Genomic DNA, 57671 nt, shown 5'->3' with positions numbered 1-57671 from the left:
TCTTTACATCAACAAAGTCAGAAATATTACCACCACAATGGCATACGTATACACCAATCCTAATCCTATCACTTCCCTCCATTGCTAACCACCTCTACTGATATCATCCTCTCCTGCTTAAGCGATTTTAGATAAGCCGCGCATCTCGCGGCAGCTGAGGCAGCCTCTAGTATGGTATCAGGAATATCCTTAGGACCAGTTGCGCAACCTGCCGCGAATATGCCTTCTACATTTGTCTGAGTAGGTGTTGATGGATCTACCCTTATGAATCCCAATTCATCTACGGTTATTTTCGCCCCATGAATTATTGAAATAATACTATCATTATTTGGCAATAGACCCACGGATAAAACCACTAAATCATGCTCTGCCAACTTCACCTTCCCATCATCGATATCTTCATAAATTACTCTAACATTACCATTGGGTAATCCCTCAATCTTAGCCACCCTACCGCGCACGAACTTAATACCCATTGCCCTGGCCTTCTGGTAAAACTCCTCGAAACCCTTACCATAAGCCCTTATATCCATGCAGTAAATTGTTACATCAGCCAGCGGTAATGCACCAAGGATTAACTGGGCTTGCTTTATTGAGTACATACAACAAACCTGGGAACACCTGGGATTACCCACTGTTTTATCCCTAGAACCAACACAAAGCACATACCCAATGCTACTTGGTTCCTTACCATCCAATGGCCTAAGTACTGAATTGAATGGTCTCGTTGGTGATAATAACCTCTCCATCTGCATTGCAGTTATCACGTTTGGGATTTTACCATAACCATACTGCTCCTTCCTCTCTGCAGGGAATAACCTATATCCAGTTGTTATTATTATTGCACGTGCCTTGACCCTATATATCCTTGGTTTCTGAGTAAAGTCAATGGCGCCAGCAGGGCATGCCCTTTCGCATTGCCCACAGAATATGCAATTATCTATATCGATTACGGCCTTCTTTGGTACAGCTGTATCGAATGGAATGTACGCAGCCTTCCTTCCCCTAAGACCATAATCATACTCCTTAGGTAGGACCACGGGACAAACCTCTTCACATGTACTACAGCCTGTGCATAACTCCTCATTAACAAATCTCGGTTTTCTCAATACGGTGATCTCAAAGTCACCTTTACCCTTAATATCAATCCTAGTAATCTCTGAGTACGTCCATAAATCTATGTTTGGATGATGAGCCACGGCAGCCATTTTAGGAGTTGAAATACAACTAGCACAATCAAGCGTTGGAAATACCTTACTCAATAGGAACATCTTACCTCCTATCGTAGGCTCTCTCTCAACAAGTAATACCTTAAATCCCATCTCAGCTAGGTCAAGTGACGCCTCCATACCTGCAATACCACCGCCTATAACCACGGCATCATAATTAAGCAGACCTGGAGCGAGCTCCGCCTTCTCAAGGATTTTCTGTGATAGATTACTTCTCATGTATTCTCACCTTAATGGGCCCTAGTTCTATTAACCTGGAATAGAAGTCGCTTATCAACCTAGTAAAGGCCTCACCACATACAGAGCATATGGCAGCCATCTTAACCCTCTCAGGCTCTATCCCTCTATTACTCAATAACTCCTGAGCTTCCCTAACGCGCTTTGCAGTTCTATCAGTGCAGTCCGTTAGGTATGGGCAATCCATACCATCAGCAGCCACAAAAACCCCATCAAAACCACTCTCGAGCGCCAGTACAATCCACTCGGGCCTTATCATCGATGAACACGGAACCCTAATTATCGTAGTCTGCGCAGGATAACTTAAATGCATCAAACCTGCTGAGCATACTCCAGGGTCTGAGATTATATTAGTTGTAAAAATAAGGATTTGCGGATTTGATTTTTTAACAACCATCTCATATCGCCTCTCTCCTCACTACTTCATCCTTTTTACGAATATTCTCCAGTAGCCGGGCTCCTCTATTGTACCTAGGTACACGTGACCCATCTTCCTAGCCCAGAGGGGTAAGTCCCTCTTTGTACCGGGATCTGATGAAAGAACTTCCAGGATACCTCCAACAGGTACCTCAGTTATTGCTTGCTTTGCGGCAAGAAGGGGACCGGGGCATGACATGCCCCTGGCATCCACAGTCTTGCTTGGCTTAAGCTTCCTAAGCTCCTCGGGACTCAGTTCACCCTTAGTCTCGCTCATGCCACATCACCTACACGAAGAGTGTTATGTCAGCCTCAGACATCTTCTCCACCCACTCACCTGCGCCTATTATGTCGTCAACTAAATCAACGAAATCCTCCTTCTTAGCATTCCATATTGTAGCTGCTGTGGAGCATACGTAAATCTTTAAGTTACCCGTCTTCTTAGCCTCCCTTAGTAATTCAAACCATGCTGGTAATTTCAATTCCTGCAATCTCCTACCCACCTCAGAGCTCAAGTTCTGAAATTCACTGAAATTCATGTTCTTCTGTATAACATCCTTCTTAAAGGCATATGCTCCCCATAACTGGAGAAAGAGCTCAACCTCAATACCCATGGCTACTGCACCAGAAACAAGCATGGTTAGGCCGGTTAACCTATCTATACTACCCGAGAATACGGCAACCGCCATCTTCTTCTGTTTACTGACCATACCATCACCAGTTATTTATTATATTCAAGTGAATAATAAACTGTATTTCACGTCAAATGTAGAATAACAAAAATATTTTGGCACTTAATAATATAATTAGTTAATAATAAATCCATTTATTGTTATGTATTTAAATTAACTCACCGAGACACCATTCATATTCTTTTTCTAAAGCTGTCATTAATCCCTCAATCAATTATCCTCCAGCGCCACTAGGATCAAGTCACGTTAAATGAACCAGAGAGTATTAAATCCTTGAGAGAATATTGATATGTTGATTATATCAATATACAAATAACAATAATTTTATTTTATTAAAGTTTAATAATTAGATAAAACTTATATATAGCCAATTATTAACCAGAACTATGCCTACATTAAAGAATAGAGTCGCAATAGTCACTGGGGCTGGTCAAGGAATCGGGAGGAGTATAGCCCTGAGATTGTCAAAGGACGGCGCTACCGTTGTTGTCACGGATATAACGGGCAAGGAGAATGAAACTCTCAATGAAATAAGGAACTTAGGTGGCCAGGGAATGGCATTAAGACTCGACGTAACGGACTCAAAGATGGCTGAAGACGTGGCTAAGAAGGTCTATGATACATATGGTCACATTGATGTTCTCGTAAACAATGCCGGTATATACCCATTTAAGCCATTTCTTGAGATGACATTTGATGATTGGTATAAGGTAATTAATGTTAACTTAAATGGTACATTCAATGTTACTAAGGCCGTGGTACCATATATGGTTAGACAAAAGTACGGTAGAATTGTGAACATATCATCTATAGCAGGGAATGTAATGGGTTTCACTGGATTAACACATTATAGCGCATCTAAGGCAGGCATCGTTGGCTTCACTAGAGCCCTAGCCCTAGAGTTGGCTCGTTATGGAATAACAGTAAATGCGATAGCACCAGGCGCTGTGAAGACACCAGGCGCAATGCAGCCAGGTAGCGAGGAGCAGACAAAGATGCTAATTCAAATAATACCAGTAGGAAGACTTGCAGAGCCTGAAGATATAGCGTCAGTGGTTACATTTCTTGTTTCAGATGAAGCAAGTTATATCACGGGAGCTTTGATAATCGTTGATGGTGGCTGGACAATAACATAACTTCATTTCCTTAAGACACCTTCTGTAAAATTAGAACACGGTTATCATTATTAAATATCACAAGGAAAGATACCTACAAACATGTACAGTGAGAACCTTAGAGAAAAACCTACTACGTGACCTTCTTAAACGTTATAACCACCACGACCCTTGAATCTTTCTATTCAGGAACTCAAAGCTTAATCCCTTCGAGACCCATTATCAAACGAGACACCAGGGTATTTGATTAGACTATATTACATTATAATATCTATAGTATAACAATCACTACACATCGTGATTGAACTGCTCAGGAAGCTGAGGAGAGAGGAGCGAGAGGTATTGGAGGCAGTTTATGAAGCTCATGGATATGCTCGAGAGAAACGCCACAGACATAGTAGTGACTGGCGAGAATAACGGCGAGGAATCGCTCGTGGTTCATTTATACAGCAAGGACGTGGCTGTTGGGTTGGCTAGGGATTGGTTGGCAATACCCGATATCAAGGAGCTCATCGAGTTGGGCTCGAGTTTGCCAGGTGGTGAGAAGCTTAGGCGAGTAATCGAACTTGCTTCGAGAGAGGTTAGGGAGAAGGGCAGCAGATCAATCACAATACCTGGGACAAGCATAAGCATGAGCATTCACGTAGATAGGTACTGTAGGGTAGAACTCAGGGCTTGGAGGAGGGATGAGAATGAGGCTTTGAGGTTAATTGAGGAGCTCAGGAAGGCCGGCCTTCACCCATCAATATACGTCGAGAGGGGATATTACGTGATTTCGATAATGCACACGAAGATAAGGGACAGCCCACTCAAGGAGCCAGTCTGCCAAAAACTAAGCAAGTGGCTTAATGAGGCGAGTGACGAGAGGAGGAAGGAAAGGATAACAAAGGCAATACAAAACCTAAAGTGCCTCGACCAATAGCCCGCCCAAACCCACAGGCCGACAAAATCCTTTCTCTTCCCCTCTTTAACCAAATCAAGAAAGGAAAGCACGATAGATAGCGGGCCCGGTGGGATTCGAACCCACGACCTACGGGTTAAGAGCATCGGCGGATCGATAGGCGCTGGACTCACCGACCACCGCCGCTCTACCTGGCTGAGCTACGGGCCCATTTCGACTATTTTTCTCTGATTTAAAAGCATTTTTCTAGGGTCTTCGTGTTATTGATTGGTCACTACGTAGTATTGCGTATTTTTAGTATAGTGCTTAAATGGTTAATTGAGGATATGAAACTTGATGAAGCTCACCTTGATTATTGCATTGCTTATTGTCGTGGTTTTACCCATGACGATTTATGCGCAGAGTTGGTTTGTTGCTATAAACTCAAACCAAGTGTCTATAATTATATCGCCAATAAACTCTACATATATTCTCAACATGATAAGTAAGGCGAGGTGCTGTGTGTATGTTGAGACCTATGAGTTAACCTATCAACCATTAATTAATGAGTTGGCGAATTTGACTCAGAGGGGTATTGTGGTTTATGTGGTGTTGTCGGGTAATGTCTATGGCGGTATTCCTGAGGAGGAGTATTCAGCCGTTAATGAATTGATTAATTCAGGAGCTCACGTCTCATTCAATTATGGTTATGAATATGTGCATAGTAAGGCCTTCGTTATTGATAATAAGACAGTGATATTGGGCTCAATAAATCCAACGTATTACGGCATCGAAAGGGACCTAGGCATTGACCTCGTAATTGAAAACTCAAGCATCGCCCAGGTCTTTGCAGGAATAATACTCACTGATTACCATAACAGCTCAATCACGCAAATTAACTACCCAGGTATCGTGGTATCGCCAATAAACTCAGGGGAATACCTAGGGGACTTACTCAGCCAACCAGGGATTCTCTACATGGCTATGGAGGAGCTTTACTCATCCTCTGGAATGTACAGCCTAATCCTAACGCATAACGATAGATTAATACTCGTTGGGCAACATACCGAGAATGAGGAGGCAGTCAGCGAGTTGGGTGCCGTAATGATTAATGACCTAACGGCTAAGGCAATAGTCATTGGCAATTATGTGTATGTGGGCAGTATTAACCTTGATTATAACTCATTGCACAACAATAGAGAATTGGGTATAATAATTGAAAGCCCGCAAATAGCTCAGGAAATAACCACCATAATACAGCAATGGTACAACGAGAACAAGACCCAGAACCAACCAGCAGCACCACAAATCAACAACACATCAACACAAGCCCTAATACTACTAATAATAATCATACTAATCATATACATGCTAAGATATACACTAAGACCAAAAAGACGAAGAAGAATACCAAGGCTGTAATCATGAATAAGCGATCGTAAAACACCTTTGGACCAGGACAATAAGAAGGTCATTAAGCAGTATTATCGAAGTGTATCATTTCACATCATAAACATTATTTATGAATACTACAATCATAAATTACATACTTTGAGCCGTGATTTGCTCAAATTTAAGAGAACACAAAGCTCAGAACTAATACTAAAGTATCACCAATGTGAACTAATAGCAACTACATTCAAAAACTTACATAAACACAAAGTATGAAGACAAGAAGACCAATATAAAGTCTAATCACACTATTGAGATGCTGACATATGCAGTCCCACATGACCCAACCCCAGGCAAAAACCTAAAAAACTGGCCAAAAATACTTGAAACGGCGGGGACCGCAGCGGGGGTAGGCTACATTCCCCTAAAGCTTAGCCCGGCTAGAGCGCCCTGGGGCGTGTTGCCCCGCGTATGGCTCATAACCGGGAGGTCCCGGGTTCGAATCCCGGCCCCCGCACCAGTCTCTATTTCTCCCTTTATCTCTAAGCAATCTCGTCATATAGAAATTGTCATAGGCTTAGTACTTATTGCAGGTGCTTGATAAATAGAGCCTAGAAATATAGTCATTGTGTTTACCCATCACTATTGTCCTTGATTCGGTAAACTAATGCTAATGTATAGGTGCAATGAATATGCACGTGGTTTTAAGGTACGTTTTCAGAGATATTTTTATATGATGCGTTTTATTTATGTTGTATTTGTTATTGTTTGTATTATTTCCTTCGTTTGTTCTATGCTTTTCTGTAGTCCCTGCCATGCCTCTAATGGCACCTTTATCTTTACATCTCTCCATTTACTGAGTACTTCATCCACGTACTTCTCAGCCCTTCTTAGGCAGTCTGGACATAGGTAATATTTACCAACTGGTATTACATCGACGATCTCTCTATTCCTGTGATTATTTGCATGGCACTCAAGCTCTATCTTCTTAACGCCATCCTCAAGCTCCTTAATTATGTTCAACTCACTTAGCCTTGCATGTATTGTCTCAACAAAGTCACTGATATACCTTAATTCTGAGTAATCCTCCGGTATGAACACATTAGTTATGTTGACGATGCCCCTAACATTATCCTCAATAAACCAATCAACAACACTCAGTAAAAATGCAGCATCTAGCAAGCCATCCAATCTATTTATTAACTCTTCATTAATCCTAATCTTCGCCACCACACTACCGTCAGGACCCAAAAACTCGATATACGGCTCCTTACCAGCCACCACCCTATAATCACTCCAATCGCCACTCCTACCACTTAATGGCTCCTCAATACTTGACCACCAAACCCTATACTCACGAGAACCAACCTTAAATGACACGACAAAGCCATCAGTGAACATGGGCCTTGCAGTAACATCAACATCACCAACAATATAATCTCTAGGGACTTTGAAAGTAAGCCTATTCCTAAGTGAATCCCTAAGTATTCTTAACTCCCTAATAATCCCAACAATATCCCCAAGACTAACCTCGGTATAGCTCATACGGCAATTAAGTGTTGAAGTTCTATTTAAATCTTCTTAGTATGTTCTAGATAAAGACTTTATAGATCTCAATATAATAATGCATTAATTCCCTTATAGAAGGTAAAATAATATAATAATAATTAGTAGGTTTTCTTGCTTAATGAAAACGGAAAAAAGGAAAAGTTAGTTTGGGTTTTAGCCCACGATAGTGGGCTTACCTAACTTTTTGCTATTAATGTTGCTTTTTACCTTTATTTAAAGGTTTCTCTTGTGTTTTATCTGGAATAATCCTTCTTTTGGTCATGATATATTATTTGCTAAATGTCAATTGGTTTTACCAAATCGGCATTGTTAAATAGACTTTAATTTTAATGATTATTGTGGGTGTGAGGGAATGCGTTGAACGCGGGTTTAAGTGTTCAAGATATTTGGGACTTTTTGATTGTTTGATTGTTCATTTTTGGTTTCATGAATTTGAGTTAACTGTTGAATTTGTGGTGAATAATGATGGATCGCTCACTTCGTTGATAGTGGAGGGACCGATATTTTATGGGCCTGGTAATTATGCCCAGGTTAGGGTCGAGGTTCATACTAGGTATTCATCAATATATGGTAATGCCATGATTAATCACTCGGATTCTATACTTATTCGTATAATGTGTAGGGGCAATAGGAGGGAATTGTTTATACGTTATGTTAATGAGGATTTCGTGAATAATCCATGTAAATATTCCGGTGAAGTGAGCAGAGTGGCGAATAAGCCTAGTGATGATATAACCCTGAGGTTAATTAACGAAATAATGAGTAGGATGGGGATAATGAATTTCCTAGGTCAATTAAATGAAATACCAACATGTTAGTAACTGCATTGTTATTGACCTTCAGAATGCATCGCCCTATTACTTCTCCACGGCCTTCCTAATCCTCTCCACTCCCTCCTTAATTAACTTCTCATCCAGTGCGAAGCTAAGCCTTACATATTCCCTACCCATACTCGACTCCGAGAATGCGGTCCCCGGTAGAACAACCACGCCATAATTCTCTAATAACCAATCAGCAAATTTTTCAACATCCATGTCTAGCTTATCAAGTATTTTCTTAACCCTCGGGTACATGTAGAAGGCACCAGCGCTTCTCCAAACCTCTATACCTGGTATTTTCCTTAACTCCTCATACATTACATCCCTCCTCCTCCTGAATAAATCTATCATTGCCCCAGAACTTCTCCAGGATGCTTCATTCCTTAGGGCCTCAACACCAGCCTTCTGGGCAATGCTCGGTGGGCAACTATATGTGTTTGCTGCTAACTTCTTTATCGGATCAATAACCTCCTTACTAGCCACTAGATAACCTAGTCTCCAGCCAGTCATTGAGAATGTCTTACTAAAGCCATTTGTGTAAAGTACGTAACTTCTCCAATCAGGTTCAAGCTCCAGGACTCCCCTGAATGAGCCTTGCTCGTAAACGAAGTTATCGTATATCTCATCGACAATAACCAGTAATTTATAGTCCTTGGCGATCTCAAGGAGTTTCGAAACCTCCTCAGGCCTGAATATGGCACCTGTTGGATTATGCGGGTTATTTATCACAATGGCCTTAGTCCTTGGAGTTACTGAATTCTCTATGGTCTCCAGGTCAAGCCTAAACCCACTCTCTGGGTCAAATTTCATGGCGACATAAATAGGCTTACCACCGAAGAACTTAGTGAGTTCTGGATAGGCTGGGTATGTTGGGTCTGGTATTATTACCTCATCGCCCGGTCTTATATAAGCCGCTATAGCCAGGAAAATAGCTGTCTTAGTTCCGGTGGTTACGACAATCTCATCGGGCCTGACAACTGCGTGGTACCTATAGTTAAGGTAATCTGCGATGGCTTCCCTAAGCTCCCTAATTCCCTCAGTCTCTGTATACCCAGTGAACCTTTCATCAAGAGCCTTTTTGGCCGCGTTTACTATATTATCAAATGTTGGTAAGTCAGGTTGGCCAATACCAAACGATATAACCTTGACACCCTTCCTCTCAGCCACTTCATGCGCCTTGGCTAAATACGTGAAGGCCTTCTCACCCTGTAATTCCCTAACTATATCCTTTAAGTAATCATTTACTGGATTCATCAGTATACGTTGTAATCACTTCTTAATAACTATTTTTCAACAAATAATCTACATCGCACTAATTATCACTATATAATTTGTGGATTTTAAAGGATAATACTAAGAATAAAGTTCGATACTGTTCAATCACTCTAAAGGCTTTAATGACATGTCGTCCTCATAGGAAATCACACAGATAAACTCAGCCTCATCATTACCAATATTCTCAATTGCATGAGGTTCATAGGGTCCTGTAAAGAGGAAATCGCCAGGGCCTAATTCATAAATCCCTTCATTAGTTTTAACCCTAAGCCTACCCCTAAGTATAACGACGGCCTCAGTATACTTATGATTATGCAGTGGCATGATCCCATTAGCTTTAACTATGAACCTCCTAACTGCGTATTTAGATCCATGCTCCTTAGTTATTAACCACTGCACATAGAAGCCCCTTGTACCCTTAAGCAGTTTTGAGGCGTCCTCAAGAGGTACGTTATTCATATTACCAACAATCACAGATAAGATTTAGCAATAAAGTAATTAAGTAGTACTGTCACATTGGCACTCTCCGTATAAATGCATAGTATTTACTGTATTCTTGAACATTGTTTGTATACATATATCCATCGGAGTTTTCGTTTGAGACGCTCCTCCTTATATTGTTCCTGTTAAACTTTATTCTAATCATACGAATATCGTATATTGGAGTTCTTTAAAAACCTTTCTACGAAAATAACACGTGCTCATTTATTCCCGTTTTATAAATTTAAACCTCTCGTAAATTAGTACTATTTTATTACCCTCTATGAGGAATTCGGCAGGTACTTTGGCACCATTTATTAATGCGTAAAACCTGGCGTAATCCTTCCTTACCTCATCAGGCACCAATATTGTAGTCTCTTCTGTATACTTTGTTGAACTTCTCATTACTAGGTAATCTCCCTGTCTTTGTATTGAGATTCTCACAGTACTTCCATAAGTTTCATAAACACCCTCAAGCTTCTTAGTAATGCTCTCCAACATAAATGGCCTTAATTCACTTGGGTCATGACCGAGTAACTTACTTAGTACGTGGATGCCGATCATTGATAGAGAATAGCCCTGGGCATTAGCCATTATGATGATCCCAATTCTATCGTTTGGTAAGTATGCTATATCCGCAGTATAGACACCAACATCACCGCTATGCTCAACAAACTTTCTTCCATGGAAATTCTGGCTTATTATTAATCCGTAGCCATACTTCTCGTCACCAATTATTTTCCAGGGCACATCAATATAACCCCTCTCCGCAGTCTCAATCAACTCCTTACCCACTATCCTAACGCCATTGAGCTCACCCCTATTTATGAACATCGACACGTACCTAGCCATATCAATAACATTACTCAGTAATCCACCATCAGCCGTTATACCAAACGGGAACCTACTTAGTATGTGTCTACCCTCCTTATCGATTATGTATGGGATTGCAACCTCAGGATCCTTGAGAACCTCCTCAGCCGTGAAGTACGTCCTAGTCATACCCAGTGGCTTTAATATCTTCTCCTTAACGAAGTCCTCGTAAGGCAAACCGCTAACTCTCTTGATTATTAGGCCTAAAATTACATAACCCTCATTAAGGTAGAAGAACCTCTCGCCAGGCTTCGCAACAGCCCAATCAGCCGCATTCCTCATGAATGCCAGTACATCCTCGGGTGTAGCCAGTGGCAACCAATTACTGTCAAGGCCAAGCGCACCATTTATGTAGGCCTCGGCATAGCCAAGTGCGGGTAATCCGCTGCTGTGGGTTAGTAGGTGGTGTATTTTGACTATGCCCATTGGGTTCAACTTAATTGGCACGTACTTATCAACAGGATCCTCGAGGCTTAACTTACCCTCCTCAACAAGCTTGAGTATTGCCAGTGCTGTGAAGGACTTCGTTATCGAACCGATACCGTAAATTGTTCGTGGAGTTGCAGGTAAGCCTTTCTCAATATCCCTAAAGCCAAAGCCCCTTGCATATATTAACTCATCATCCTTAATAATGCCAATGCTCAGACTTGGCAACCTCGACTCCCTAATTTTACCAAGTATAAACTCCTCAATCTCCCCGAAATCCATTAATAAGTCAGTAATCCCGAACTTAATTAACTCTATTGTGGTATTAACTCTCTGATATCACACATGATTTCCCTTATAATTCCGTATTTATAGTCATTACCTGCCTTAACAATGCCTATTGATTCCAGGTACTTAACGAGAGCTGCCGTCTCTGTTAATGCCATGTACTTATTCATTGGGTCGAGATCCACGTACTTCTTATCATCCATCCACTTGAGCATATTCGTTATCTCGAATATTGTTAATTCATTATTCCTCAATGTATTTACCACCTCGCAAAGCCTTGAGACTCTATGCATGATAAGTTCATTTATTCTATCATTAACGTTGCATATTTCACCCTCATGTCCTGGATATAGACACTTAAGATCCACTTTTCTAATCCTAATTAATGAGTTCAGGTAATCACGAAGTGGATTTCCTGGGTTTATTGGGGTTAAGCCTACATGAGTCGTTATTGTTGGCAATATTAAGTCACCCGTAAATGCGAGCTTATATTCATCAAGTATTATTGATATGTGACCAGGTGAATGCCCCGGCGTTAGTAGTACATGCATCCTCTCAATATATTCCTCCTCATTGTTAATGAGAACATCTGGATTTAATGCACTTAATCTCCTTCTACTTGACAGGCCACTAGTTACATTTCTGTAGAGCTCCATTTCGGCATTGGGAACTCCGTATTGCCCTAATAGCTCCAGGAATTCCTTGATGAATAAATCCCTATCAAGCATCTTCAGAACTTGCTCATAATCCCTCCTATGCATGACTATGCTCAGGCTAAGCCTGTTGCGTAGTTCATTGGCTAAACCAGTATGGTCAATATGCATGTGCGTAATAAATAACGTGCTTAACCTGCAATTTGATATTTTGCTTAGCTCGTTAATCAGTGGGTTAAGAAGTTCGGCGTTGGGGTATCCAGCATCAATCATTACGCATTCATTATCTCTCTTCACTATATATGAGAATACGTAGCCGGGTTCCATGGGCATGAATATCCTTAATTGATAAATAAGGCCACTAACCTTCTCGCTAAGCTCTACCACTGCCCTATGAAGGATTAATTGATTTTAAGTTATTCGCCGACAGTAAACATAACCGTAATCCTCATGAGCACGCCCAGTGAAGATACACTTGAAATCCTTACTTAATACATTAAGCAATTCCTTAACGGGTATACCCGTAATCCACCTATGATACTCAAAGATCAACTCCCTGAATAACCTAACGTGTTCATAATCATTGAGTATGACGTCATACTCACAACCCTCACAATTCATCTTTAGAACATCAGTATGCACCCTAGTCTCATTAATAACCTCACCCAGTGCAATCAATCTGGCCCTGACACCATTAATGCATATACCATCATTAGTTACAGGCCCGAAGTACGTAGCCATTATACTTCCTAGGTCCAGATCCATGGAAGCGCAGGTGGTTCCAGAGAGACTGCTAAGTGCTGCGTTGATGGGTATTACCTCATTGGTTAATCCATTCAATTCTACATTTCTAATAAGCTCCCAATCGGTGAAATAACTCATTACCACCTTAATCACGTAATAAGAGATAATTGGCATTTTCTGCCCAGTCCACTTTAATTAATTCGTAATAAATCGCCGCAGAATTTTGCCATATAATACTTACTTCTCCCATTTCCTCTTCTCTGTCTAATGACATCGATAATAGAAAGGCTCGGTATAGAGCACATACCAAGCTCAATGAGACATGGCAGGATCATGTACCAATTCACGCTATGGTTTGCGAGCAACCTAACCGTAGCTGACTACGCCCTTGGACCAATACTATACATGCTTGGCCTACCAATACCCTGGCTAGTACTTGCCCTAGTGCTCGGTAACGTACTTGGCGGCCTATTGGTCGGGCTTTTAGCGGCCATGGGACCGACCTATGGCTATCCACAGATAATGATTTCAAGGGTTGCCTACGGTAGAGTTGGGAACCTACCCTTTGCGGTTGCGAATTGGGTTAGCACACTTGGTTGGTTCTCTGTGAATGCAATAATTGGTGGTTACATAATCAATTACATAGACCCAGCAATACCACTCTACGCGGCAATTCTCATAACCGTGCTAACCCAATTCATAATTGCGCTCTTTGGTTACGATATCATACACAGGTCTGAGTACATACTATCCATAATACTCGGCATAATGTTCGCAGTCTCCCTAGCACTAGCACTATCAAAGCCGCATTTACTGAGTACCTACGTGAAAAGTGCGTCTTTTAACCCATTCAACTTCGCAATAGCGCTGGCAACAGTGTTTAGTTACATCATGTCATGGGGTCCATACGCCAGTGATTACTCACGCTACTTACCCGAAAACACGAGTAGGTTAAGGATAATGGCCTATGCTACATTGGGCGGTATGCTGGCTAGCCTATGGAGCGAGGTTGTTGGTTTTACGGTTAGTGCAGCAACAGGAAATACAAGCGGCTTACCAACAGTGCTTGTGCAGTTCATGGGTAACTACGGGCTTACATACACAGCAATAGCCGTGATAGCCCTATTCCTAGGCGCACTAGCTGCCAATGTCCTCAACATATACACAAACTCCCTATCGGCACTAGCAATATATAGTAAGGCGAGGAGATGGCAGGCATTAATTGCAGGTGCTGTTGTGGGTACGGTAATGGCCGTGATTGGTGGATTAAACTTCGTTGGTTATTACGAGAGCTTCCTACTATTCCTAGACTACTGGATAACACCTTGGATAGGTATACTCCTGGTGATGTTTTACGTCAATAATGTCAGGGATTGGAGACCCGTGGAGAGTGGATCAAGGGTAATTTGGAAAGCATTACTAGCCTACATAGTAGGCCTATTAATCTCAGTACCATTCATGAACCTAAACGCAGCAACAGGGGGCTTAATACCATACACAGGTCCAATAGCTAATGCCCTTGGCAGCGCCGATATTAGTTACTTTGTATCATTTATCGCAGCATCAATAACATACTTAGTACTCACAAGAAAATAACAAAAATAAATAAGGTTTAATGAAAACATAAAAATGATTTGTTAACAGTATGGACATGTTGTTACCTTTATTTTCCTTATCCTAGTATTTATAGCATATGAAACCACTACCGTGAGTACTATTGACGCTATTAGTATGGCTAGGTACCAAATGCTCGTTATTGAGTAGTAGAAGGTTATTGCAAGTATTGCAGCACCAATGGCTATGGTTATTCTACCGCTCCAGCTAGTCAGTCTTAGAGCCCCTGCGGCCACGAGCATTAGGCTTAGCACGTAATATAGGGAGTCTATTGCGTATGCGTCTTCCATGGCGTTGTAGGTTAGTTCCAGTGGCTTGACGTAACCACTAATGTAAGCCGCCATGTAGGCGAGCACTATGGTTAGTATAGCCACGGCTGTGCTTAGATAAAGGGCCTTGTGTGGGCTCTTGTACCTTGGGTGTGTCTCGGCGAGCCACGTAGGTAATAACCCGTCTCTGGCCATGCCGTAGAGCATCCTTGCAGTTGCATTTAACGTGGCTAAGTAACACCCGAATACACTGATCATTACGCTTATCGCAAATAGTAACAGGCCCGTAGTGCTTAGGTAATGCCCTATCAGTGTATAGACTGGATTTGGGCCCATGCCCTCAGCCATGTTTACGAAGTTACTTATCGCATTCTGCGTATAGCCTATGTTTAGTAGTATTGCATAGGTGACTAGTATGTAGAGCATTCCCATGAATATTGTTGCCCACAGTGTACTTGTTGGTACGCTCTTCCTTGGGTCCTTAACCTCCTCGGATATTTGCGTGCTCACCTCAAAGCCCATGAAGTAGGTTATTGCGAATATTAATCCACCTGATAATGCCGCTAATACTCCTGATGGTGTTGTTGCGAAGGTTCCCTGTATTGTAAATGGAAATGCCGAAAATCTATCGATGTTAGCTATGAATGAGAGTACTACAAATATCAGTAAAATCGTTATCTCAATACTCGTTAGTGTCATTTCAGTCTTAATACTGGGCCTTACTCCAAGCACGGCAGGTACTAAGGCAAGCACTATTGGTATTGGCAATAGGAGTAGCGGGTTTATTACGTGACCCGTTATTGCATATATGCCCTCAGTACCGAGGTATGCGAAGGCTATGGCAACGGAACCCACGCCAACAATGCTGTAAAACACGGTATATATTACCCCATTTATGAAGCCCGCCCTGGCGTTTATAGTGTTAGTTACGTAGGCATAGAAACTAGCTGCATGTGGGTATTTACGGGCGAGTACGAATATTGAATAGACAATTGCCAGGACACCCAGTAATGTGAGTAGCATGGCTAATGGCGCCGCTGCATATGCACTACCCATTATTAGGGCCGCACCACCGGCTATACTATAGGCAGGTGCCTGACCAGCCAAGGAATTATATAACGAACCAAGGAATCCCGTGGCGTTCCTCAACAACTCACTGCTTCTCTGCTTAGCCATCGCTAATTATGGCGATACTACGCTCTTTTATACTTAGTTAAACGTTTAATAACAATCACTCATTGTGCAAAGCTATTAACTAATTGTACTTAATTCCATAAGAAGTATCGCCATAGACATTTACATACTACGATTTAATAAATTCACCAGGCATAATAAGAAGTCCTAGGTGTAAGACCATCCTTAAAACCCTAGGTGAGGAACCCGCCAGATAAAGTTTGATCAAGAGTAGGTTAGGGATTATTGAGGGCAGATACGTAAGCAATACGGCACTAGGCAACTTACTGAGCACCTTAATTTGAATATTGTTGAGAGGAGAGATAATGAATAAGTAATAATTGATCCAATCTACGCCGCTGCTGCACGAACATTTTAATGAGGGAGAAATGGCTTAAATGCGGTAGGTTTAACCTTGATATTAAGGCATGAGAGCTAGGGATACTTACCTGGTAGGAATAGCATCGGCATCCTTTTTCATGAGCTACTTCTCTAGGCTTGCCTGGAGCATAGTATCGACATACTCAACATTAAAGCCAACAATTATTGAGGATAGTATGATCTTCTCACTCTTCTTCGTTGGTTACGTGGTTGTTCAAGTACCTGCTGGCATAATTTCCGACAGGGTTAATCCTAAGTGCGTAATCATGATATCGTTAATCGGCCTAGCAGCATCATCCCTTGTCTCGGGTATTGCTAATTCCATACGGGTTGAGTATGTGGCTAGCCTATTCATGGGTCTGAGTGCCGGTTGGATTTACCCAGCCACCGTGAAACTCCTAACGATTAGCTTTAGGGGGCCTGAGCTACCGATTGCCATGGGTTATTACAGCATTGCTTGGCCACTATCTATAGTGCTTGCCGGCGCTACCCTGCCCGAAATTTGCATAGTCTTTGGTTGGAGATGGAGTTATTACATCATTGCCCTTACCTCAATAATAATTGCCTTGTTATACATGCCTATAAGCACTGGCAATTACGATAATACTATGCATAGTACTTTTGATCTCAGATTGCTGAGAAATAGTGATGTTGTTGTGGTTAGTCTTTCTGGCTTTCTATTCTTCATGTCATACTGGGCAATAACGCTGTACGCCTACAAGTACTTCCTAACCATAGGCCTTAATAGGTACGTGGCTGGATTCACTTACTCCCTACTAGCGTTATTCGGCGTATTTTCAACAATGATCGCTGGTTATGTAATAAGGAGTATTGGCGTTAAAGGTACACTCTCGATATTTGAGGCTATTTACGGCATTTTGACAATAATGCTCGCAGTAGTAACTAGGGAATTGCCGCTCATGGTATTGGCAGCAGTAATGGGCTTTATCAGGTTTATAATAACACCCGCGAACTCAACCGCGGTTTCCAAGATAGGTAGGGAGATGGCAGGGAGCGCTGCTGGCATCGCTAACTTGTTTTGGCAATTGAGTGGTGCTGTCGCACCTGTGGTTGCTTCGTTCATATTAACTAGGGCGAATTACCAATTCCTATGGGTGGTTATGGGAATCGTGATAATAATATCGGCGGTGATTTACTTATTAACGTTAAAGGTCCGGTGAATATGTTAAATTAATAATAACAATAGGTATATAACCCAAACTACCATATCATAATTAATTGCTATGAAAAGGCAATTAACCACTGGCGATGCGTCGAAATCAATACTAATTGCTTTATTCATGGCCTTATTACTAAGCGCCACATTAGGTATTGCTGATACCAATTATGTTATTGAGATACCACCAATAAATATGTTTAACGTTATCAATTTATCAAATAGTACGTCGTTCTCATACACGTACACTAACATGACAGGCGGCATAATTTACCTACCGCCAGCTTGGTATTACTACTACAATTTCAGCGCGCCAGCTGGGTCGTACATAGACTACAGTGTTTGGGGTACATCACCAATAACGCTGTACATACTCACCAACCAACAATTCATGAGGTATTTTAATGAGGGAGGCATTAATGAGTATTTATACTCCATTACCAGTAGCAATTTAAGTGGTTATTACCACATTAATAGAACTGGAACTTACTATGTCGTCATTGTTAATAATGAACTAAAACCAGTACTGGTAATTTACGCCATATCATTAACGGGAAAACCAATGCTTAATCAGTGGGGATTCCCGGTGGGTATTGCTGATTATGGTATTGCCATTATTAACGGCAGATACTTCGCATATGAGTATAGAACCAACGAATTCATTGGTGAGGCGAGTATTTACAACGTATTTACCCAGGAACCGGGCTCATGCCCAACTGGCTATGTTGAACCTGGCAATAATTGGTTCAGTATTCAGCTTAACACGGTCCTTGTGGTGAACACGATCAGCGGCTATGCCCAATACTACTGGCTCCAGAATGTACTGCTCTTTGATACATTAAATTACACAGCCTATGTGAGTGATAATGTTTGGAATAGCTCATCAATTAACGCCTCACTGAGCAACAACCTAATCAGCGGTGATGGGGTAATTAGTCCCGTAAATGCCACGGCAGGTAATATCACGGCATATGCGTACTACACGGAAGTATCACAGCAAGCGCATGTGCCATTCACGATATACCTAATAACTAGGACTGGATTAACGAGTAATGACTATCCATGGATTGCCTTCGGCTACTCATACAACGGTCAGTCAATTACCTGGTTTGACAATGTTACGATAAGGGTAAAGTCCTCATCAGCGTACATGGAGGTATCACCGACGAGCAATAATGGTGAGTTAATGAATAATGCTGAGTTGGTGATTGCAGGTCCATGGAATAGCGAATGCACTGTGGCTAAGCCATTAAATATCACATTAGCCCTATACTTTGCATGGCCATACCCAAGCGATTACTACTTATCACCAGTACCATCAATGTGGGATTTCGGCACGGACACCGCCGAGATAATATATGATGCCCACGTGTCACCGCTTAATTATGGATCCGTCTACGTTATTCAAGGCCCTGAAAAGTTGTACTTCCTTAACACGTACTTCATACCATTAATAATTAATAATCCCGTGAATGAGACAAGGACATTGGATGTATATACCGTGAACTCAACGACTACGTTAAACGAACCATCAATAATCACTGTAGTACCTAACGAGACTAGGTACATATTCATGAATTACGTAATCAATAACTCATACATAGTCACTACAAATGCATTGAACTTAACACTCCAGGGACCAACAAGCATTTATGTTAATTACACATTACAATACATGCTCACAATTAACGACCCGAGTAGACTACTTAACGGAGAAAGTGGGTGGCATAATTATGGCTCTGTCGTGACGCTCAATGAACCAGAAATATACTACCTCGATAATGGAACACGGCTAGTATTCAATGCTTACTACATATACCTCACAGGAACCAGTCTCTACCATATGGTGATGAACAACGTCACCAATTTACTAGTTAATGGGCCATATACAGTCATTGTTAATTGGACGAAGCAGTACCAGGTTAATGTGAATAGTCCCGTGCCTGTGATAGTCTCCTTATCGGGATTGCAAAATATAAGCGGTTATTCGGTAGTTACGTGGGTTAATAGGAGCTCTACATTAATTATTCTCGTACCTAAGTACTACGTGTTAGGTAATGGTACATGCTTAGTTTATCTAGGTAACAATGAGAGCATTGTTGTTTATTTACCATTTAATATATCCCTAGGTAACTTTGTACGTCAGTACCTCGTTACAATATATAGTAAATACCCCGTTAGTGTTAACGGCACTTACACAACAAATATAACCAAGTGGTTCTATAGCGGTGAGGCGCTCATGATTAGGCCTGGCACGGTATTTAGCGATGGAGTATTTCTAAGCGAGCTCGGGCTCGTAATCACAGTCAATAAACCAACGAGCGTAACCGTGACTTGGCACATTAATTATTTCCTCACAGTAATTATGTATACGGTAATAATAACCGCAATTAGTGTAATAGTAATACTTATCATTAGGAGAAGACGCAGTGAGTATAAAACATTTTAAGGAAATAACCATTATAGGGCTTATGGAATATTTCGAGAAGCCCTTTTGTCTGGGTTGAAGGGGTTGCTATGACTTTCTATTTACAATGCCAGATGACCTACGTATTTCAATTTACCACTTACTGGGTCAACATCTAAACCCAGCGTTTCAAGCGCCGTGACACCAAGGACTTCCGCATCGCTAGACTCACCAAATACAACCTCAACATCACCCTCATAGTCCTCATACTTAATTGTGATTAAACCAACACTCTTCATAACCATCCTACCATCTATAGTCCTGAATTGCCTGACCCTCCTTGGTTTAATGCCGATTGACGCCAAGGTATCCTTATTAATCCAGGTAAAGACACTGCCAGTATCCACTATCAGTTCCACATCTCGACTTACACCAGTCTCCGGATTTTTTATTAGTATTTTAACCTTCGTGATGCCCATTATTCTCTCTAGAAATAATGTATAGACTTAAATGACTTTTTATCAATTCTCAATCAGTCCTTAATCCTAATAAGCCACTTATGAACAGGTTCATTAACATCCCTAACATTATTTGGGTTCGCATAAACGTCTAAGTGCCCATAACCATCAAGTATTATCACATCACTCATTAACCTCTTTACTAAGTCCATGTCAGCCACCTTCATACCAAATAACCCACTTATAATGGCGAGTATTGGTACCTTAACCTCCACGTATTTAGTTCTGAATTGATCCATTGGCTCTATAAATAACCTAACAGGCCAGTACGGGTCCAGCGTCGCCAATACGGCAAATATGGCTTGGGGAGGTGAGGTTGGGTATGAATATGGGTTTGCAAGTCCCTGATTATAGGCTATATTCATTAAATAATCGCCTAAGGTCTTAAAGCCAGGCTCTGGACTTGGTATTGCTGGATTGTATAGTGCCTTAAGCCACACCGTGTTCACCATATTCCCTGGATACTTACCCCCAGTTAGTATTGATGGTACCGCATATAGCTTACTTGCCCTGATATCATCAACACTACGCACAGGCAATGTCTGAATAACAGAGGCCCTTATTGGCGCACCATCTAGTAGTACTATCGTCTTAACATCCTCCGGGTGAATAGTAACGTAATTCATTGACGCAATTCCACCAAAGCTCTCCCCAATCAATATGACCCTATCCCTACCGCTAACCTCCATAACCTTGTTGACAGTCTCCTTAATATCGCCCAGCCACGTCTCCCAGCCCCAGTCAAGCATGAATGAGAGATCCTTAACGTCAGGAAGTACGAAGTGCGTCCTATAATCAATTGTATAGACCAGGTGACCTCGCCTTACTAGGTATATAGGTATCATGGAGTCCGGTATTGCTGGTTCTATCGGTTGTATTCCATGCCATGAAACGTGAATCAACTGCTCCCCATGTGATGCCATACCAGGCAGTATCAGCACTGGGTATGGGTAGGTCACGTCCCTACCCTTAACCTCCCTTAGAGCTATATAATTGAAGCAACCACCGGGTGGGCGCTCCGTAACCCAAACTCTTTCAGTGAGATCAGGGAATTCCTTAATGCTTCCCTCCCAGGTTAGTTTCCAGTCTGGCATGCTTAGTAATGCCTTGATTTTGATTTATTGTTTGTGCTTATATGGAAAATATATTTTATATAGTGCTATAGCATTAATATTATTTTTATCATACATTAATCGTGGAATTAGTAAAATTCCTTAAAGACATTGAGGAGCTGCTTGGGAAAGACAACGTCATTAGTGAAGGCCACGGATTATCAATGTTCAGGAGAGATTGGTGGTCAATACTCATGCTTAGGGAAGCCCTTGGGCATAGCCTTGATTCACCACCAGCCGTTATTAGGCCTGGTAGTATTAATGATGCAATTAATGTTGTTAAACTTGCCAATAAGTATGGCATATGTCTTGTTCCATATGGTGGTGGGTCTAGCGTTGTTGGTGGTGCCTATCACAATGGTTGTGTTGTTATCGATATGAGTAGGTTAAATAAAATTCTAGACTTTAGTGAGGAGGACCTAACAATAACCGTTGAAGCTGGTGCTAAGATGATTAACGTGGAGAAGTGGCTTAATGAGAGAGGTTATACCCTGGATTACCACCCGCAATCGTTTCAATTGCTCACAGTTGGTGGTGCTATTGGGCATGGGAGCACCGGCTCACATAGTGCTAGTAATATTGAGGAGCTGGTCCTATCAATGGACATACTCCTACCAAATGGTGACCCAGTGAGTGTTGGTCCTGGCACTTATGTAAGGGTTTCATGGCCTGACATGAGACGCTTATTCATTGGATCCGAGGGCGCGCTGGGCATCGTGGTAAGAGCCACATTGAGAGTTAAACCGCTGGCTAATTACTATGTTGATAGGGCGTTCGTATTTAACAATATTGTTAGCGCCATTAAATTCGCTAGGGACATGGCCATTAGGCTTCCTGGTCCTTATAGAGTCGTTATTCATGATAAGGATAGTAGTAAGTTAATGATTGGTGAGGATATGTTTGTCGCATTAATCAGGATTAGGAGGCATGATGAGGAGCTTGTTAATGCTGAGGCGAGTATTGTAAGTAAATTGGCAAGGCACCATGGTGGTTCTGAGGTTAGTCAGGACCTGGTCAAGAGATGGAGAATCGTCTTCGCTAAAGACTATGAATCGCAATTAATGCAGTTGGTGAATCAAGGCCTTTGGGTTGAAACAATAGATACCGCAACCACCTGGAGTAGGTTGCCAGGTCTTTACGCTGGCATTAAAGGCGAGCTTAAGGAAGTCGATGGTGTGATCTACGTATTACCAAGAATAACCCATATATATCTAAACGGCGCTTCACTCTATAGTGTGGTAGTTCTTAGGCAGGATGAGAATACTTACTGGAGAATTTGGCACAAGACATTTGAAATCACAAGCAAGGTAGGCGCAACCATAACGCATCATCACGGTACTGGACTGCTAAAGAGGGACTATGTTAAATTGGAAATGAACCAGCAATGGGAATTATTAAGGAAGATAAAGGATGTACTTGATGTAAATATGATAATGAATCCAGGGAAAATACTATAATAGAGTGTTTATAATGGGTTACCCTTTACCATGGGTTGCGATTTCATTAACGCCAGTAATACAGCCGCTCCAAGCATTGTGAGTATTACCATTACGATTGCGGTATTGACGCCCCCGTAGTAAATCTGGGTTGGTGTATAGTTTGTAAAAGGCCCTATGTACTTAAATCCATATGGTGATGCTTCTATGTATGCGGCATTTGAGGCCATATTCAAGAGTAATTCCGCAATTCCCGTGTTACCAGTTATCATTAATAACACTATGGTCAATACGCCAACATTAAGTATCAAGCCTATGAACAACATGAACATACCCAGTACCATAGCAACTGCCTTTTTACCCTTGGGACCTCCCCTCACATATGTATGTGTCCCCTTCTCCTTTATCCTCCAGGATCGAATCCAAGTTCTCAAATGACGAAACATGTATAGGGAAATAAATAGCAATATAATACCTGTAACAAATAGTAATATGAAGCTAAGCATTATTGTTTACCCATTATTCTAGCTATGTCATATACGACTGGTGGTTTCCAATAAAGATTACTACGTTCCCTAAGTATTCCAACTAACCATATTATAAGAAACGCTAAACCAACCAAGATTCCAAGGATCCTTATGAGCAATAAAACCGGAGGTATAAAAATAAGTGCGAAGGTCAATATGTCCAGTATCACATCCACAACTATTATCACAAGCCCAAAGGCTATACTCAGGTAGGACCAATGCTTAACATATCCAGAGTTCGGTCTCATTATAATGCCAATTATCCCACCAACAAGCGGTATGATCCAGGCTATTAAGCCCCATGTGCGTTCATCCTCACTTATCTGAGACATACAGGTTCCAAGGAACAAAATATTTATAAATTTTTCTATCTCTCGTATTTTATGATTATTTTTAACAATAAGATATACTATAACGTATTAATAATACTAATTTCACGTTGCTTTGCATGTTTTTCCTCCAGATTTTAAGTAATGATTATATTATTTTAGACAAAAATTATTTTTCTATAATATAATTTATAATTATATATAGGTATAGCCTAAGTATACTATGAGCATTAATCTGCTGGATAATTAGTTATCTTAATGAATGAAATAGTTATAATTGATTAAGGGATGATATTAATCATGGGCAATGTAATTACTGAAAGGAGGGGACATGTATTTATTGTTATGATTAGTAGGCCGGAGAGGAGGAATGCTATTGATGCTAATACCGCTGAGGATCTGTTTAGGGCTTGGAGGTACTTTGATGGAGATCCTGATCTATATGTGGGTATAATCACTGGTTCTGGTGGTTATTTTTCGGCTGGGGCTGATTTGTACGACATTGATAGGCTCATTAATAGGGTTACTGACCCTAATGGTCCTCTTGGCTTTACTAGGCTTAGGCTTTCCAAGCCTGTGATAGCCGCGGTAAGTGGTTATTGTGTAGCCGGTGGTTTGGAGATAGCGCTTTGGGCTGATATTAGGGTTGCTGATAGGACTGCTAAGTTCGGCTTTCTGGAAAGGAGATTTGGTGTTCCACTCGTTGATGGTGGTACGCAGAGACTGGTTAGGATTGTTGGGCTTGGTAGGGCCCTTGACTTAATATTGACGGGACGATTAATAAGTGCTGAGGAGGCATATCAGTGGGGTTTAGTTAATTACCTGGTTGATGAGGGTAAGGCCCTTGATAAGGCCATTGAAATTGCAGAATTAATCAGTAGGTACCCACAGGAGACCCTTAGGAATGATAGGCTCGCGGTATACGAGGGCTTAGATAAGCCATTGAGTGAAGGCCTAATCATTGAGATGAATTATGGATTGAAATCAATAAGGGCTGGGGAGATATACGAGGGTGTGAGGAGGTTTAAAGAGGGTGCAGGTAGACATGGTGATATCATCAATATTTAGATAATTAGGTAATTTAGCTTATAAAAATTAGATATTATCTTGAGAAGGAGGGGATTGCCGTGATAGGACCTTATCGTAAAAAATGGACAACCTATACGCTACGTAAGAAGTTAACGCCTGAAGATATTGAGCAGATAATTAATGAGGTGAGGGATGAAATCACAAATAATTATTGATATCAATGTTTTGGTATATGCAACGTTTAAAGATAGTGAGTATCATGATGAATCATATAGCATAATACAAAAGGGTGATGTCGTAATACCTTATGTTGTTCTTTATGAATATATATGGGTATTAATGAAACTAATGAAGGATGTGAAGATTGTTAAATCGAAACTGAATGAATTAAGTGACTTCATAATAATTCATAGGATCTAAGTACGATATATTCCGGTTTAGTTCTGATGGAGGAGGATGGAGCTCCAATTTCAATGTTAAATGATTACATAATATTGTCAGTGGCATTAAGAAGGGGTGCTTACTTAGCCACTTACGACCAAAGACTGAGGAAAGCGGCTAGTAAACATGGAGTGCGGTAATACCGTAAGTTTTTAAACAGCTTTACCATTTAGTAATGCCGTACCTTACTTTTATTAACGCTTTATTAATTTACGTATATAGTGGCCCACCAATCCTCCTAAGCCTGTGAGGGCGAGTGCTATTAGTAACGTTATTATCAATAGTATTATTGAGCCAACGATACTGTATGGTAATCCGATTATTGCTGCTGTTACTTCACCGTCATAGATTGCGTATGGGTTTGCAAGAATACTAATCAGGACGCCGAGAAGTCCAGGCACCCCTGCACACGTGAATGCGGACAGTGCCTTATTAGCATTTAAGAAATAACCGATTATTAGACCTAGTACTGCCATTAATAGCCAATAACCTGTATATGCCAACGCGAATGAGATCGCTAGGTTTATTATGAATAAGGTCCAGAAGCGGGTTGTATAACTCATGGCCATGCCAATCACCCTGGTAATGTGGCGTTTGGTAGGTATAGGTAATAGAAGTACTGGGGTAGGCCTGGTGGTATTAATGTGTAGTATTGTCCATTGAGCCAGTATGCGGTTGTGTCGTTGTATAATGGACTTAGTGGATATTCGGATATGCCACCGGGGTAAACGCCAATGCCGCTTAATGGATTTGCCATATCGACTATCAAGCGCCAGCTTGGGCCCTCATTAGACAGTAATCCGTATGCAGCATTTATGGTGTTTCCATCACCAGGCGCTGGGAATGGCCCAACCGAGAGTTGGTTAATCCCAAAGAAGCTTGTGAGTATTCGTTCATGAATCCTGCCCCAATACCATGTAGATGGGTTTGGCCCTAACTTACTCATTAACTCACTTATTGTTTGATTGAAGGCAAGCAACATAACTATTGTTGCGTTCCTACTTTGCCCTGTGACTGGGTCGTTAAACCACACTATGTCTGGATAATTATTAGTCCAGTTTGCTAGGTCTAGTATTAATGGTCCGTGGAATATCGCGTCCGGTCCTAGGAATATGGAGAATTCGCCGAGACCATCAGCGGGTGTTATGTTGTAGTATTGGAACCAGGGCATGAAGGTATCGTTTAGGTAATTCCATAGCCAGAAGTAGTATATCGTGGCCGCTACAGAGTTTGGTGTGAAATCGCCGTCCCAATCCTTAAGTAATTCGTAGGCCTGTACCTCAATTGGTGAGAGCTTATTCAAGTGTGTTGATAATGCATTAAGTAGTGGTTGTAGGAATAGGTTTGTTGTATAGTCGTGGACATTAAGTTGTATGGTCTCCATGGAGGAGTACGTTATATTACCCTGAGCCTCAAACTGCGAGAGCAATGTATATATTTCATCAGCCCTAAACCCACTCTCAAACACCCAACCAACATAATATGGGTAATTCGGCGAGACTAGGATTTCGTTAGCCGATAGTGCGAAGTGCGATGGTGGGTTTAGGACATACGGTTGGTATTGGGTTGGTATGAAGCCAACCCAGTCATAAGACCCATTACCAAGCATTACAGCCCTTGGATCACCACCCATGACTATTGGGTATAACCCCCAGGCAAATATACCAATGTTACCATACCTATCGGCATATGCGAAGTTCTGTATTCCAACCTTAAAGTACGATAAGCCCTTAAGAAATTCGGTGAGGTTTTGTGCAATGTCGAAGTATAGAAATGTAGCACCTTCATCCGTTGGATACATACCAGTCCAATTCATCACTATAACAACACCACTATAATTGGCAATAACAACGCCATTACGGGCTAGGTAAACATTATACGGTACATAACCAACACCCTTAACGTAGATCTTCTCCTGAACAACCTCAAAGGGCATCCAAGAACCATCATAGTAATACTCACCTGGGTGATTAGGGCTCGTAACCTCAACGTAATAATAAACTACCTGGGGCTCCGCATCGGTCGCGCCCCATGCTATAAATGGATTATGACCAAGTATCACACCTGGAACACCTGGGAAATCTACACCAATCACATTCATGCCAGGTCCAACCAGTTGAAAGCCGATCCAAATAGATGGGACAGTCGTTGTTAGGTGGGGGTCATTTGCCAAGAATGCCTGTCCGCTCGGTGATAATGCGACCCAGTTATTACTACCTTCATCGCTCAAGCCAATTACGAAGTGCTCAAATGGGTTTATGCCAGGTAATAACTTACTAACCACAGAGTCCCTAAATGCAGTATCGCTCTCCTCATAAAATGCTATTGCCTTATCAATCGCCTCAATAAATTCCTGCTTAGTTATGCCGGGTGGCAATGGGTTTGGGGAATAGAAACTTAGGCCCTTAATATTTCCCGTGGTATTGTAAATACCTAGGTTCCATTCCTCGGGATACACGGGGTATTGAATTGATGAGGGGTACGCCGGGTAGAATGCATAAATAACCTGCTTTGGCATTTTGAGAAGTGCCACAGTAAATGGCAATTGATCAGCAGATCCGCTCAATGACCACGTGAGTAATTGCTGTATGGCAAAGGTATCTTCCATAGTCCATGGTAGAGGTCTAAAACCAAGAACCTTAAATATAATGGGCATCCTTTGTGATGTCAATGATTCAATGTATGCATTAACGCCGAGGGTATAGTAGTAAAGAGCCTCATAGGTAAAGCTCGATTTGTTCAATGAATCAACAATTTCCTGAGTAACCTGGGGTGTTAACAATGTCCTAAAGAATTCATCACTGGGTAGTACCGATGGACCTACTACTGATGATAAATTACCCATGGTCATCATCGCCATAAAGTACATTTGAGCAAGTCTATACTCAGCTGTTAAGTAACCCTCCTCATAAAACACAGCCCAGGTCTCATTAGAGGCAATCCTAATGAAACCATCAGGAGTTACACATACAACAATGGCTGCGGAACTATCATTAATCGTTAAAACACTACTATGACAACCAACACCAGGAGGAGGAACACTATTCCAAACACCAGTACCTGGATTAAGAACCTGCCCTAGGGGAGCCAGAATGCTAATAGGAACACTCAGTAATATTGCCACAAGGAGTAAACAAATCACAGCTAAACCTAGCTTTATATAAAGCGATATATTCATACAATATCTGATAATTAATTTAGGATTTATAAAAATAATATGTTTATAAAATATATAGAATATAATCATGGATAAAAAGGTTATCTTTAACAATTAGGTATTTTTAATAATCGACATAATAATTTTTATTCAAAAAATCTTAATTATTAAGAAATAGAATTAATGCAATTAATTAATTACCGTAAATTTGAAGGATTTAATTTTAATAATACATATTAATAAGTACTGCTTTTAATAATATCGACAATGTTCTTTTATAAACATTGATTTGATATCTTTAAATATTCTTATTTTATGTTAAACTTGACAGGTGGGTCAAGTGTCAGATAGAGAGCTCAAGCTTGGTGAGCTTCGAGCAAGAATAGATAGACTCCCTGTAAGACCTTACCCTGTTTCCTGGATGGTCATTATCGGCCTTGGTTACTTCTTTGCATTCTATGATATACTTACGTTATCATTTGCTATAGTTTCTCCCATGATTCAGCAATTGAGAATGACTAGGTTAGAGATCAGTGAGGCTGTCTCTGTTTCATTATTTGGATACATAATTGGTGCTTATTTTGTTGCCACAGTAAGTGATTATTGGGGGCGTAGGTGGGGATTAATAACTAACGCCATATTAATTGCCATTGGTTCTTTGGGTAGCGCATTATCAACAAACGCCATCGTCTTAATAGCAAGTAGATTAATAACTGGTATGGGTATTGGTGCTGAAATAGCTATTATAAATACGTACATATCAGAGATAACGCCAGCACCCATTAGGGGTAAAATGGTACAATTTACGTACTTAGCAGGAGCTTTAGGTTTTGCCGTAACACCATTCATAGCCTTTGCATTGATACCAATATCGCCAATAGGCTGGAGGTGGTTATTTGGATTAGGTGCACTTGTTGCAGCGGCAATAGTTCCTTTACGATACCTAATGCCAGAAAGCCCCAGATGGCTTACAATAAAGGGTAAGTTTGATGAGGCTGAGAGGGTCGTTAGAACACTGGAAAGCTTTGCTGAAAAGAAGGTAAGGCCATTACCGCCAGTTCCACCACCACTTCCTGAGAAACTATTATCGAAGTTCCCAACGGCAGAATTATTCAATAGGAAATACGGCCCAAGACTTTTAATGGCCGTTTTATTCTGGTTCTTCGATTACATGCTTGCATATGGTGTAATTGGTTTTGCACCATACATATTCGTGGCCGCTGGCTTCACATTCACAACAGCGACCTGGTACATAGCACTGGGTAGTATTGGTTATATAGTTGGTGCGTTGTCCATGGCGCCTATAGCCGATAAGTGGGAGAGAAAGTACCTTGTGGCTTCAGCTTTCAGCATCGCCACACTCGCAGTATTCTTATATGCCGTAGCCGTTGGTATTCGTTCACCAATAATATTAACTATAGGCGCATTCCTGGGCGCCTTTGCGACGGCATTTGCTGTGCCCGCCTATACATATACTGCTGAATTATTCCCAACAAGGGCAAGGGCTAGTGGTTTCGCTATAGCCGACGGTGTTGGGCATCTTGGTGGTGCCGTGGTTCCATTCATAATATACCTCGTCTTTAATCCGTTAAATCCACTTAGTACTGGTGTATGGACTTTCGTGCTACTTGGCATATTTGAGATAATTGCCACGTTAATAGTGCTTACAGGCCCAAGAACAACTAAATTAAGGCTTGAGCAGGTTTCGGATTAATGCGGTGATTAATGTGAAGAGCGGTTATGTAGTCACTAGAGATGGTGTATCGATATATTATGAAGTTGATGGTATGGGGGAACCCTTGGTCTTAGTTGAGGGTTTAGGGTATGCTAATTGGATGTGGATTAAGCAAAGGTCGCTTGCTAATTATGTAAAATTAATAATTTATGATAATAGGGGTGCTGGTTTGTCCTCAAAGCCTGATAAACCATACACTATGGATAATTTTGCTAATGACCTTGAGGACCTACTGAACTACCTCTCAATAGATAGGGCGTTTATATGGGGCGTCTCGATGGGCGGCATGATAGCAATGTACTTCACATATAGGAACCCAGGTAGGGTTAAGGGCTTAATCCTTGGTGAGACTAATTTTGGTGTTAAATCGTTACCACCAAGTAAGGAAGCACTTGAAGTTTTGTTAAAACCTCCTAATCCTAATCTTGATAGGAGGCAAATGCTTATTGAAAGGATGAGAGTTGCTTTCTCCAAGGATTTCTTTGAGAGACATAGGGATGAGGTTGAGCGTATTGTAGAGGTGAGGATGATGTTCGAGGAGGATCCAAAGGCATATAACAATCAATTAGCCGCTGTACTGACATTTGACTTTAAGGATAGACTGCCCAATATAGTGGTTCCAACATTAATAGTGACTGGTGATGAGGACTATGTAGTTAATCCTGAGAATTCCCGCATAATGAATCAATTAATGCCTAATAGTAAGCTTGTCATACTTAAGGGGGCTGGTCATTTGGCGATTATCGAGCGTGCTGATGATTATAATATGTTAGTTCTTAATTTCATAAATGATGTTATCAATGGTACATTTAAGCCGTCGAAGGAAGCCATGGTGATTTAACATGCTTGAGAGCCTACTTAGGCATAGAGCTAGAATTGAGGATTCAATCGCTATTAAGGTTGGTAATGACTCATATACGTATTCACACCTTGAAGCTTTGTCTAATAGGATTGCGTATGCATTAAGTAATCTAGGTGTTAGATTTGGCGATAGGGTTATTACGCTTATAAAGTCGCCAATACATCACGTAGCAACATTCTTTGCATTAAGGAAAATAGGAGCCACATTGGTACCTGTAAATCCTAGGCTTGGCATTGATTTTCTAAATTTTGTAATTAACGATGTTAGGCCATCCCTTATAATCGATGATTATTACGGAAAGGGTATAAGTATGGATAAGGTTATTGAAGATGCAAACCATGGGTATAGTTATGAATATAGGATGAATCTTGATGAAATAGCCATGATTCTATATACAGGAGGCACTACGGGTCCTCCTAAGGGCGCTATGGTTCATGAAGGATCCATTCTTTGGAACGCAATAATAACGGTAATATCATGGGGGCTTACAAAGAATGACTGCACCATAGTATCATTACCTCTTTACCACACTGGTGGATGGAACGTATTATTAATGCCATTATTATTAGTCGGTGGTAAGGTCGTGCTCCCTGAAACCGATAAGTTTGACCCAGACTGGACAATACAAACATTGGTTAGGGAAGGCTGCACCGTGTATATGGGTGTACCAACAATGCTTGATTCAATAAGTAAGTCGCCATTATTTGAAAGCATGGATTTATCGCATGTTCTCTTCATTAATGGCGGTGGGCCGTTATTACCCAATGTTGCACAGCGTTTTATCAATAAAGGATACAGGATCTTTCAGGGGTATGGATTAACCGAGGCTGGTCCCAATAATTTCTATATCGCGCCAGAACGCTACAGAGATAAGGTGATGTCTGTCGGTAAACCCCTACTGTTCATTGAGATGAAGTTATCAGAGGAGGGTGAGTTATTAATAAAGGGACCACATGTTTTTAAGGGATATTGGAATAGACCTGGTGAAAGGCCATTTACGGAGGATGGCTATTTAAGGACGGGTGACTTATTCGTTATTGATGGGGATGGGGACTTTTCATTCTTAGATAGAAAGAAGGATATGATAAAGACAGGTGGTGAGAATGTTTACTCAACTGAGGTTGAGGTAGCTCTTAAGCAATTGCCATACATAGATGACGCAGCTGTCTTCGGAGTTCCTGATGAGCATTGGGGCGAGGCTGTCGTTGCTGTTGTCGTTAAGAAGCCAGGTTTTAAGGTAACCGAGGATGACGTGAAGAAGGATCTTAAGAAGGTGTTGGCTTCGTTTAAGGTGCCCAAGCGTATAATATTCGTTAAGGAGATACCTAAGACCCAGATTGGTAAGATTTCAAAAAGAGAGTTGCGTGAGAGGTATATAAAGGATGGTTTTAAGGACGTACTAGATGAGGGTTGAGTATAGTTATGAGAAACGCATATATTGTTGATTATGAATTATACATACCAAACACATTCATTGATTATAAGACCCTGGCTATAGAAACGGGGTTACCTGATTGGGTGATTAAGGATAAGATGGGTATCGTTAGGAAACCAATTGAGAGATCACTATCGGTTTCTGATATGGCTAAGCTGGTCGCTAAGAAATTAATGAGTAAATACAATGTGAAGGTTGATCTCGTGGCCTATGCAGGTTCTGATTTTAAAGATAAATACGTCTGGGATGTTGCACCGGATGTAATTAATGAATTAGGTATAGAGGGGGCCTATGGTGTTGATTTATCAATGCAATGTGTCAGTAGTATTGTTGCACTTGATTTGTTAAAGTCGAAATTGCAGACTACGGGTAATGATTCACATGTATTAATGGTTATTGCCACGAAGCAGAGTATGATTGTTAATTATAAGGACAAGGCGTCTTCATTTATGTACGATTTTTCTGACGGGGCCGCAGCAGTTCTCTTAAGTAATGTTGATGGTAAGTACAGAATATTGGAGAGCTCTATAATAACTGATGGAAGGTTCTCAAATGTCGTTTATCAAAGATTAGGCGAGAGGTTTTATAGCGTTAATGACGCAAATCAAGACTATTTACTCCAGGTAAATAGAACAGACGAATTCAATAAAATCTTTGAAAGCGTATCATTTAACAACTTCATTAATGTAATAAAGAGTGCGGTGGAAAGGAGTGGATTAACATTAAGGGATGTTGATTATTTAGCCATTCTACATATGAAACGTTCATTCCACGAGAAAATACTAAAGGAACTAGGTATATCTCCCGACAGGACAATATATCTAGAGAATTATGGGCATATGCAGGCAGTTGATCCATTCCTCTCATTATGGTTAGCCGAGCAATATGGTAAGACACGTAAAGGTAGTATCATAGTCTTAGTGGCAGCAGGTACTGGTTGGACATGGGGCGCCACAGTGCTTCAACGTACTAAGTAATTTCACTTTAAAAATTTAAACTACCTTTTTATTTACTATGGTAAAACCATGAAGTATTCTCCAAAAACAAAGAAAGGCGAGGAGTCCTTAAATAAGATTCTAAATGCAGCAATTGCAGTAATTGCCGAGAAGGGATTTAACGATGCATCGATTGACGAAATAACATCAAGAGCTGGTGTATCACACGGTCTTTTTTACTTCTATTTTAATAATAAGGACGAATTACTGAACGAACTTGTTAAACGAATAAATAGGGATATGAGGCATTACCTAACGTTAAGTACTGCGGGACTCTCTGATAGAATATCAATAGAAAAACGAGGCTTTGAGGCATTCTTTGATTGGATGTATTATAATCAATACCTCTACAAAATCTTAATAGAGGCTGAATCAAACAACATCGAACTTTATAAGTGGCACTACATGAAATTATCCGAGAGATACTCCAGGAAATTATCAGAGGCTATGAATAGAGGTGAAATAGCGAGGTATGATCCGGAGGCTCTATCCTTCATATTAATGGGCATTGCTGATTTTATAGCTAAGCGATACATTTTATGGGTGAATAATAAAATACCTAGGTATGTAATTGATGAAGTAAACAAAATACTTGAAAGAATATTAAATCCTAGATGCAATTGTTGAGTGTATTTGTCTATCTATATAAAATATATTGTTATAACTCTTATAAAGCATAAATAAATAGTAATTTGCATATGTCAAGAAATATTGGGGATAATATAGATGTGTATGGCTTTTTGTCTAATGCATATGGTATTAATATGTATGATGCTGATAAACCATTACAGAGAATCCTTCAGTATTTCACTGGTAAGATTCCTTCCCTTAGTGAATTAGGTATCTTTGCTGGTCGTGATTTGCTCGAAATTACAGATTATGTGGACAAGATCTCAAGGCCTAAACATATTATGTGGGATGTAAATGGTAATAGGGTTGATAGGGTTTGGTTAAATCCTGCTGAGAGGTATGCAATTGAGAAATTAGTGCTTGATTTTGGAATAAATAAACCTCCTTATCATGGTGGTAGTTGGCATGAGCATTATGCCATGGGCTACCTAATCTCGGACCCTGGTCTTTACTGCATAATCACCATAACTAACCAAACAGCATATGCTCTTCATAAGTATGGTAACGAAGAACTGAAGAGGTACGTACCAAAACTTATTGGTGATGATAAACCAATCAATTTCGGTGCTACATGGTTTACAGAGATACAGGGAGGTAGTGATCTTGGTGCTAATACTACGGTAGCTAAGGTAGATGGAGGTAAGTGGCGATTATACGGCGATAAGTACTTCGCCAGTGGTGTCGGGTTAGCAGACATTGCTTTAACCTCAGCAAGACCAGAGGGTGGTAAACCTGGCGCTAAGGGATTAGCTCTCTTTGCAGTACCTAGACTCGATTCGTCTGGCAACTTGAACTTCATAGTTAGAAGATTAAAAGATAAGAGCGGTACAAACTCCGTACCAACAGGCGAGGTCGAGTTCCACGGATCAGAGACCTACTTAGTTGGTGATCAGAGTAATGGTATTTACTATATAATGGAAGACTTAATGGTATCAAGACTTGCAAATGCCATTGGCGCCGTTGGTGTTGCCAGGAAGGCCTATCTTGAGGCTTATGAGTATGCAAGTAGGAGGAGGGCCTTTGGCAAGTTGTTAATTGAGCATCCACTCGTCATTAGGGATTTAATGGATATGGAGGTAGCCCTTGAGGGCGCCACGGCGCTTGTGTTTAAGGCTGTTGATGAATTTGATAGGTCATGGCATGATAAGCCGCCTTATGGTGATCGTTATCATTATGCCAGGTTATTAACGCATATAGCTAAGAATGTGACCGCCGATGCTGCAGCATACATAACTAGGTTGGCAATGGAACTTTATGGTGGTATTGGGTTCTTAAGTGAATACCCAATCGAGAGGTGGCATAGGGAGGCATTGATAACGCCAATTTGGGAGGGCACAAGCAATATACAGGCATTGGACATGCTTGAGGCAATGAATAAGAAGAATGCCCATATTACTATGTTGAGTGAGATGGAAAACACTGTGGCAAGTATCAAATCTTATCACGAAATAGCTGAGGCAGCCATGAATGCGATGAGAAACACAATGCAGGTAATTTCTTCATTAAGTTCATTAGAAATAGAATTTAGGGCTAAGGACATATTATCCACAGTAGGTCACGCCATATCCATTATTGTATTAACTGATATTGCAGAGAAGCTGGGTATAGAGAGGTATGCCGTGATTGCTGAACTATATCTAGAGAGGTATCTGCAGGGTGGTTATAAGGTTGGTTCTTATGATCTAGGCAGGAAAATAATAGATATTGAGAACGAGGTGGTAACGTATGTCAGATAGTGGGATTGGGTTTACGGTGCATTACGTTATAAGGAGAGCTTCATTACTATGTCCTGATACTGAGGTTGTGACCGAAAATACTAGGCTTAAATATAGTGATGTTTATGGGCGCATCATATCATTAGCTAACTCATTACTATCTCTTGGTATTCATAAGGGTACTGTTATCGGTGTAGCTGATTGGAACACATTGCCCATGTTTGAGCTGCACTATGCAGCAGCCATGATAGGTGCTGTGATATATCCAGTAAATATAAGACTACCTCCTGATCAAATAGCGTATACCATGAAAGTGGCCGAGATCGAGTGGTTATTTTATTCTAATGATTTTAGGGCGCTTGCTACTCTCGTCAATAAGGATAAGCTTGTAAGCCTAGGCCCAACATGTGATGCTAAGTATTGTTATGATGATTTAATTAATAATAAGGAAGTTAAGGAGCCCGAGATAGAGGTCTCAGGTAATGACTATTTCTCTATTCTTTTTACATCAGGAACAACAGGGCTTCCAAAGGCGGTTAAATACACACATGAAAAGTTTGTGCATGGCGCACTAGCAATAGCTTATCAACTTGGATTTTACAATACACCAGCTAATCTTCATCAGGGTGACATAATAATGCCGTTTATACCATTTTATCATATTCATTCATGGGGTAGCTTCATACATGCACCGTATTTATGCAGTAAGTATGTGCTTATGGGTAGATTTACACCAGATAAGGCATTAATGTTGATAGAGAGGGAGAAGGTTACGTGGATAAATGCCGTACCAACAATGATGTACATGCTGATTGATACAGCCGAGAAAATGAATAAGTTACATGTATTACGTGGGCTTAAGGCATTGGTTGGTGGCATGCCAATAGCAAGTGGATTAGCTAAGAGGATGCATGAGTTAGGCATAGCTTTTTCGTCAATTTATGGAGGAACAGACATGCTCGCCACATCAATATCAATAGTGTCTAAGGATTTTAGTTCAGTCGATGAATTCCTTGATTATATTAGACTAACAACTCATCCTGTTCCATTCGTTGAAATTAGGATAGTTAACCCAGCGACAGGTAAGGATGCCGATAGGGGTCAAATAGGTGAGGTTTGGTTGAGAGCACCATGGTTGCCATACGAATACTATAAGGACCCTGAAAAGACCAGGGAGAGTTATGTAGGTGGTTGGTTTAGGACTGGTGATGTTGGTATAGTACTAAGTGATGGCGGCTTAAGAGTACTTGATAGGTTGAAGGATGTTATTAAGAGTGGTGGTGAATGGATACCAACGAGTATTCTAGAGGCTATTATTTCCAACATACCTGGAGTTGATTTGGTCGCAGTTATAGGTAAGCCTCATGAGAAGTGGGGTGAGAGACCAGTAGCTGTAGTGAAGTTAAGGGAGGGATATAACATAACTAAGGTGCAAATATATGAAGCATTGAATAAGGAGGTTAATTCTGGCAGGATACCCAAGTGGTGGTTACCTGACGATATAATCTTCGTTAAGGAGATACCGCTGACAAGTACAGGTAAGATAGATAAGAAGGAATTAAGAAGAAACATATTTGGGTATGGCTGAATCGATATTTATTAAATAATATATTACTTATTTCTTAATTATATTGATATTTGTTATAATTCATTTGAATATAAGCTCAGTACATTTATAAAGTATTCGTTTAGTGCAGGCAATGTATCCTTAGTAGGCCTTATAATTTGTTTAATCATTCGTTACCTTGATGAGTACTACCATTGATAAAGTTCTTAGGAGAAAGGGAATAATAATTGATGAAGATAAACCCTTAAAGATCGCTATTGAGTTGATGACGAAGGAAAATACTGATTATTTAGTCGTAACTGGCAAAAATGGAAAGATACTAGGTATAGTCACAGCTAACGATATACTAAGGACAATAGTTAAGACAGGGCGTTTGGATGTTAACGTTGGTCAATGCTGCTCATATAATAAGCTGGTTACGATAAGGTTAAATGACAGTATCTATAAGGCTGCTCTAATTATGAGCGAGTATGGTGTTAGACATTTGCTTGTGGTTGATGATTCAGGTAAACCATATGGTGTCTTAACATCAAACGATGTAATTTGTGAAGATAGGTTAATATCAAGAATGGCTGAGTTAGCGGTACCAAAGCCTGTTGAGGAGTACGATGGCGGTGCTGATTAGTACAATTAATAATCATTACCAAATAAGTACCTTTAAAATAGACCTTATATTGTTACCATTTTATAACCAAGCCTAAGTGCCTTAATGTTCTTAGCTATTATGTCCTCGACATTCACCCTCCTACCAATTAATGACTCCTTAAAATAATCAGCCACAATTTTCTCAGCCAGACTTAAGGTTAATTTATCATTGGGTATTGACTTACTTTCAAAGAACCTTATCGCTGAGCCTAAGGCTATCATTGATGAGAACACATCACCACCAAGCGCCTTAGCGTTTGCTACAATATCGAGCTCATGATGCCTTTTACTTTGGCATGTGCCTTGCCTATTTATGTACTTATCAACTATTAATGCACCATCCTCCCTTACGTACCTGCAGTACTTGTTATAGGCTTGCTGGCTTAGGATTAAGGCTAAGTCGAGGTATCTCGCCTTTGGGAAATCAATTTCCTCATCACTGATTATTACGTCTGATACCGCATCACCACCTCTTGTTTGAAATCCGTAGGATGGGCTATAGACCACGTAAATGCTTGGTTCAGCCTCAATAACCATTAACGCTAATAATCTGCCCGCCGTGATTACGCCTTGTCCGCCAAACCCTGCAAACCTAATTTCATACCTCACCACCATCACCCCTAACAATTGTTATTGCAAAGTCCGGGCAGTACAATTCACAGATTTCGCATCCAATGCATTTATCGAGATGCTTGGCCTGCGGTATGAATACGCCATAATCACCAACTATGTCTGAGACCTCAAAGACCTTTGTTGGGCACTTATCAACACATATATAGCATCCCTTGCAGAGGTACTTATCAATGTCTATCCTAATCACAGAGACCTTGGTAACCCTCTTCATGACTCGCCACCCTTACTAACCCTGTTTATCATGCTCCAAATTATCTCCTCATACGTAGGCTTCTCATAGTCCACGAACTTACCAATGGTTATTTTATCGCCATACATGGGTTCCTTACCTAATACCGTTATTTTCAGGTAATAATCCATTATTTTCGAGGACCTATCAATACCAATCACATACCTACCCTGATAAACAGGACATTGGGATAAGCACTCCAGCAGTCCGAAACCTCTATGAAGCAGTAACTCCTTGATTGACTCTATACATTGCCTAGACAGGGCTACAGTCCACCTGGCCACGTATGTGGCACCAAGGGTTATGGCTAATCTACAGGCATCAAGTGGTGGTTCCGGATTACCATACGGCGTAGTATGCGTTATCGCGTCCATGGGCGTTGTTGGTGCTACTTGTCCACCGGTCATCCCATAGAGCATGTTGTTGACTAAGATGACCTTAACACCAACGTTCCTCCTAATAGTATGAATGAAGTGATTACCACCGATGGATAGTAAATCGCCATCGCCAACAAAGGCTATGACCTCGGCGTCGGGCCTAACGAGCTTAATGCCGGTGGCCACGGCCAATGCCCTGCCATGCAGTGCACGCACAATGTTATACTTAAGGGGTACAGGAATATTCCCAGAACAACCTATGCCTGTGACTATGTATAGTTTAGAGTCATCAAACCTACCCTCATGTTTCAACTCATCAATAGCCCTAACGAAGTAACCAAGTATTATGCCGTTGCCGCAGCCAGGGCAAAATATAGTCCTCCTCTTACCCTGTGCATATTCACTTCGGAGGTACTTCTGGATAAGGGGATTCATGGGAGGACACCCTTAGCTGTGCTGTATATCTCCTCGGGTGTTGGTATTTCACCACCTAACTTCGGTATTGGCACCACATTTAGGCCAAGCAACCTGAATTCATTGGCCATGTAGCCGGAATTCATTTCAGGGACAATAATGGTGTTGGCATTCCTTAATACACTCTTAATGGCATTTTCTGGAAATGGCCAGAGTGTTATAAGTCGTAGGAGACCAACCTTATGGCCGTCTTGCCGAAGCATCTTAACTGCGGCTAGTGCTGACCTTGCTGAGCATCCATAGGATGCTATGAAGATCTCGGGATTATCACCGGCGTACTTAACCTCAATCCTAGATATTTTATCTACATTGTCTCTAATCTTCCCTATTAAACGCCATAGCGCCTTAGCGGAGAGTTCAGGATCATTAGCCACGTTATAGCCCCTCTCATCATGAAGCTGGCTCTCGAGTAGGAATCCCTCATCACCGTGGGTTGGCGGTGTAACGTGAGGTAGCACCGGGTATTCTTCGGGATCTGGAACATGGATCTTTTCCCACAGATGCACAGTAACTTCCTCCGTAAGTAATATCACAGGCGTGCGGTATTGCTCGGACAAGTTAATGGCATCTATGGTTAGATAGAACAACTCCTGAACATTGCCTGGGCTCAGGACTATTATTTCGTAGGAGCCATGAGAACCATACCTGGCCTGCATAACGTCTTGTTGGGATGGCATTGTGGGCTGTCCTGTTGATGGACCACCCCTCTGAACATCAACTATTAGTAGGGGTACCTCAGTATTAATGGCATGACCAACACCCTCCTGCATTAGGGAGAAACCTGGACCACTCGTAGCAACCATGGCCTTCCACCCAGCCACCGAGGCTCCAATTGCCATGTTTATTGCCGCCAACTCATCCTCCGTCTGCACGAAAATGCCGCCAGCCCTAGGCAATAATTGAGCCATGTACTCAGCAATCTCCGTGGCAGGCGTTATTGGATAACCAGCATAGAACCTAATACCACCATAAATGGCGCCACGGACTAAGGCCTCACTACCCATCATTAATGAGTACCTACCCATTCAATGACACCCTTATTATGACTAAAAATAATATTAAAAAAATATTATACTACAGTGATCATGAAGTATATGGTAATGCTTTTTAATAGTATATGTAGTTAAATTTTACAATGCTTCTCGACATATATACGGACGTACTCGGGTACCTTTTCTGGATTTTATTTTTCATAGCAATGCTATCGCCATGGCTCTCAATGAGATCACTACAACATGCACGACTAAGGCTTATCGCATTCATGGAACGTAAGTATGGATCCAGGGTAATAACCATGATTCATAGACAGGAAAAGATTGGACTACTTGGTGTTCCGATTTATCGCTACATAGACATTGAGGATTCGGAGGCCATCATAAGGGCTATCAGGACAACACCACCTAACACACCCATTATGCTCATCTTACACACCCCAGGAGGCCTTGTGCTTGCCGCCTCACAGATAGCCAAGGCACTCAAGGCACACCCAGCAAAGAAGGTTGTGGTTGTACCACACTATGCCATGAGCGGCGGTACACTGATCGCACTGGCAGCTGATGAAATAGTAATGGACCCAAATGCTGTACTTGGACCTCTTGACCCTCAGTTGGGCGGCCCTGGAGGAATTTACTTACCTGCACCGTCTATTCTAAAGGCGGTTGAGGTTAAGGGTAAGGACAAGGTTGATGATCAGACACTGATCCTCGCAGACATGGCCGAGAAGGCCATTAATCAAGTCAAGGAGCTAGTCATTGAGCTAGTTAAGGATAAGGTTGGTGAGGAGAGGGCTGGGTATATTGCTGATAGGCTTGTGGGTGGTTATTATACTCATGATTATCCGATAACTGTGGGGCATCTTAAGGAGATGGGCCTCAAGGTATCAACAGAAGTACCCATGGAGGTCTATGAACTAATGACACTATACCCACAAGCCAGAACAAACAGACCCGGAATCGAATACCTACCATACCCCACAATACCAAGACCAACAGCCAGAGAGACAAGGAGCGAAATATTCCCTTCATGAATCACCAATGGAGAGAAATAAAAGGAGCTTTTTATTTAAAATTCAAAGCCTTTATGCCATTATGACCTTGGCCTTCTTATTGCCAATATTATTACTGCAATCAGTACTACGATCACTATAATTATTGCTATTAATAGCATGTCTTGATTACCTGAAACTTTGCTTGACTCCGGTATCGATAATGTTATGTTTAATTGATTGGTGAAGTTCTCACTTGTTAGGTAGAAGGTGTATGCCCTAAACACCGCTGTCTTACCTATAGTTGCGTTAACCGTAATAGTGATCACATCCTCCTTACCAGGCAATGGAGGCGGTGGTTGCGGAATTAATGCAATCCCCTCATTGTTTGTTGTAGCCGTACCGTATGCATGAAGCATTTGTGTGGTATATGACTGGACAAACTCCATGTATGTTATAGTCGCATTACTTAATGGACCTACACCCTGAACAACCACATTTACCTGCGTTGTGTTTTGTGATGCCACTATTACCATGGCCATTACAGCGATTATTGAGATTAGGGATATTACCACATACTTAATGTGTGTTTTGCCGATCACGGTTTCGAATGAGACAAAGGCAAGGTATATAAGCATTACGAAACCTAACAGAAATACCGTTCAGCAAGCACGTAATATTCATGCAAATTCTAGGAAATATTCGCAATGATAAAGCCAGGACCATGACTAGAGCAAGCCAATCAATGACCAAGAGATCTAAATAATCTATAGGCTGGGTACCGAGAATCAATAAATTCCATACGCAATACTTTAATCCAACAGGTAAATAGGGAGGTGTGTCATCAATGTACGAATCGATCTCGAGGAAGGTTGATGAACTACGTAATGAAATAATCAACGCATTAACCCACCTAATAAGCATACCAGCGGTAAACCCAAGCTACGGAGGAGAAGGAGAGTTGGAAAAGGCAAACGCACTACTCGAGATAATAAGGGGTTGGCCCTTCGACGAAGTGAAACGCATAGACGCACCAGACAGGAGGGCCAAGGGCGGCGTTAGACCAAACATACTAGCCATATACAGGGGCAAGGACGAGAGCGCAGGCAAGCTCTGGATAGTGACCCACCTAGACGTTGTACCACCCGGCGACCTAAGCGCATGGACTGTTACAAAACCCTTTGAGCCAAGGATCGTAGGCGATAAAATCTATGGCAGAGGTACGGAGGACAATGGACAATCACTAGTGGCATCGCTATACGCGGTCAAGGCATTGATGGAACTCGGCATTAGGCCTAGGAGGACCGTGGTACTGGCCTTCGTAAGTGATGAGGAGGCGGGCTCGGACTACGGCATAAAATACCTAATGAGCAAACACCCAGAGCTCTTTGACAAGAAGGACCAAGCCCTAGTACCAGACGCCGGCAACTCGGATGGTAGTTTCATAGAGGTTGCCGAGAAATCAATACTATGGCTAAAGTTCAAGGTGTATGGTAAGCAGACCCACGGTAGTACGCCGCACAAGGGGTTGAATGCTCATGAGGTAGCCATAACCCTAGCCAACCTACTAAAGAACCTACTAACCACAAAATACAGCATTAGGGACGCACTATATGAACCGCCTGAGTCAACCTTCGAAATAACAATGGTAAGCGGAACAGCAACCTCACCAAACATCGTACCTGGATACCACGAGTTCGTAATGGACAGCAGGGTACTACCACAATACAGCCTAGACGAAGTACTCAGGGACATAGGTAACGCAATAAACCTAGTCAAGGCCATGTACCATAGGAAGATAGAGAACGAGGAGGTACCAAGGATAGAGGTAGAGACAATACAGAGACTAGACGCACCAAAACCAACACCCACAGACGCAGAGATAGTAAAGGCACTGGTAAAGGTACTGAGGGAGACAAGAGGAATAGAACCAAAAATAGGAGGAATAGGAGGAGGAACATTCGCAGCATACTTCAGAATGCTCGAAATACCAGCCGTAGTATGGTCAACAATAGACGAAGTAGCACACCAACCAAACGAATACACAAAAATAACAAACCTAATAAACGACACAAAAACAATAGCCACACTAATAACCACAATATAATAGTATTGTCATTCGCATTCTATTTCTGCATGTTAAATTAATATAGTACTGCACAGCTTGGATTTTAATGGGAGTAGATAATTGGTTTATTTATAGACCGCCCTTTGATAAATTTGGCGATTTAAAGGAGATTATTCAATGGATTAAAACAAAGAAGGAGCCACCATATATTTGTGTATTTCCTGGTAATGCCGAGCATTGGTTTTGGTCTCTTAAATACTCAATTGAGGGTGAGGTTGGTTATGCTCTTTGGGGTGATAGGGCTAGTGGGCCCGTAAGTATTAAAGGCCTTAGTGAGAATACTGGTTTTCCGTTTAAGGGTCTCGTTGATAGGTACATTAATGCCTTATTTAGAATTGAGAAAAAGGACGGTAATGCTAGACTGTTATTGAGGGATCCTAACGATGCAATGCCTATTATTGCTCTTTTTCACGTAATTGATGTTGGGGATGTCGGGATTGGTTTGGTGACTGACATTACCCTTGATGCTTTTAGGAACTTTAGGCATTGGAAGGAGGACCAGGGTCATTGGATTATTAGGTGGAGGATGAGGGTTCTATGGCTTGACCCTGGCGTTAGAGCCCTTCTTATGGATCCTGGCTTTGGATGGAGAAATGAGGAGGAATTGATTAAGGTGCTAAAGGATAGAATTACTAATAGGATTGAAATTAATGTGCCAAGGCAGGGAAATACGTGTTTTACAAATGAGAGCTTGCGTAAAGAGGTTTGGCAGAAGATAAGTGATATACTTTATAATGATGGTGAGGTTAAATCCATGATTAAATTTTACGGGTATACGCAATTCCCTGCATTATCTAAGCAGGTTCTTGTCGGTATTTCTGAATTTAATATTAATGAAATCGTTAAGAGGATATCTGAGGATTTTTATTTTGATGAGAGTTTCATTCGTAGGTTCATTAGTGCTGTGCAGTTTGGCAATGTTCTCATTACTGGTCCTCCTGGTGTTGGTAAGACTAGCCTTGCAATTACTGCAGCAAGATTATTGGGTGGTGATAATGGCTATATGGTTAGAGTTGCAAATGCTCTTTGGTTTAGGAGAGATGTGATTGGTGGTGAGTCGCTTGAGAGTGGTTCTGTTAAATGGAGGGCTGGTATGTTAGTTCAGGCTTATAATAATGTTGTCGAAAGAATTAAAAATGGTGATAATCGTCCTTACTTTGTAATTATTGACGAATTTAATAGGGCAGATGTAGATAAGGCCTTTGGTGATTTCTTTGCAATATTTAGATCGCCAAATCCTGAAGATTGGGAAATACCGGTGGATTTAATACGTGAAATTGAAAGTTATAATGAGCATGTTGATAATCAAGCTGAATTATTTATTAAGAATTATAGTAACTTTAAAGATGAACCGTTAAAGTTAATTAGAGTTATTGGTACTATGAATGTTATTGATATTAGGAACCTATTCATGGTTGGTGAGGCTGCATTAAGGAGATTCGTAATAATAGAACTTAAGTGCCCTACAGATACGTATGACGTTGAAATGTTCCTTAAAGAATTAACTACCTTAGATAATCCAATTAAGGACCTAATTAAGGAGTTTATAGGTAGATTACGTAAGGATCTTAGTAACAAGCAACTCTGTATATCTCCAGGTAGTGTTAAGAATGCTATACGGTTATTGTCTAATACGTTAGATAAAAAATTGCTCGATGCTAACGATAAGGCTAAAGTTCTGAATTATTTTGCAGATTACCTTAAGTCATCATTAGGTATAATTGTTGGTACCTCAGCCAAAAAACTCGAGGATACTATTAATAAAGTCAAGAGTGATCTTAATAAGTCCTAAGTGAGATGTAATTACTATGAGTAGTAGGTATTTAAGAAGGCTGAGAAATTTATCTGTCCTCGTTGGAAGATATTACGTTAGGCATTACGGTTTACGTAAATCATCAAGAATACTTCGCGTTCTCCTTGGTCATTTACCTGAAGATGCGCATGTACCTATCGATAATTTGACTAGGAATTACTTATTCGTGACTATGGGTATGATAATTACTAAAGATCTAATTAGAGCAATTAATGATGCAATACATGATTACATTAGATATAGGGAGTTTAAAGTTGTTTTTGATAACCAGACATGGGGTGCCCTTGATGTAACACGTACAGTAATAACATATCCCAGCGGACTTTATGCATTTATGACATACCTACCAACAAGTAAATCACCAGAATACTTATTACTTAGGGAAATAGCCTCTCGAGCATTAATAAACACAAGACATATAATTAATTGGGTTGAAGATATAATACGTAATAACGATCAAGAGAATAAAGTTATTCATGAATTAAGATATGAGACTGATAACTTAAAGAAGATGGTTGCAAGGCTAAAGCGAAAAATAAATAAGCTACCAGCATCGACCATTAAGTATGCTCATCGAGATATAATAACCGAGATTGAAAGATTGGCACCTTATGCACCTGCATGGTTATTAGATGCCTATGACGCATACTTATTAAGTCGTTTCTTAGGCAGGAAAGTTTATGTTACAACCAGGCGCAAAGTTGGTACTCATGATTTAATAATGCTCGGTTGGAGACTTTATGAAATATTCATATATATGCTTATACTAGAAATATTTGAAAGCGCGGGTTATAAAATCGAATCGAAAAAGTCGAGAATATTGAGGTTATCTAAAAATGAGAAGATAATCAATATAGTATTTAATAGACCATTAAGTAATTCTATAATTATGTCTGCAGATTCTAGTAAAGATTTAGCTAAAAGAGTAAGAGGTAGACCTGATGTCTCAATTGTAGGAAATGAACGTACAATAGTAATTGAATGCAAATTCTCAGAAACACCTACATATATAACCGCTGGTAGGTATAAGGTCATGGCTTACATGTACGAATATAATGCCGACCTAGGAATTTTGGTGCTTCCAGGGTTAAATATAAAGATCGTATATGATGAAGAGGATAAGGCAACGGCAAAACTTTGGAGTATAATTAAAAAATATGGTTATGCAAAAATCTCATTAAACAATAATAAAAATATATATTTAGTAAGGATTGACCCAGGAGAATTCGATGACATTCATAATGTATTAAAAACAGCCAAAGAGAGATTATTTAGCATTCTTAACGATATAATTTAGCCCTAAATTAATTTAGATAATAATGTTTAGAACTTAAGGGAAGTAAGTCAATATTTTAATTGAGCTACTATTAAAAGATTCTTGTCTAGAATGAAAGTGATAAGAATTTATTAAAGAAAGATTAATGAATGATGCACTAAGAAAAATAAGGTAACTATTTAAGTATTTCTATTTTTCTTTCCATTTGTTTACTAGTTCGTTTATTTTCTTTGCCATTTCTATGTCGAGTTGTGTTATTCCTCCTTCGTCGTGTGTTGTTAGTTTTAGTGTTAGGTGTTTCCAGGTTATGATCATGTCTGGGTGGTGTTCCTCCGCCTCGGCTATTTGGGCTAATTCATTAATGAATCCTATGCAGTCCATGAATGTTTTGAATTCTATTTCTCTTGTTAGGTAGTTGTCTTCTAGTTTCCATCCTTCCGGTATTGTTTTCATTATTTTTCTTTGGTGAGTGTTGGCATTGTTGTTTTGTTTGTTTTCTCTATATAAATCGTTGTTTTTGTTTGATTTGTTTTGGTAGTGGATTTTGTGGTGTTATTTATGGATGGTTATTTTGTTCGTGGTTTCTTGTTGGTTGTTGTGATTGGTGTTAATCGCTATTGCAAGTGGATCCCTTGATTATTTTGTTAAATAGTTCGTAGTCTTTGATGGCCATTTCCATGAGTTCGCCGTTTAGGATTTTTCTTGATGTTTGTATGTCGTGAATTCTGTATTTTGTTAGGATGATTGGTTCATGAAGTACGATAAAGCATTGGCTAAGTATGAGTATGAAGAGTATTGCGTCTGAGTATAGGTTAACGCTTTCAATTATGTCGAGTCTCTTAATTAATGGATCTCGTAGTGCTGATAGGCTTGATGTATTGTAGAATAGTTGCCAATAATCGGCATGTAGCCATTCATTGATGTCTAGGCGTATGTACTTATTGGTATTGTCCTTGGTGATGATTTTCTTATTAAGGATCACTGAGCAATAGTAGGTGGGTAGTTCGTTGCAGTGGATTTCGTTGCCGTTGATGTCGATGAATTGAAATAGATTGTGGTAAAGACCTAGATCGGTGGTGTTTTTGAATACCTTCTCTATATGGCTAAGTTTGTTTTGTAGCCATTCATCATCGTCGTCGAGGAATGCGATGATGTCGCCGCTTGATTCCTTAATGCCTCTGGCCCACATGGGGCCTACCTTATTGCTTGTATGGTGAATTACAAAGCCGTATGGGTTGACTAGTTCCTTAATCTCGTTATTAGTGTATGACGAGACGATAATTAGTTCGTCAGGCTTCCTGGATTGATTTATTACTGAGGAAATGGCTTGCTTTAGTAGTGGTGCTCTTGTTCTTGTGGTGCTGATGATTATGGTCGTTATTTTCACGCTAATATTCCGTTTATACCTAATTTAATACTTTCAGTTATGTTGATAATCCATAAAAATATCCCTAACCTGGATTTTAGTACGTGACGTTGTCATTTCCCCAGGACTTTAGGTTTGGTTGGTCTCAGGCTGGTTTTCAGCATGAGATGGGTATTCCTGGAGATGAGGATCCCAATAGTGATTGGTGGGTTTGGGTTCATGATAGGGATAATATAGCGTCAGGGCTCGTTAGTGGTGACTTGCCTGAGAATGGCCCTGGCTATTGGAGTCTATACAGGGTATTTCACGATAATGCCGTTAGGATGGGTCTTGATATTGCGAGGATTAATGTTGAGTGGTCCAGGGTATTCCCAAAACCAATGCCCGAGCCGCCCAGTGGTAATGTTGAGGTTGTTGGTGATAATGTCATTAAGGTTGATGTTGATGAGCGTGATTTGAGGAGACTTAATGAGACTGCCAATAAGGCTGCTGTTGAGCATTATAGGGTGATTTTTAATGATTTGAAAAATAGGAATATTTTCTTCATACTTAACCTGTATCACTGGCCGTTGCCACTATGGGTTCATGACCCGATTAGGGTTAGGCGTGGTGACCTCTCTGGACCCACTGGTTGGCTTGATGTTAGAACTGTCATTAACTTCGCTAGGTTTGCTGCGTATGTGGCTTGGAGGTTTGATGATTTGGTCGATATGTACTCCACAATGAATGAGCCCAATGTGGTTGCCTATGCCGGTTACGCCAATGTTAAGAGCGGCTTCCCACCGGGCTACCTAAACCCTGGCCTTGCCAGGAGGGCGTTGATTAACCTGATTCAGGCCCATGCCAGGGCTTATGATGCGATTAAGGCCGTTAGTAGGAAACCGGTCGGCATTATCTACGCAAACAATGCCTATACGCCACTGACAGAGAAGGATGCCGGGGCTGTCGAGTTGGCGGAGCAGGATGCCAGGTGGTCCTTCTTTGATGCTATAATTCATGGTAATTTATATGGTGAGGTTAGGGATGATCTCAGGGGTAGGCTTGATTGGATTGGTGTTAATTACTATTCAAGGCTTGTGGTTAGGCTGACCGGTGAGAATTCCTACTCCGTAGTTCCAGGCTATGGGCACGCCTGCGAAAGGAATTCTGTGAGTCCCGATAACAGGCCATGCAGTGACTTTGGCTGGGAGTTCTACCCAGAGGGGCTTTATGACGTTTTAATGAAGTACTGGAGGCGTTATCGCTTGCCTATGTACGTTACGGAGAATGGCATAGCCGATGCGGCCGATTACCTAAGGCCTTACTATCTCGTTAGTCACATATACCAGGTACATAGGGCGTTGAGCGATGGTGCTGACGTTAGGGGTTACCTGCATTGGTCGTTAACGGATAATTACGAGTGGGCCTCAGGTTTTAGCATGAGGTTTGGCCTACTCTACGTTGATTATTCAAGCAAGAAGCAGTACTGGAGGCCATCGGCCTATATCTATAGGGAGATAGCGATGAATAAGGCAATTCCCGACGAGATAATGCACTTGAATACAGTACCGCCCATAAAGCCGCTAAGGAGGTAATACCCACAATGACATTACCATATTTACACCTAACATTCTCGCGTTTTCTTAACGATATGATCAATAATCGTTATCACGGTCTTCCCTCACTGAGCTTACCGAAAACCCCCTAGGGGCATTTACCGGTATTTTCTCAAGTTCATCAACAACATGCTTAATATTCTCCTCAGCCCGATTGACATTCTTCTTAATCTCCATCTCTGATCTTAAGCTTAGATAGTATAATAGTATATAAATTTCATTCCAGTAAAGTATATTGGTCAGATAGTCTGGTTGCCACTGAATAGGTTGGATGAGGTTCTTGAGAGCTCAATGATAATACTCGACGCGGTGACTGACGGTAAGGTACTCTGTGGTGATCGAAGGGTCTTTGATGATATTAGGGATAAGGTTAGTAAGTACATTAGGGATAGAAACTTAGTTAGGACTAAGGATGGGTGGTTTCCAAGGAGCGCATTATAGATTTGCGTATGGAGGAGGGTATTATGATTTAGTGATGTTTAATGTGGAGCAGTTTATGCAATTGAAGCTTAAGTCATTGCTATATAGTCTCATTGGTGATTATACACGAACACATAGGTTAACCTAACTCTTCATGGAGCTAATAAAAATATTGAATAATAAATGCCATTTAAACGATTTTTATGATAAAAACAAGGAAATTATACTATTATTGGAATTCGTATAGTGCACGGTGACTTTAGGCTGGATAGTGACGTTGATGTTTTAATAATATCTGATGTCTATGGTGATGATCCTCATAAATACATGGAATTAGTCATGAGCATTATTAGGGAGGTTGGTGAGGGCGTGCTCATGGTACTCGAGTTCCACGTGGTTAGTAGGAGGACGTATAATGAGTGGTACAGTAAATTTATAGACGTTTATAAGGTCATTTAATATCCAGGTAATCACATGTATGAATCTCGAGCCCTAAATTATCCTTGAGTACGTTAATGAGTTCGTTGCCAGTACCGTGAGGGAGTACCAGGGAGAACACCCTATCCCCATACTTAATCTTGAACTTATCATAATGCAAATATATAAATGGGTCAAGGACATTCAACCCTGCAATACAAACAATGGCATCATTAAGTGATATATCCAACTCCTCCCTCGATGCAGTCCTAATGTGGATATGGTCATTAAAGACGAGAATATCCCTAACCTCATTCCTCCTAGTCCTACTCGCACTCCTAATGGCCCTCACTCCACCCCTCATGATTAGAACATATGGTATGAATAGGATTAGGAACATTATGAACAATCCAAGAACATCACTAGAGCCCTTAATAAACTCCCAAATAACTACCGATAGCATGAATAAATTGATAATTGAATAGGCAATAAACCAGGACTTTATCGACCTGACTGATGTAACGAAGGCATTTGGAAAACCCCATAAAGCCCCACTATTCCTCACAAACTCCTCCCTCCTCACCGCTGCCCTATGCCCACGATAACTCCATATTAAACCCCCAATTCCCGGAGCTAGGAATATCCATGAGTATTCATAAATTGACGTGTAATTCCTGTATAGGAAGCCAAGGAGCATGATTAGGAGTCCAATGAGGATCAAAAACAATCCCAGTGCGAAGAGCGTTCTTGGTCTCCCACCACCGGGGGCTGGTCCTATTACAATCGCGTTCATGCTCATCACTAATCACCCTAGCAGGCTAGGCCAGGTCTCTCAATCCTACCAAACCTGCCCATGTCCTTAACTATTCTCCCACCGCACCAGTCAATCCTGGGCTTCCCAAAGTCCGTATTTAGGATTTGATTAAGCCTTCTACATTGCTCAGTATCAATGAGGAGTATGTAATCCTCACCATAATGATTAATCCTAATCCAAACCTTCCCTGGAATATATCTTGGACCCCACATTGATGGACCGAATGATTGTTGATATATTGGTGGTGTGTAGTCAATTACACACGGGTTGAATTCTCCAATTGGGATTGTCATTTCCTCATCATTCTTAGTCAAGAACCAAACATAATCCCTATATAGGGCAAAATCCTTTATGAACCTGCCCCTCCTCTTTATGTCCTTGTATAAGCTTTGGATTGCAAGTATGAGAAATAAGCCGAAGAAGAGTTGGAGTCCAATTGTTACTGAGAGTGATGCGTGCATTTTTAATGGTAATAGGTAGCCAATGAGGAACCACATTGCTAGGATGACTCCAAATGGGAGGATATACCCTGCTATTTGGCTTTTTTCCTGGATTGGTCGAAGCCTTAGTATAGGCTCACTCATTATTAAATTGAAAGTAAAACACGTATTTAAACGTATCTGTTCAATTTCTAATAAAACAACCCATAGATCATATATATTATTCAAGAACGTCTATGCTCATATTATCCTCATACGATATTATGGTTATCAACTCCAAATCCTCATTACCAATATTCATTATTGAATGTGGCGTGTTTGGTTTTACGAATATGCACATGCCAGGCTTAACATCAATTGTGTTATTTTCTACGGTCATTTTCCCAATCCCCTTTAATATTATGAACGTTTCTGCATAGGCATGCTTATGTAGTGGTGCCCTACCACCCGGCTTAACCACCTGTCTCCTTACTGCGTATTTTGAACCATCGTCCTTGCCCACAAGCCATTGGGTGTACACGCCCACAGCGCCCTTAATACTTAGTGGTTCCTCACGTACCTTAGTTATGTCATTAATTACCTTGTAATTTGGCATGAAAACCTTAATTCACACATACTTATACGTATTTCGCGCGCATAACCACATAATCTCATGATTTAACCTTTACCAACCTACTAGTCTCCTCCACAATTCTCTGAACATAAGGCAACCTGGCCATTATATCTTCAGCATCGAATTTCGCTTCATGAAAACCCCAGACATGTAACGCCCACGCCCTATCCCAAGCTTCCCCAAACCAATTGCCAAGCCTCTTCGATACTTCCAATACGGTTTTCTTGAGCTCCGTCACTGTCCACCTACCTTTCTCACTGACTCTTACAAGTATGTCCTTTAAATCGTAGTATTGAGCTAAGGCCTTCACACACTCCTCAGCAGCCTTGTACAATTTCTCACTCGCCTGTACTGGGTCCTTATTAACTAGTTCCTTACCCTCACCCAAGTATTTATTTGCGAGATTTACCCTGGCCTCAATTACCACATCTGGGTCCAGATTTGCTGTTCTCACTAATGCATCGAGAATCACGTCTTCAGGATCAAGACCCTTCTTCCTGAGTTCCTCGATGAGTACGCTTGGTATTATGATCATCTCCTCACTCATTCTACCTTATGACATGTTCAGGGAAAATATATACCTTCGCACTCATTATTAATCCATGAGAAATACTTAAAACTGGGCATGATTATCAAGGTTCCGTGAATTTCGGGATCTTCTTCGCAGCATTTGGCATAAGTCTGCTGGAGCTTTCGGAGGCTGGTGCCGTCACGGCAATCTACCAGGGGATTTACAGGGGGTTCAAGCCAGTGCTTTATGCAATAGCTGGGGTCCTCCTAGTCCTAGTACCAACATTTACAGTTGGTCGTTACATTATCTACCTACCCCTCGACTACGTGTTGGCCGTATCCGCAGCAATACTATTTTACTTCGGCTATAGATTGATAAGGAGCGCGCGTAGATACTTCAGGAGGGTTGGGAAGGGTAAGGGTGGTGAGGAGGAGCGTGGCGACTTGGCGGTGGTTTTCACGGTATCTGCAATAGAGGCCTTCGAGGCAGCCTTAGTGCTCATTGCCTTGATACCAAGGAGTTACTCGTCAGCCTTAATTGGCACGTCATTAGCAGCTGCAATAGTGGTGGTGCTTACAGCGTTAATTAAGGATCAAATAGCTAGGATTAGGCTGCCGCACCTCAAGTACGTACTCTCAGCCCTACTCTTTAGTCTAGGTACGTTGTGGGCCATGGAGGCCGCGGGACTCGACATAACGGACCTTGTACTAATCCCTCTCTTCTTTGCATATCTAGGTGTTAATTATCTAGCCATAAAGATGTGAAACCGTGTAGTACATAGACACACTAGAATGCCTATTGTGCCTCCCCGAATCCAGGTACTCGGAATCAAGAAATCTAGAGATTAATGACAGGCATTTATACTCGACTTGGGGAGTACATAATGAGGAATGCGAATAGAGGTAGAGCCACTGTATTTGTTGAGTCGCATAATTGGATAAGGCATGAATTGAATGGTGAGGCAGTGCATATACGGCGCTATTTAATAAAGAGCTATGAAGCGAAATGAGGATGCACGGCATATTGCTTCTGAAGGGCTTAGATGGCTTTGAGACGTACCTTGAGCTGGATCCTCCATTAAAAATGCCGTATTTCTATTTAGAGCCAAGTGCCCATTAATAGCGCAGATCCTAAACGTAACTATCAACAGTCCTATAATTGCAACCCTAGTCTACGTCAGAGATAAAATAGATGTGCCGTTAATTAAGCATTTGCAGCGCATGGACCTTCATTAATCGATCTCCCTTGGTTCTAGGCCCTCCTCGAGTTTACCGTTTATAAACGCGTCCAGTGCATCCTCAATCGGTATTAGACCTCTTCTTGGTGGATAATAATAAATCCTAATGTTTGCTTCCTTAAGGAATCTAAAGGCTCCAGGACCAACCTCCAGCGCTATTACGGCCTCTGCTCCCTTACTAATTATTAAATCAGCAATTGCACGTCCACGACCACCACCCTCAATACTCGGAGGAACTGGATTATTCACTACATCTACGACATTGAACTCCTTACCTTTAACCTCAATAAATGCGTATTTAGGTGCCTTACCAAAGTGTGGAGAAAGGTAATACTTACCATTACTCTCCACAACAGGTATTACAATGATCATAACATTACCCTAATACTATGACCCATTTTAAGTTTTATGTAATACATTGGTCTGTTTTAATTACATTACTATTCAGTACCGAGGTACTTATTGACTATCCTATCCATTACCCTAATTACCTCATTTGTTAAGGCATCATCAGCGCCATCGTTAGATCTTAGTATTATCTTGCCATTAGGTTCGTCAATACTATAATTGGCTATATACAGGGCGTTAGCAATCCACGTGGCATATTCAATCGCCCTATTTTCACCAAATACCTTTACAGCATCCTCATGAACCACTACTTCGAGTGGCTTAGCCCTTACTGTGATTAATGGCTTACAACTACCCATTCTCTCAAGGCATAACTCAATATGCTTATTTTCGCTTAGGGACCTTAGTACTAGGTTTTGACCGCCAACATTACCGTATGATTTAACCACATGGGCTGTTAAGGTTACTGAGGAGGCTTGCTGAGGAATGCTTAATGCTGCTTGCGACTCCTGCTGTGTCCCCTGAGCTGTTTGTGTAATTACTGGTTGCGTAATTATGCCAAGTGTCGATAACACCTCGTTAAATGCATTAATTACCATATTCATATTCTGACCAACCCACTCTGAGTAGTGCCTCGGCATCTTCTTTATTCTTAATTCAATATCTCCACGCTCAATGGCCTCGTAATCCTCAATGCCCAATGCCCTGGCCAGCTTAGCCGCAGCTATCCTGGCGGTATCTACGCCAAAGAGCTCCATGAATTTCCTCGTCACCCTTATCATGGTATTGTAATGACGACAACCAGTACTTAACTCAATAAGTATTTCAGGAACTTTGCCCTGGCTAAGTATTGATAGGTTTATGAAACACGGCAGATTATCAAACCTAACCTCCTCAAGCACTAATTCGTTGTTATTAAACATTCCATAGCTTTTTAGGACTTCGTGACTCATAACCCCTCATTAACCTCCACTAATCTCAAAGCCGCTGGATTGCTCTGAACCACCTTGCTGGGACTGTCCCTTGGGTTGTTGCTGTGTCTGAGTCGGCGGCACCATTAATTGCTGTAGGTTTGTTGGCATGCCTGCCGTTGGTAATATGTATATTGGGTAGTATGGTACACCAAGCATCATATTCGTGGCCGCCGGATCACTCCTCTGAGCCATTATCTCAGATAATCTAGCCCTAATTGCAGTATTTACATCGAGACCAAGAGCCATGAACTGAACAACCCTCCTCATTGTTTCATCCTCCGGCTCAAGCCTAACTATCCTGCACGTTATTAAATGAACACCAACTTCATCAAGGAATGTTCTTAGACTAGCCGTTACAGCATCCGTGACCTTATGCAAATTTGCGTAAACCTCATTGAGAGAGACGAGGTTTAGGACTTGACTAACTGATTGGTCAACGATTGGTGATACGTAGTTCTTGAAATCCTCAACTGTGTACTTAAAACCACTGAATTGTACGGAGTTTATGAACTTGACGGGATCGGTAATCATGAAGTAATAAGCCACTTGATATCTCATTGGTACGAGTTCCTTCGTCTGCGTAATTCCCTCGCTTCTTGCCTCGTGCCTTGCCGTACTTGCAAACAGTACCTCGACTTCCCACGGTATGTTACCAGCGTACTGGAATTTGGCAAAGAATTGGGATATTGGGTTGGCGGGCGTTTGAAGGTCATGGGCACCTGGATCAAAGACCCCCTGTATTTGCCCCTGTATCCTAACCACGGCCTTTTGGTTTGAGTAAACAATGAGCCTTGACCTAGTCCTAACATCGACCGAGTGATACTTCACTATCAAGTCATCAGGACCCATCTGATCTATTCCCTTCTCATCTATCGTGGATATTACTTGAGCCCTTATCGACATATTAATACCAGTATTGTTAGATTGATTTATAAGGTTTATTTATCAATTGAAAATAATGTCCACACGTGAGACCAGGTATAATGCAGTGGCTGGTGTTGGTTACGCATTCTTCGTATCTGTGGTCACCCTAGTACTCGAGGCCGTAGCCAACATATTTTACCCAACGCCGCTTGTCCTCAGCCCAATATGGGCATTAATTAGGGGTTACTTGCTATCCTTCATACTAATACTGATTCTTTATGGATTGCTCATACTATTTACTAAGCCGTATAGGTCTGAGGAGATGATGAGTTATAACATATACTTTAGGCCCGCCCAGAGGACTGTTATCTATGTCATAATAGCTGTTGCGATACTAGGTATATTATTTGATGCATATCCAGGGCCACTCTGGAGTAGGACTAAGATTGGCATATTCATCGCCGTTAACATACTCGCCGGTGTAATAGGTGGTTACTTGGCTGCTAGGTTTGGTTGAGGCAATTAATTATTTTCAATGAAGAGTAGGATTTATTAATGATTAATTATTTATTAGTAATTGAATGATAATAAACATTAAGCTTTATATGATTGAAGACAGAGATGATAAGTACCTGGAAATAATTAAGGAGGTGATTAAGGAAGCCACTAACGAATTAAGACTAGGTAAAAATGCTATTAGGTTTGTTACCATTAAGATAAGTAGAGATTACCTGGACATAATAATCAGCATGCTATTGGGTGGTGAGGGACCCGCCGAATTTATGCCAATAATTAATGAATTAAGGGAATATAACGTATTTGATTTACCTGCATTAATTATTAATGGTAGAAAGATAATCGAAGGAAGGAGACTAAGCCCTACCGAGGTAAGACACATTATCCTAAGGAAGATCAG

63 protein-coding genes and 2 tRNA genes (1 of these 65 running past the window's edge) are annotated in these 57671 nt (G+C 41.0%); 31 read left to right on the top strand and 34 right to left on the bottom strand.

The window, feature by feature from the left end; translation table 11 throughout:
- The 5 genes in view from ACP5L5_RS04230 to ACP5L5_RS04210 are tightly spaced (at most 21 nt apart) and all read right to left on the bottom strand, a layout consistent with a single transcriptional unit that may run on beyond the window.
- On the bottom strand, positions 1–82 hold the beginning of the coding sequence (locus ACP5L5_RS04230) for a CoB--CoM heterodisulfide reductase iron-sulfur subunit A family protein (protein ID WP_428761878.1). Its footprint begins 1889 nt before the window's first position; the window shows 82 of its 1971 coding nt (coding positions 1–82); the start codon lies at positions 80–82; the stop codon falls past the left edge of the window.
- Positions 69–1448, bottom strand: a complete 1380-nt coding sequence (locus ACP5L5_RS04225; RefSeq protein WP_428761876.1) for an FAD-dependent oxidoreductase — start codon at positions 1446–1448, stop codon at positions 69–71. Before ACP5L5_RS04225 ends, ACP5L5_RS04230 begins: the two co-directional genes overlap by 14 nt.
- Entirely contained in the window at positions 1438–1863 is a 426-nt protein-coding gene (locus ACP5L5_RS04220; RefSeq protein WP_428761874.1) for a hydrogenase iron-sulfur subunit, read from the bottom strand. The genes ACP5L5_RS04225 and ACP5L5_RS04220 overlap by 11 nt, the downstream gene beginning before the upstream one ends.
- A 21-nt stretch (positions 1864–1884) precedes the next feature.
- The gene (locus tag ACP5L5_RS04215) at positions 1885–2160 is read right to left on the bottom strand and encodes a sulfurtransferase TusA family protein (RefSeq protein ID WP_428761872.1); all 276 of its coding nucleotides are present in this window, start codon (positions 2158–2160) and stop codon (positions 1885–1887) included.
- 10 nt (positions 2161–2170) lie between these two features.
- Complete coding sequence (locus ACP5L5_RS04210; protein WP_428761870.1) at positions 2171–2593, bottom strand: DsrE/DsrF/DrsH-like family protein; 423 nt, start codon at positions 2591–2593, stop codon at positions 2171–2173.
- Between the two features lie 368 nt (positions 2594–2961).
- Between ACP5L5_RS04210 and ACP5L5_RS04205 the strand changes: the two genes are divergently transcribed.
- Both ACP5L5_RS04205 and ACP5L5_RS04200 read left to right on the top strand, forming a co-directional pair.
- Positions 2962–3711 carry an SDR family NAD(P)-dependent oxidoreductase gene (locus ACP5L5_RS04205; RefSeq protein WP_428761868.1) on the top strand — a complete coding sequence of 250 codons (750 nt, stop codon included), beginning with the start codon at positions 2962–2964 and terminating at the stop codon, positions 3709–3711.
- Between the two features lie 334 nt (positions 3712–4045).
- A complete protein-coding gene (locus ACP5L5_RS04200; protein ID WP_428761866.1) occupies positions 4046–4612 on the top strand; it encodes a hypothetical protein in 567 nt (188 codons plus the stop codon).
- Positions 4613–4692: 80 nt separating this feature from the next.
- On the opposite strand, the gene ACP5L5_RS04195 is transcribed toward ACP5L5_RS04200, so the two are convergent.
- Positions 4693–4801: transfer RNA gene (locus ACP5L5_RS04195), tRNA-Lys, on the bottom strand.
- Positions 4802–4927: 126 nt separating this feature from the next.
- Between ACP5L5_RS04195 and ACP5L5_RS04190 the strand changes: the two genes are divergently transcribed.
- Together ACP5L5_RS04190 and ACP5L5_RS04185 are read left to right on the top strand one after the other, a co-directional pair.
- On the top strand, positions 4928–5992 hold the full coding sequence (locus ACP5L5_RS04190; RefSeq protein WP_428761864.1) for a phospholipase D-like domain-containing protein: 1065 nt from the start codon (positions 4928–4930) through the stop codon (positions 5990–5992).
- A 373-nt stretch (positions 5993–6365) separates the two neighbouring features.
- A tRNA-Met gene (locus tag ACP5L5_RS04185) sits at positions 6366–6482 on the top strand.
- A gap of 227 nt (positions 6483–6709) precedes the next feature.
- Here ACP5L5_RS04185 and ACP5L5_RS04180 read toward each other — a convergent pair.
- On the bottom strand, positions 6710–7507 hold the full coding sequence (locus tag ACP5L5_RS04180; protein ID WP_428761862.1) for a hypothetical protein: 798 nt from the start codon (positions 7505–7507) through the stop codon (positions 6710–6712).
- Positions 7508–7869: 362 nt separating this feature from the next.
- Between ACP5L5_RS04180 and ACP5L5_RS04175 the strand changes: the two genes are divergently transcribed.
- Complete coding sequence (locus ACP5L5_RS04175) at positions 7870–8349, top strand: hypothetical protein (RefSeq protein WP_428761861.1); 480 nt, start codon at positions 7870–7872, stop codon at positions 8347–8349.
- Positions 8350–8388: 39 nt separating this feature from the next.
- Here the strand turns inward: ACP5L5_RS04175 and ACP5L5_RS04170 are convergent, their stop codons facing one another.
- From ACP5L5_RS04170 to ACP5L5_RS04150, 5 genes are all read right to left on the bottom strand, one after another.
- Positions 8389–9603 carry a pyridoxal phosphate-dependent aminotransferase gene (locus ACP5L5_RS04170; RefSeq protein WP_428761859.1) on the bottom strand — a complete coding sequence of 405 codons (1215 nt, stop codon included), beginning with the start codon at positions 9601–9603 and terminating at the stop codon, positions 8389–8391.
- Between the two features lie 126 nt (positions 9604–9729).
- Positions 9730–10098 (bottom strand): cupin domain-containing protein, encoded by a 369-nt coding sequence (locus tag ACP5L5_RS04165; RefSeq protein WP_428761857.1) that lies wholly within the window; start codon positions 10096–10098, stop codon positions 9730–9732.
- Between the two features lie 231 nt (positions 10099–10329).
- Positions 10330–11685 (bottom strand): serine hydrolase, encoded by a 1356-nt coding sequence (locus ACP5L5_RS04160; RefSeq protein ID WP_428761855.1) that lies wholly within the window; start codon positions 11683–11685, stop codon positions 10330–10332.
- 32 nt (positions 11686–11717) lie between these two features.
- Positions 11718–12731 carry an MBL fold metallo-hydrolase gene (locus tag ACP5L5_RS04155; protein WP_428761853.1) on the bottom strand — a complete coding sequence of 338 codons (1014 nt, stop codon included), beginning with the start codon at positions 12729–12731 and terminating at the stop codon, positions 11718–11720.
- Between the two features lie 24 nt (positions 12732–12755).
- Complete coding sequence (locus ACP5L5_RS04150) at positions 12756–13226, bottom strand: FkbM family methyltransferase (protein ID WP_428761851.1); 471 nt, start codon at positions 13224–13226, stop codon at positions 12756–12758.
- 129 nt (positions 13227–13355) lie between these two features.
- Here ACP5L5_RS04150 and ACP5L5_RS04145 point away from each other — a divergent pair, with 129 nt between their 5' ends.
- Positions 13356–14684: a purine-cytosine permease family protein gene (locus ACP5L5_RS04145; RefSeq protein ID WP_428761850.1), complete on the top strand. Its 1329-nt coding sequence runs from the start codon at positions 13356–13358 to the stop codon at positions 14682–14684.
- A 41-nt stretch (positions 14685–14725) separates the two neighbouring features.
- On the opposite strand, the gene ACP5L5_RS04140 is transcribed toward ACP5L5_RS04145, so the two are convergent.
- Positions 14726–16147 (bottom strand): APC family permease, encoded by a 1422-nt coding sequence (locus tag ACP5L5_RS04140; protein WP_428761848.1) that lies wholly within the window; start codon positions 16145–16147, stop codon positions 14726–14728.
- 425 nt (positions 16148–16572) lie between these two features.
- Between ACP5L5_RS04140 and ACP5L5_RS04135 the strand changes: the two genes are divergently transcribed.
- Positions 16573–17706, top strand: coding sequence for an MFS transporter (locus tag ACP5L5_RS04135; RefSeq protein WP_428761846.1), 1134 nt, complete (start codon positions 16573–16575; stop codon positions 17704–17706).
- A gap of 63 nt (positions 17707–17769) precedes the next feature.
- Positions 17770–20151 carry a thermopsin family protease gene (locus ACP5L5_RS04130; protein ID WP_428761844.1) on the top strand — a complete coding sequence of 794 codons (2382 nt, stop codon included), beginning with the start codon at positions 17770–17772 and terminating at the stop codon, positions 20149–20151.
- Positions 20152–20231: 80 nt separating this feature from the next.
- Here the strand turns inward: ACP5L5_RS04130 and ACP5L5_RS04125 are convergent, their stop codons facing one another.
- Complete coding sequence (locus ACP5L5_RS04125; RefSeq protein WP_428761842.1) at positions 20232–20528, bottom strand: aspartyl protease family protein; 297 nt, start codon at positions 20526–20528, stop codon at positions 20232–20234.
- Positions 20529–20641: 113 nt separating this feature from the next.
- The gene (locus ACP5L5_RS04120) at positions 20642–21721 is read right to left on the bottom strand and encodes an alpha/beta hydrolase (RefSeq protein WP_428761840.1); all 1080 of its coding nucleotides are present in this window, start codon (positions 21719–21721) and stop codon (positions 20642–20644) included.
- A 101-nt stretch (positions 21722–21822) separates the two neighbouring features.
- On the opposite strand from ACP5L5_RS04120, the gene ACP5L5_RS04115 reads away from it, so the two are divergent.
- Complete coding sequence (locus tag ACP5L5_RS04115; protein WP_428761838.1) at positions 21823–23196, top strand: FAD-binding oxidoreductase; 1374 nt, start codon at positions 21823–21825, stop codon at positions 23194–23196.
- An 8-nt stretch (positions 23197–23204) separates the two neighbouring features.
- Here the strand turns inward: ACP5L5_RS04115 and ACP5L5_RS04110 are convergent, their stop codons facing one another.
- Complete coding sequence (locus ACP5L5_RS04110) at positions 23205–23609, bottom strand: hypothetical protein (protein WP_428761837.1); 405 nt, start codon at positions 23607–23609, stop codon at positions 23205–23207.
- Between the two features lie 71 nt (positions 23610–23680).
- Complete coding sequence (locus ACP5L5_RS04105; protein WP_013603397.1) at positions 23681–24034, bottom strand: hypothetical protein; 354 nt, start codon at positions 24032–24034, stop codon at positions 23681–23683.
- 297 nt (positions 24035–24331) lie between these two features.
- Between ACP5L5_RS04105 and ACP5L5_RS04100 the strand changes: the two genes are divergently transcribed.
- Together ACP5L5_RS04100 and ACP5L5_RS04095 are read left to right on the top strand one after the other, a co-directional pair.
- Entirely contained in the window at positions 24332–25099 is a 768-nt protein-coding gene (locus tag ACP5L5_RS04100) for a crotonase/enoyl-CoA hydratase family protein (protein ID WP_428761835.1), read from the top strand.
- A 153-nt stretch (positions 25100–25252) separates the two neighbouring features.
- Positions 25253–25480 (top strand): PIN domain-containing protein, encoded by a 228-nt coding sequence (locus tag ACP5L5_RS04095; RefSeq protein WP_428761833.1) that lies wholly within the window; start codon positions 25253–25255, stop codon positions 25478–25480.
- Between the two features lie 215 nt (positions 25481–25695).
- Here the strand turns inward: ACP5L5_RS04095 and ACP5L5_RS04090 are convergent, their stop codons facing one another.
- Positions 25696–26070, bottom strand: coding sequence for a hypothetical protein (locus ACP5L5_RS04090; protein WP_428761831.1), 375 nt, complete (start codon positions 26068–26070; stop codon positions 25696–25698).
- Positions 26071–26075: 5 nt separating this feature from the next.
- The gene (locus ACP5L5_RS04085) at positions 26076–28679 is read right to left on the bottom strand and encodes a penicillin acylase family protein (RefSeq protein ID WP_428761829.1); all 2604 of its coding nucleotides are present in this window, start codon (positions 28677–28679) and stop codon (positions 26076–26078) included.
- Positions 28680–28998: 319 nt separating this feature from the next.
- On the opposite strand from ACP5L5_RS04085, the gene ACP5L5_RS04080 reads away from it, so the two are divergent.
- From ACP5L5_RS04080 to ACP5L5_RS04045, 8 genes are all read left to right on the top strand, one after another.
- On the top strand, positions 28999–30372 hold the full coding sequence (locus tag ACP5L5_RS04080; RefSeq protein WP_428761827.1) for an MFS transporter: 1374 nt from the start codon (positions 28999–29001) through the stop codon (positions 30370–30372).
- 13 nt (positions 30373–30385) lie between these two features.
- Positions 30386–31234 carry an alpha/beta fold hydrolase gene (locus ACP5L5_RS04075; RefSeq protein WP_428761825.1) on the top strand — a complete coding sequence of 283 codons (849 nt, stop codon included), beginning with the start codon at positions 30386–30388 and terminating at the stop codon, positions 31232–31234.
- Between the two features lies 1 nt (position 31235).
- Positions 31236–32669, top strand: coding sequence for a class I adenylate-forming enzyme family protein (locus tag ACP5L5_RS04070; protein ID WP_428761823.1), 1434 nt, complete (start codon positions 31236–31238; stop codon positions 32667–32669).
- Between the two features lie 8 nt (positions 32670–32677).
- Complete coding sequence (locus ACP5L5_RS04065) at positions 32678–33667, top strand: 3-oxoacyl-ACP synthase (protein ID WP_428761821.1); 990 nt, start codon at positions 32678–32680, stop codon at positions 33665–33667.
- A 48-nt stretch (positions 33668–33715) separates the two neighbouring features.
- Positions 33716–34312 (top strand): TetR/AcrR family transcriptional regulator, encoded by a 597-nt coding sequence (locus tag ACP5L5_RS04060; RefSeq protein WP_013603407.1) that lies wholly within the window; start codon positions 33716–33718, stop codon positions 34310–34312.
- Positions 34313–34383: 71 nt separating this feature from the next.
- Entirely contained in the window at positions 34384–36051 is a 1668-nt protein-coding gene (locus ACP5L5_RS04055) for an acyl-CoA dehydrogenase family protein (RefSeq protein WP_428761819.1), read from the top strand.
- A complete protein-coding gene (locus ACP5L5_RS04050) occupies positions 36041–37618 on the top strand; it encodes an AMP-binding protein (protein WP_428761817.1) in 1578 nt (525 codons plus the stop codon). The genes ACP5L5_RS04055 and ACP5L5_RS04050 overlap by 11 nt, the downstream gene beginning before the upstream one ends.
- A gap of 160 nt (positions 37619–37778) precedes the next feature.
- Entirely contained in the window at positions 37779–38222 is a 444-nt protein-coding gene (locus ACP5L5_RS04045) for a CBS domain-containing protein (protein ID WP_428761815.1), read from the top strand.
- Positions 38223–38266: 44 nt separating this feature from the next.
- On the opposite strand, the gene ACP5L5_RS04040 is transcribed toward ACP5L5_RS04045, so the two are convergent.
- From ACP5L5_RS04040 to ACP5L5_RS04025, 4 genes are read right to left on the bottom strand one after another with little or no spacing between them, the layout of a single operon-like run.
- Complete coding sequence (locus ACP5L5_RS04040; RefSeq protein WP_048056765.1) at positions 38267–38857, bottom strand: 2-oxoacid:acceptor oxidoreductase family protein; 591 nt, start codon at positions 38855–38857, stop codon at positions 38267–38269.
- A complete protein-coding gene (locus ACP5L5_RS04035; RefSeq protein ID WP_013603412.1) occupies positions 38841–39086 on the bottom strand; it encodes a 4Fe-4S dicluster domain-containing protein in 246 nt (81 codons plus the stop codon). The genes ACP5L5_RS04040 and ACP5L5_RS04035 overlap by 17 nt, the downstream gene beginning before the upstream one ends.
- Positions 39083–39916 carry a thiamine pyrophosphate-dependent enzyme gene (locus ACP5L5_RS04030; RefSeq protein WP_428761813.1) on the bottom strand — a complete coding sequence of 278 codons (834 nt, stop codon included), beginning with the start codon at positions 39914–39916 and terminating at the stop codon, positions 39083–39085. Before ACP5L5_RS04030 ends, ACP5L5_RS04035 begins: the two co-directional genes overlap by 4 nt.
- Complete coding sequence (locus ACP5L5_RS04025) at positions 39913–40980, bottom strand: transketolase C-terminal domain-containing protein (protein WP_428761811.1); 1068 nt, start codon at positions 40978–40980, stop codon at positions 39913–39915. The genes ACP5L5_RS04030 and ACP5L5_RS04025 overlap by 4 nt, the downstream gene beginning before the upstream one ends.
- A gap of 110 nt (positions 40981–41090) precedes the next feature.
- Between ACP5L5_RS04025 and ACP5L5_RS04020 the strand changes: the two genes are divergently transcribed.
- The gene (locus ACP5L5_RS04020) at positions 41091–41981 is read left to right on the top strand and encodes an SDH family Clp fold serine proteinase (RefSeq protein ID WP_428761809.1); all 891 of its coding nucleotides are present in this window, start codon (positions 41091–41093) and stop codon (positions 41979–41981) included.
- A 59-nt stretch (positions 41982–42040) separates the two neighbouring features.
- Here the strand turns inward: ACP5L5_RS04020 and ACP5L5_RS04015 are convergent, their stop codons facing one another.
- Positions 42041–42541, bottom strand: a complete 501-nt coding sequence (locus ACP5L5_RS04015) for a hypothetical protein (protein WP_428761807.1) — start codon at positions 42539–42541, stop codon at positions 42041–42043.
- 236 nt (positions 42542–42777) lie between these two features.
- On the opposite strand from ACP5L5_RS04015, the gene ACP5L5_RS04010 reads away from it, so the two are divergent.
- From ACP5L5_RS04010 to ACP5L5_RS04000, 3 genes are all read left to right on the top strand, one after another.
- On the top strand, positions 42778–44046 hold the full coding sequence (locus tag ACP5L5_RS04010) for a M20 family metallo-hydrolase (protein WP_428761805.1): 1269 nt from the start codon (positions 42778–42780) through the stop codon (positions 44044–44046).
- Positions 44047–44113: 67 nt separating this feature from the next.
- Positions 44114–45859: an AAA family ATPase gene (locus tag ACP5L5_RS04005; protein WP_428761804.1), complete on the top strand. Its 1746-nt coding sequence runs from the start codon at positions 44114–44116 to the stop codon at positions 45857–45859.
- 16 nt (positions 45860–45875) lie between these two features.
- Positions 45876–47177, top strand: a complete 1302-nt coding sequence (locus ACP5L5_RS04000) for a hypothetical protein (protein ID WP_428761802.1) — start codon at positions 45876–45878, stop codon at positions 47175–47177.
- Between the two features lie 168 nt (positions 47178–47345).
- Here the strand turns inward: ACP5L5_RS04000 and ACP5L5_RS03995 are convergent, their stop codons facing one another.
- Positions 47346–47609 (bottom strand): 4a-hydroxytetrahydrobiopterin dehydratase, encoded by a 264-nt coding sequence (locus ACP5L5_RS03995; RefSeq protein WP_428761801.1) that lies wholly within the window; start codon positions 47607–47609, stop codon positions 47346–47348.
- 154 nt (positions 47610–47763) lie between these two features.
- The gene (locus ACP5L5_RS03990; RefSeq protein WP_428761799.1) at positions 47764–48543 is read right to left on the bottom strand and encodes a glycosyltransferase; all 780 of its coding nucleotides are present in this window, start codon (positions 48541–48543) and stop codon (positions 47764–47766) included.
- Positions 48544–48626: 83 nt separating this feature from the next.
- Between ACP5L5_RS03990 and bgaS the strand changes: the two genes are divergently transcribed.
- A complete protein-coding gene (gene bgaS, locus ACP5L5_RS03985; protein WP_428761797.1) occupies positions 48627–50096 on the top strand; it encodes a beta-galactosidase BgaS in 1470 nt (489 codons plus the stop codon).
- 60 nt (positions 50097–50156) lie between these two features.
- Here the strand turns inward: bgaS and ACP5L5_RS03980 are convergent, their stop codons facing one another.
- Positions 50157–50294, bottom strand: coding sequence for a hypothetical protein (locus ACP5L5_RS03980; protein ID WP_428761795.1), 138 nt, complete (start codon positions 50292–50294; stop codon positions 50157–50159).
- Positions 50295–50369: 75 nt separating this feature from the next.
- Here ACP5L5_RS03980 and ACP5L5_RS03975 point away from each other — a divergent pair, with 75 nt between their 5' ends.
- The 3 genes from ACP5L5_RS03975 to ACP5L5_RS03965 all read left to right on the top strand — a co-directional run bounded on the left by ACP5L5_RS03975 (position 50370) and on the right by ACP5L5_RS03965 (position 50996).
- Complete coding sequence (locus tag ACP5L5_RS03975; RefSeq protein ID WP_428761793.1) at positions 50370–50558, top strand: hypothetical protein; 189 nt, start codon at positions 50370–50372, stop codon at positions 50556–50558.
- Positions 50530–50685 (top strand): HEPN domain-containing protein, encoded by a 156-nt coding sequence (locus ACP5L5_RS03970; protein WP_428761791.1) that lies wholly within the window; start codon positions 50530–50532, stop codon positions 50683–50685. The genes ACP5L5_RS03975 and ACP5L5_RS03970 overlap by 29 nt, the downstream gene beginning before the upstream one ends.
- Before the next feature lie 98 nt (positions 50686–50783).
- The gene (locus ACP5L5_RS03965; protein ID WP_428761789.1) at positions 50784–50996 is read left to right on the top strand and encodes a hypothetical protein; all 213 of its coding nucleotides are present in this window, start codon (positions 50784–50786) and stop codon (positions 50994–50996) included.
- On the opposite strand, the gene ACP5L5_RS03960 is transcribed toward ACP5L5_RS03965, so the two are convergent.
- The 4 genes from ACP5L5_RS03960 to ACP5L5_RS03945 form a co-directional block, all read right to left on the bottom strand.
- On the bottom strand, positions 50989–51753 hold the full coding sequence (locus ACP5L5_RS03960; RefSeq protein ID WP_428761787.1) for a hypothetical protein: 765 nt from the start codon (positions 51751–51753) through the stop codon (positions 50989–50991). The genes ACP5L5_RS03965 and ACP5L5_RS03960 overlap by 8 nt on opposite strands.
- An 11-nt stretch (positions 51754–51764) precedes the next feature.
- Positions 51765–52352 (bottom strand): hypothetical protein, encoded by a 588-nt coding sequence (locus tag ACP5L5_RS03955; protein ID WP_428761785.1) that lies wholly within the window; start codon positions 52350–52352, stop codon positions 51765–51767.
- A gap of 76 nt (positions 52353–52428) precedes the next feature.
- A complete protein-coding gene (locus ACP5L5_RS03950; protein ID WP_428761783.1) occupies positions 52429–52803 on the bottom strand; it encodes a cupin domain-containing protein in 375 nt (124 codons plus the stop codon).
- 55 nt (positions 52804–52858) lie between these two features.
- On the bottom strand, positions 52859–53368 hold the full coding sequence (locus ACP5L5_RS03945; protein ID WP_428761781.1) for a PaREP1 family protein: 510 nt from the start codon (positions 53366–53368) through the stop codon (positions 52859–52861).
- Positions 53369–53463: 95 nt separating this feature from the next.
- On the opposite strand from ACP5L5_RS03945, the gene ACP5L5_RS03940 reads away from it, so the two are divergent.
- Both ACP5L5_RS03940 and ACP5L5_RS03935 read left to right on the top strand, forming a co-directional pair.
- Positions 53464–54096 (top strand): hypothetical protein, encoded by a 633-nt coding sequence (locus ACP5L5_RS03940; RefSeq protein ID WP_428761780.1) that lies wholly within the window; start codon positions 53464–53466, stop codon positions 54094–54096.
- A gap of 119 nt (positions 54097–54215) precedes the next feature.
- Entirely contained in the window at positions 54216–54341 is a 126-nt protein-coding gene (locus ACP5L5_RS03935; protein WP_428761778.1) for a hypothetical protein, read from the top strand.
- 222 nt (positions 54342–54563) lie between these two features.
- Here ACP5L5_RS03935 and ACP5L5_RS03930 read toward each other — a convergent pair whose 3' ends face one another.
- The 3 genes from ACP5L5_RS03930 to ACP5L5_RS03920 all read right to left on the bottom strand — a co-directional run bounded on the left by ACP5L5_RS03930 (position 54564) and on the right by ACP5L5_RS03920 (position 56794).
- A complete protein-coding gene (locus ACP5L5_RS03930; RefSeq protein ID WP_428761776.1) occupies positions 54564–54941 on the bottom strand; it encodes a NifB/NifX family molybdenum-iron cluster-binding protein in 378 nt (125 codons plus the stop codon).
- A 68-nt stretch (positions 54942–55009) separates the two neighbouring features.
- Positions 55010–55870 (bottom strand): hypothetical protein, encoded by an 861-nt coding sequence (locus ACP5L5_RS03925; protein WP_428761775.1) that lies wholly within the window; start codon positions 55868–55870, stop codon positions 55010–55012.
- A gap of 9 nt (positions 55871–55879) precedes the next feature.
- The gene (locus ACP5L5_RS03920; RefSeq protein ID WP_428761773.1) at positions 55880–56794 is read right to left on the bottom strand and encodes an SPFH domain-containing protein; all 915 of its coding nucleotides are present in this window, start codon (positions 56792–56794) and stop codon (positions 55880–55882) included.
- Positions 56795–56849: 55 nt separating this feature from the next.
- Between ACP5L5_RS03920 and ACP5L5_RS03915 the strand changes: the two genes are divergently transcribed.
- Both ACP5L5_RS03915 and ACP5L5_RS03910 read left to right on the top strand, forming a co-directional pair.
- Positions 56850–57272 (top strand): hypothetical protein, encoded by a 423-nt coding sequence (locus ACP5L5_RS03915; RefSeq protein ID WP_273302094.1) that lies wholly within the window; start codon positions 56850–56852, stop codon positions 57270–57272.
- 88 nt (positions 57273–57360) lie between these two features.
- Positions 57361–57671 (top strand): hypothetical protein (locus tag ACP5L5_RS03910; RefSeq protein WP_428761771.1); only part of this gene is annotated, 311 nt, incomplete at its 3' end.

The sequence above is a fragment of the Vulcanisaeta sp. genome (assembly GCF_049966235.1).
GTDB lineage: Archaea > Thermoproteota > Thermoprotei > Thermoproteales > Thermocladiaceae > Vulcanisaeta > Vulcanisaeta moutnovskia.
This window is presented reverse-complemented; position numbering and strand designations above follow the sequence as displayed.

What these genes read in the sequence shown, in the direction of transcription:
- ACP5L5_RS04040 (WP_048056765.1), bottom strand. Translation starts at nt 38,857, where the DNA reads ATGGTGGTGAGGTATGAAATTAGGTTTGCAGGGTTTGGCGGACAAGGC.
- ACP5L5_RS04190 (WP_428761864.1), top strand. Translation starts at nt 4,928, where the DNA reads ATGAAGCTCACCTTGATTATTGCATTGCTTATTGTCGTGGTTTTACCC.
- ACP5L5_RS04065 (WP_428761821.1), top strand. Translation starts at nt 32,678, where the DNA reads ATGAGAAACGCATATATTGTTGATTATGAATTATACATACCAAACACA.
- ACP5L5_RS04205 (WP_428761868.1), top strand. Translation starts at nt 2,962, where the DNA reads ATGCCTACATTAAAGAATAGAGTCGCAATAGTCACTGGGGCTGGTCAA.
- ACP5L5_RS03955 (WP_428761785.1), bottom strand. Translation starts at nt 52,352, where the DNA reads ATGAGTGAGCCTATACTAAGGCTTCGACCAATCCAGGAAAAAAGCCAA.
- ACP5L5_RS04140 (WP_428761848.1), bottom strand. Translation starts at nt 16,147, where the DNA reads ATGGCTAAGCAGAGAAGCAGTGAGTTGTTGAGGAACGCCACGGGATTC.
- ACP5L5_RS04220 (WP_428761874.1), bottom strand. Translation starts at nt 1,863, where the DNA reads ATGGTTGTTAAAAAATCAAATCCGCAAATCCTTATTTTTACAACTAAT.
- ACP5L5_RS04130 (WP_428761844.1), top strand. Translation starts at nt 17,770, where the DNA reads ATGAAAAGGCAATTAACCACTGGCGATGCGTCGAAATCAATACTAATT.
- ACP5L5_RS04085 (WP_428761829.1), bottom strand. Translation starts at nt 28,679, where the DNA reads ATGAATATATCGCTTTATATAAAGCTAGGTTTAGCTGTGATTTGTTTA.
- ACP5L5_RS04055 (WP_428761819.1), top strand. Translation starts at nt 34,384, where the DNA reads ATGTCAAGAAATATTGGGGATAATATAGATGTGTATGGCTTTTTGTCT.
- ACP5L5_RS04145 (WP_428761850.1), top strand. Translation starts at nt 13,356, where the DNA reads ATGACATCGATAATAGAAAGGCTCGGTATAGAGCACATACCAAGCTCA.
- ACP5L5_RS04030 (WP_428761813.1), bottom strand. Translation starts at nt 39,916, where the DNA reads ATGAATCCCCTTATCCAGAAGTACCTCCGAAGTGAATATGCACAGGGT.
- ACP5L5_RS04060 (WP_013603407.1), top strand. Translation starts at nt 33,716, where the DNA reads ATGAAGTATTCTCCAAAAACAAAGAAAGGCGAGGAGTCCTTAAATAAG.
- ACP5L5_RS04105 (WP_013603397.1), bottom strand. Translation starts at nt 24,034, where the DNA reads ATGTCTCAGATAAGTGAGGATGAACGCACATGGGGCTTAATAGCCTGG.
- ACP5L5_RS04025 (WP_428761811.1), bottom strand. Translation starts at nt 40,980, where the DNA reads ATGGGTAGGTACTCATTAATGATGGGTAGTGAGGCCTTAGTCCGTGGC.
- ACP5L5_RS04225 (WP_428761876.1), bottom strand. Translation starts at nt 1,448, where the DNA reads ATGAGAAGTAATCTATCACAGAAAATCCTTGAGAAGGCGGAGCTCGCT.
- ACP5L5_RS04180 (WP_428761862.1), bottom strand. Translation starts at nt 7,507, where the DNA reads ATGAGCTATACCGAGGTTAGTCTTGGGGATATTGTTGGGATTATTAGG.
- ACP5L5_RS04120 (WP_428761840.1), bottom strand. Translation starts at nt 21,721, where the DNA reads ATGCCAGACTGGAAACTAACCTGGGAGGGAAGCATTAAGGAATTCCCT.
- ACP5L5_RS03945 (WP_428761781.1), bottom strand. Translation starts at nt 53,368, where the DNA reads ATGAGTGAGGAGATGATCATAATACCAAGCGTACTCATCGAGGAACTC.
- ACP5L5_RS03920 (WP_428761773.1), bottom strand. Translation starts at nt 56,794, where the DNA reads ATGTCGATAAGGGCTCAAGTAATATCCACGATAGATGAGAAGGGAATA.
- ACP5L5_RS03935 (WP_428761778.1), top strand. Translation starts at nt 54,216, where the DNA reads ATGAGGAATGCGAATAGAGGTAGAGCCACTGTATTTGTTGAGTCGCAT.
- ACP5L5_RS03980 (WP_428761795.1), bottom strand. Translation starts at nt 50,294, where the DNA reads ATGGAGATTAAGAAGAATGTCAATCGGGCTGAGGAGAATATTAAGCAT.
- ACP5L5_RS04005 (WP_428761804.1), top strand. Translation starts at nt 44,114, where the DNA reads ATGGGAGTAGATAATTGGTTTATTTATAGACCGCCCTTTGATAAATTT.
- ACP5L5_RS04100 (WP_428761835.1), top strand. Translation starts at nt 24,332, where the DNA reads ATGGGCAATGTAATTACTGAAAGGAGGGGACATGTATTTATTGTTATG.
- ACP5L5_RS04215 (WP_428761872.1), bottom strand. Translation starts at nt 2,160, where the DNA reads ATGAGCGAGACTAAGGGTGAACTGAGTCCCGAGGAGCTTAGGAAGCTT.
- ACP5L5_RS04020 (WP_428761809.1), top strand. Translation starts at nt 41,091, where the DNA reads ATGCTTCTCGACATATATACGGACGTACTCGGGTACCTTTTCTGGATT.
- ACP5L5_RS04090 (WP_428761831.1), bottom strand. Translation starts at nt 26,070, where the DNA reads ATGGCCATGAGTTATACAACCCGCTTCTGGACCTTATTCATAATAAAC.
- ACP5L5_RS03995 (WP_428761801.1), bottom strand. Translation starts at nt 47,609, where the DNA reads ATGAAAACAATACCGGAAGGATGGAAACTAGAAGACAACTACCTAACA.
- ACP5L5_RS04000 (WP_428761802.1), top strand. Translation starts at nt 45,876, where the DNA reads ATGAGTAGTAGGTATTTAAGAAGGCTGAGAAATTTATCTGTCCTCGTT.
- ACP5L5_RS04095 (WP_428761833.1), top strand. Translation starts at nt 25,253, where the DNA reads ATGAAATCACAAATAATTATTGATATCAATGTTTTGGTATATGCAACG.
- ACP5L5_RS04160 (WP_428761855.1), bottom strand. Translation starts at nt 11,685, where the DNA reads ATGGATTTCGGGGAGATTGAGGAGTTTATACTTGGTAAAATTAGGGAG.
- ACP5L5_RS04050 (WP_428761817.1), top strand. Translation starts at nt 36,041, where the DNA reads ATGTCAGATAGTGGGATTGGGTTTACGGTGCATTACGTTATAAGGAGA.
- ACP5L5_RS04070 (WP_428761823.1), top strand. Translation starts at nt 31,236, where the DNA reads ATGCTTGAGAGCCTACTTAGGCATAGAGCTAGAATTGAGGATTCAATC.
- ACP5L5_RS04150 (WP_428761851.1), bottom strand. Translation starts at nt 13,226, where the DNA reads ATGAGTTATTTCACCGATTGGGAGCTTATTAGAAATGTAGAATTGAAT.
- ACP5L5_RS04045 (WP_428761815.1), top strand. Translation starts at nt 37,779, where the DNA reads ATGAGTACTACCATTGATAAAGTTCTTAGGAGAAAGGGAATAATAATT.
- ACP5L5_RS03960 (WP_428761787.1), bottom strand. Translation starts at nt 51,753, where the DNA reads ATGAGCATGAACGCGATTGTAATAGGACCAGCCCCCGGTGGTGGGAGA.
- ACP5L5_RS04170 (WP_428761859.1), bottom strand. Translation starts at nt 9,603, where the DNA reads ATGAATCCAGTAAATGATTACTTAAAGGATATAGTTAGGGAATTACAG.
- ACP5L5_RS04200 (WP_428761866.1), top strand. Translation starts at nt 4,046, where the DNA reads ATGAAGCTCATGGATATGCTCGAGAGAAACGCCACAGACATAGTAGTG.
- ACP5L5_RS03925 (WP_428761775.1), bottom strand. Translation starts at nt 55,870, where the DNA reads ATGAGTCACGAAGTCCTAAAAAGCTATGGAATGTTTAATAACAACGAA.
- ACP5L5_RS03950 (WP_428761783.1), bottom strand. Translation starts at nt 52,803, where the DNA reads ATGCCAAATTACAAGGTAATTAATGACATAACTAAGGTACGTGAGGAA.
- ACP5L5_RS04035 (WP_013603412.1), bottom strand. Translation starts at nt 39,086, where the DNA reads ATGAAGAGGGTTACCAAGGTCTCTGTGATTAGGATAGACATTGATAAG.
- ACP5L5_RS03970 (WP_428761791.1), top strand. Translation starts at nt 50,530, where the DNA reads ATGGGTGGTTTCCAAGGAGCGCATTATAGATTTGCGTATGGAGGAGGG.
- ACP5L5_RS04135 (WP_428761846.1), top strand. Translation starts at nt 16,573, where the DNA reads ATGAGAGCTAGGGATACTTACCTGGTAGGAATAGCATCGGCATCCTTT.
- ACP5L5_RS03930 (WP_428761776.1), bottom strand. Translation starts at nt 54,941, where the DNA reads ATGATCATTGTAATACCTGTTGTGGAGAGTAATGGTAAGTATTACCTT.
- ACP5L5_RS03915 (WP_273302094.1), top strand. Translation starts at nt 56,850, where the DNA reads ATGTCCACACGTGAGACCAGGTATAATGCAGTGGCTGGTGTTGGTTAC.
- ACP5L5_RS04210 (WP_428761870.1), bottom strand. Translation starts at nt 2,593, where the DNA reads ATGGTCAGTAAACAGAAGAAGATGGCGGTTGCCGTATTCTCGGGTAGT.